The 55,703-nt window shown below is 68.0% G+C and carries 54 protein-coding genes and 1 rRNA gene (2 of these 55 only partly in view); 31 read left to right on the plus strand and 24 right to left on the minus strand.

Annotation, left to right across the window (positions count from 1 at the left end):
* The 3 genes from ACQY76_RS04605 to ACQY76_RS04615 form a co-directional block, all read right to left on the minus strand.
* A 16S ribosomal RNA gene (locus tag ACQY76_RS04605) occupies window positions 1–1,175 on the minus strand; it reaches 310 nt to the left of the window's first position.
* Window positions 1,176–1,821: 646 nt separating this feature from the next.
* Entirely contained in the window at window positions 1,822–2,025 is a 204-nt protein-coding gene (locus ACQY76_RS04610; RefSeq protein ID WP_428031728.1) for a DUF1737 domain-containing protein, read from the minus strand.
* A 12-nt stretch (window positions 2,026–2,037) separates the two neighbouring features.
* Window positions 2,038–2,967 carry an HpcH/HpaI aldolase/citrate lyase family protein gene (locus tag ACQY76_RS04615; RefSeq protein ID WP_428031729.1) on the minus strand — a complete coding sequence of 310 codons (930 nt, stop codon included), beginning with the start codon at window positions 2,965–2,967 and terminating at the stop codon, window positions 2,038–2,040.
* A 105-nt stretch (window positions 2,968–3,072) separates the two neighbouring features.
* On the opposite strand from ACQY76_RS04615, the gene ACQY76_RS04620 reads away from it, so the two are divergent.
* Window positions 3,073–4,245 carry an NAD(P)/FAD-dependent oxidoreductase gene (locus tag ACQY76_RS04620; protein WP_428031730.1) on the plus strand — a complete coding sequence of 391 codons (1,173 nt, stop codon included), beginning with the start codon at window positions 3,073–3,075 and terminating at the stop codon, window positions 4,243–4,245.
* A 114-nt stretch (window positions 4,246–4,359) separates the two neighbouring features.
* Here the strand turns inward: ACQY76_RS04620 and ACQY76_RS04625 are convergent, their stop codons facing one another.
* Entirely contained in the window at window positions 4,360–5,007 is a 648-nt protein-coding gene (locus tag ACQY76_RS04625; RefSeq protein ID WP_428031731.1) for a hypothetical protein, read from the minus strand.
* A gap of 443 nt (window positions 5,008–5,450) precedes the next feature.
* Between ACQY76_RS04625 and ACQY76_RS04630 the strand changes: the two genes are divergently transcribed.
* The 7 genes from ACQY76_RS04630 to cysW all read left to right on the plus strand — a co-directional run bounded on the left by ACQY76_RS04630 (window position 5,451) and on the right by cysW (window position 11,881).
* Window positions 5,451–5,759 (plus strand): DUF2849 domain-containing protein, encoded by a 309-nt coding sequence (locus ACQY76_RS04630; RefSeq protein WP_428031732.1) that lies wholly within the window; start codon window positions 5,451–5,453, stop codon window positions 5,757–5,759.
* A gap of 43 nt (window positions 5,760–5,802) precedes the next feature.
* Window positions 5,803–7,458 (plus strand): nitrite/sulfite reductase, encoded by a 1,656-nt coding sequence (locus tag ACQY76_RS04635; protein WP_428031733.1) that lies wholly within the window; start codon window positions 5,803–5,805, stop codon window positions 7,456–7,458.
* Entirely contained in the window at window positions 7,445–7,957 is a 513-nt protein-coding gene (locus ACQY76_RS04640) for a DUF934 domain-containing protein (RefSeq protein WP_428031734.1), read from the plus strand. The genes ACQY76_RS04635 and ACQY76_RS04640 overlap by 14 nt, the downstream gene beginning before the upstream one ends.
* Complete coding sequence (locus ACQY76_RS04645) at window positions 7,954–8,691, plus strand: phosphoadenylyl-sulfate reductase (protein WP_428031735.1); 738 nt, start codon at window positions 7,954–7,956, stop codon at window positions 8,689–8,691. Before ACQY76_RS04640 ends, ACQY76_RS04645 begins: the two co-directional genes overlap by 4 nt.
* Before the next feature lie 292 nt (window positions 8,692–8,983).
* On the plus strand, window positions 8,984–10,006 hold the full coding sequence (locus ACQY76_RS04650) for a sulfate ABC transporter substrate-binding protein (RefSeq protein WP_428031736.1): 1,023 nt from the start codon (window positions 8,984–8,986) through the stop codon (window positions 10,004–10,006).
* A gap of 190 nt (window positions 10,007–10,196) precedes the next feature.
* Window positions 10,197–11,051, plus strand: coding sequence for a sulfate ABC transporter permease subunit CysT (cysT, locus tag ACQY76_RS04655; RefSeq protein ID WP_428032932.1), 855 nt, complete (start codon window positions 10,197–10,199; stop codon window positions 11,049–11,051).
* Entirely contained in the window at window positions 11,048–11,881 is an 834-nt protein-coding gene (gene cysW, locus ACQY76_RS04660; protein ID WP_428031737.1) for a sulfate ABC transporter permease subunit CysW, read from the plus strand. Before cysT ends, cysW begins: the two co-directional genes overlap by 4 nt.
* A 7-nt stretch (window positions 11,882–11,888) precedes the next feature.
* On the opposite strand, the gene ACQY76_RS04665 is transcribed toward cysW, so the two are convergent.
* Both ACQY76_RS04665 and hisE read right to left on the minus strand, forming a co-directional pair.
* The gene (locus tag ACQY76_RS04665) at window positions 11,889–12,470 is read right to left on the minus strand and encodes a YqaA family protein (RefSeq protein ID WP_428031738.1); all 582 of its coding nucleotides are present in this window, start codon (window positions 12,468–12,470) and stop codon (window positions 11,889–11,891) included.
* Window positions 12,471–12,515: 45 nt separating this feature from the next.
* On the minus strand, window positions 12,516–12,956 hold the full coding sequence (hisE, locus tag ACQY76_RS04670) for a phosphoribosyl-ATP diphosphatase (RefSeq protein ID WP_428031739.1): 441 nt from the start codon (window positions 12,954–12,956) through the stop codon (window positions 12,516–12,518).
* A 250-nt stretch (window positions 12,957–13,206) separates the two neighbouring features.
* On the opposite strand from hisE, the gene ACQY76_RS04675 reads away from it, so the two are divergent.
* Together ACQY76_RS04675 and ACQY76_RS04680 are read left to right on the plus strand one after the other, a co-directional pair.
* Window positions 13,207–14,604 carry a serine hydrolase gene (locus ACQY76_RS04675; RefSeq protein ID WP_428032933.1) on the plus strand — a complete coding sequence of 466 codons (1,398 nt, stop codon included), beginning with the start codon at window positions 13,207–13,209 and terminating at the stop codon, window positions 14,602–14,604.
* 79 nt (window positions 14,605–14,683) lie between these two features.
* A complete protein-coding gene (locus tag ACQY76_RS04680; RefSeq protein WP_428031740.1) occupies window positions 14,684–15,811 on the plus strand; it encodes a CobW family GTP-binding protein in 1,128 nt (375 codons plus the stop codon).
* 30 nt (window positions 15,812–15,841) lie between these two features.
* Here the strand turns inward: ACQY76_RS04680 and ACQY76_RS04685 are convergent, their stop codons facing one another.
* The 4 genes from ACQY76_RS04685 to ACQY76_RS04700 all read right to left on the minus strand — a co-directional run bounded on the left by ACQY76_RS04685 (window position 15,842) and on the right by ACQY76_RS04700 (window position 21,128).
* A complete protein-coding gene (locus tag ACQY76_RS04685; RefSeq protein WP_428031741.1) occupies window positions 15,842–16,474 on the minus strand; it encodes a CAP domain-containing protein in 633 nt (210 codons plus the stop codon).
* A gap of 251 nt (window positions 16,475–16,725) precedes the next feature.
* Window positions 16,726–19,194, minus strand: coding sequence for a DUF3772 domain-containing protein (locus tag ACQY76_RS04690; protein ID WP_428031742.1), 2,469 nt, complete (start codon window positions 19,192–19,194; stop codon window positions 16,726–16,728).
* Between the two features lie 211 nt (window positions 19,195–19,405).
* Complete coding sequence (locus tag ACQY76_RS04695) at window positions 19,406–20,056, minus strand: N-acetyltransferase family protein (RefSeq protein WP_428031743.1); 651 nt, start codon at window positions 20,054–20,056, stop codon at window positions 19,406–19,408.
* Between the two features lie 190 nt (window positions 20,057–20,246).
* A complete protein-coding gene (locus ACQY76_RS04700) occupies window positions 20,247–21,128 on the minus strand; it encodes a trypsin-like peptidase domain-containing protein (protein ID WP_428031744.1) in 882 nt (293 codons plus the stop codon).
* A 241-nt stretch (window positions 21,129–21,369) separates the two neighbouring features.
* On the opposite strand from ACQY76_RS04700, the gene zapE reads away from it, so the two are divergent.
* The 9 genes from zapE (at window position 21,370) to ACQY76_RS04745 (ending at window position 31,693) form a co-directional block, all read left to right on the plus strand.
* Window positions 21,370–22,590 (plus strand): cell division protein ZapE, encoded by a 1,221-nt coding sequence (zapE, locus tag ACQY76_RS04705; protein WP_428031745.1) that lies wholly within the window; start codon window positions 21,370–21,372, stop codon window positions 22,588–22,590.
* 83 nt (window positions 22,591–22,673) lie between these two features.
* The gene (locus tag ACQY76_RS04710) at window positions 22,674–23,396 is read left to right on the plus strand and encodes a DUF1003 domain-containing protein (protein ID WP_428031746.1); all 723 of its coding nucleotides are present in this window, start codon (window positions 22,674–22,676) and stop codon (window positions 23,394–23,396) included.
* Between the two features lie 178 nt (window positions 23,397–23,574).
* Entirely contained in the window at window positions 23,575–24,540 is a 966-nt protein-coding gene (gene mdh / locus ACQY76_RS04715; protein ID WP_428031747.1) for a malate dehydrogenase, read from the plus strand.
* A gap of 328 nt (window positions 24,541–24,868) precedes the next feature.
* Window positions 24,869–27,850, plus strand: coding sequence for a 2-oxoglutarate dehydrogenase E1 component (locus tag ACQY76_RS04720; protein ID WP_428031748.1), 2,982 nt, complete (start codon window positions 24,869–24,871; stop codon window positions 27,848–27,850).
* A 119-nt stretch (window positions 27,851–27,969) separates the two neighbouring features.
* Window positions 27,970–29,235, plus strand: coding sequence for a 2-oxoglutarate dehydrogenase complex dihydrolipoyllysine-residue succinyltransferase (gene odhB, locus ACQY76_RS04725; protein WP_428031749.1), 1,266 nt, complete (start codon window positions 27,970–27,972; stop codon window positions 29,233–29,235).
* Between the two features lie 19 nt (window positions 29,236–29,254).
* A complete protein-coding gene (locus tag ACQY76_RS04730; RefSeq protein WP_428031750.1) occupies window positions 29,255–29,506 on the plus strand; it encodes a DUF4160 domain-containing protein in 252 nt (83 codons plus the stop codon).
* Window positions 29,503–29,796, plus strand: coding sequence for a hypothetical protein (locus tag ACQY76_RS04735; RefSeq protein WP_428031751.1), 294 nt, complete (start codon window positions 29,503–29,505; stop codon window positions 29,794–29,796). Before ACQY76_RS04730 ends, ACQY76_RS04735 begins: the two co-directional genes overlap by 4 nt.
* Before the next feature lie 21 nt (window positions 29,797–29,817).
* Window positions 29,818–31,218 carry a dihydrolipoyl dehydrogenase gene (gene lpdA, locus ACQY76_RS04740; protein ID WP_428031752.1) on the plus strand — a complete coding sequence of 467 codons (1,401 nt, stop codon included), beginning with the start codon at window positions 29,818–29,820 and terminating at the stop codon, window positions 31,216–31,218.
* Between the two features lie 31 nt (window positions 31,219–31,249).
* Window positions 31,250–31,693: a DUF1801 domain-containing protein gene (locus ACQY76_RS04745; protein WP_428032934.1), complete on the plus strand. Its 444-nt coding sequence runs from the start codon at window positions 31,250–31,252 to the stop codon at window positions 31,691–31,693.
* 84 nt (window positions 31,694–31,777) lie between these two features.
* Here the strand turns inward: ACQY76_RS04745 and ACQY76_RS04750 are convergent, their stop codons facing one another.
* From ACQY76_RS04750 to ACQY76_RS04760, 3 genes are all read right to left on the minus strand, one after another.
* Window positions 31,778–31,900, minus strand: coding sequence for a hypothetical protein (locus tag ACQY76_RS04750; RefSeq protein WP_428031753.1), 123 nt, complete (start codon window positions 31,898–31,900; stop codon window positions 31,778–31,780).
* 114 nt (window positions 31,901–32,014) lie between these two features.
* The gene (locus ACQY76_RS04755) at window positions 32,015–32,449 is read right to left on the minus strand and encodes a VOC family protein (RefSeq protein WP_428031754.1); all 435 of its coding nucleotides are present in this window, start codon (window positions 32,447–32,449) and stop codon (window positions 32,015–32,017) included.
* A 10-nt stretch (window positions 32,450–32,459) separates the two neighbouring features.
* Window positions 32,460–33,452, minus strand: coding sequence for a tyrosine recombinase XerC (locus tag ACQY76_RS04760; RefSeq protein WP_428031755.1), 993 nt, complete (start codon window positions 33,450–33,452; stop codon window positions 32,460–32,462).
* Between the two features lie 235 nt (window positions 33,453–33,687).
* On the opposite strand from ACQY76_RS04760, the gene ACQY76_RS04765 reads away from it, so the two are divergent.
* The 6 genes from ACQY76_RS04765 to ACQY76_RS04790 all read left to right on the plus strand — a co-directional run bounded on the left by ACQY76_RS04765 (window position 33,688) and on the right by ACQY76_RS04790 (window position 39,019).
* Window positions 33,688–34,398: a class I SAM-dependent methyltransferase gene (locus ACQY76_RS04765; protein WP_428031756.1), complete on the plus strand. Its 711-nt coding sequence runs from the start codon at window positions 33,688–33,690 to the stop codon at window positions 34,396–34,398.
* A 57-nt stretch (window positions 34,399–34,455) separates the two neighbouring features.
* A complete protein-coding gene (locus ACQY76_RS04770; RefSeq protein WP_428031757.1) occupies window positions 34,456–36,666 on the plus strand; it encodes a primosomal protein N' in 2,211 nt (736 codons plus the stop codon).
* A 117-nt stretch (window positions 36,667–36,783) separates the two neighbouring features.
* Window positions 36,784–36,939 (plus strand): DUF5993 family protein, encoded by a 156-nt coding sequence (locus tag ACQY76_RS04775; protein ID WP_428031758.1) that lies wholly within the window; start codon window positions 36,784–36,786, stop codon window positions 36,937–36,939.
* 16 nt (window positions 36,940–36,955) lie between these two features.
* A complete protein-coding gene (locus ACQY76_RS04780; protein WP_428032935.1) occupies window positions 36,956–37,549 on the plus strand; it encodes a disulfide bond formation protein B in 594 nt (197 codons plus the stop codon).
* 227 nt (window positions 37,550–37,776) lie between these two features.
* Window positions 37,777–38,070 carry a hypothetical protein gene (locus ACQY76_RS04785; RefSeq protein ID WP_428031759.1) on the plus strand — a complete coding sequence of 98 codons (294 nt, stop codon included), beginning with the start codon at window positions 37,777–37,779 and terminating at the stop codon, window positions 38,068–38,070.
* A gap of 4 nt (window positions 38,071–38,074) precedes the next feature.
* Window positions 38,075–39,019, plus strand: a complete 945-nt coding sequence (locus ACQY76_RS04790) for an AEC family transporter (protein ID WP_428031760.1) — start codon at window positions 38,075–38,077, stop codon at window positions 39,017–39,019.
* On the opposite strand, the gene ACQY76_RS04795 is transcribed toward ACQY76_RS04790, so the two are convergent.
* The 9 genes from ACQY76_RS04795 to sdhC form a co-directional block, all read right to left on the minus strand.
* Window positions 39,016–39,693, minus strand: a complete 678-nt coding sequence (locus ACQY76_RS04795) for a DUF2161 domain-containing phosphodiesterase (RefSeq protein ID WP_428032936.1) — start codon at window positions 39,691–39,693, stop codon at window positions 39,016–39,018. The genes ACQY76_RS04790 and ACQY76_RS04795 overlap by 4 nt on opposite strands.
* A 40-nt stretch (window positions 39,694–39,733) precedes the next feature.
* Window positions 39,734–40,435: a spermidine synthase gene (locus ACQY76_RS04800; RefSeq protein WP_428031761.1), complete on the minus strand. Its 702-nt coding sequence runs from the start codon at window positions 40,433–40,435 to the stop codon at window positions 39,734–39,736.
* Window positions 40,436–40,529: 94 nt separating this feature from the next.
* Window positions 40,530–41,771, minus strand: a complete 1,242-nt coding sequence (locus ACQY76_RS04805) for a glycerophosphodiester phosphodiesterase family protein (RefSeq protein WP_428031762.1) — start codon at window positions 41,769–41,771, stop codon at window positions 40,530–40,532.
* A gap of 37 nt (window positions 41,772–41,808) precedes the next feature.
* Window positions 41,809–42,723 carry a tRNA glutamyl-Q(34) synthetase GluQRS gene (gluQRS, locus tag ACQY76_RS04810; RefSeq protein ID WP_428031763.1) on the minus strand — a complete coding sequence of 305 codons (915 nt, stop codon included), beginning with the start codon at window positions 42,721–42,723 and terminating at the stop codon, window positions 41,809–41,811.
* 7 nt (window positions 42,724–42,730) lie between these two features.
* Complete coding sequence (locus ACQY76_RS04815) at window positions 42,731–43,345, minus strand: LysE family translocator (RefSeq protein ID WP_428031764.1); 615 nt, start codon at window positions 43,343–43,345, stop codon at window positions 42,731–42,733.
* 82 nt (window positions 43,346–43,427) lie between these two features.
* A complete protein-coding gene (locus ACQY76_RS04820) occupies window positions 43,428–44,210 on the minus strand; it encodes a succinate dehydrogenase iron-sulfur subunit (RefSeq protein ID WP_428031765.1) in 783 nt (260 codons plus the stop codon).
* 21 nt (window positions 44,211–44,231) lie between these two features.
* Window positions 44,232–46,070 (minus strand): succinate dehydrogenase flavoprotein subunit, encoded by a 1,839-nt coding sequence (gene sdhA / locus ACQY76_RS04825; protein ID WP_428031766.1) that lies wholly within the window; start codon window positions 46,068–46,070, stop codon window positions 44,232–44,234.
* Between the two features lie 4 nt (window positions 46,071–46,074).
* Window positions 46,075–46,473 (minus strand): succinate dehydrogenase, hydrophobic membrane anchor protein, encoded by a 399-nt coding sequence (gene sdhD, locus ACQY76_RS04830; RefSeq protein ID WP_428031767.1) that lies wholly within the window; start codon window positions 46,471–46,473, stop codon window positions 46,075–46,077.
* Between the two features lie 2 nt (window positions 46,474–46,475).
* Window positions 46,476–46,868 carry a succinate dehydrogenase, cytochrome b556 subunit gene (sdhC, locus tag ACQY76_RS04835; RefSeq protein ID WP_428031768.1) on the minus strand — a complete coding sequence of 131 codons (393 nt, stop codon included), beginning with the start codon at window positions 46,866–46,868 and terminating at the stop codon, window positions 46,476–46,478.
* A 309-nt stretch (window positions 46,869–47,177) separates the two neighbouring features.
* On the opposite strand from sdhC, the gene ACQY76_RS04840 reads away from it, so the two are divergent.
* The 4 genes from ACQY76_RS04840 to ACQY76_RS04855 all read left to right on the plus strand — a co-directional run bounded on the left by ACQY76_RS04840 (window position 47,178) and on the right by ACQY76_RS04855 (window position 52,181).
* Entirely contained in the window at window positions 47,178–48,539 is a 1,362-nt protein-coding gene (locus ACQY76_RS04840; protein WP_428031769.1) for an alpha/beta hydrolase family esterase, read from the plus strand.
* Between the two features lie 344 nt (window positions 48,540–48,883).
* Window positions 48,884–50,824: a peptidoglycan DD-metalloendopeptidase family protein gene (locus tag ACQY76_RS04845; RefSeq protein WP_428031770.1), complete on the plus strand. Its 1,941-nt coding sequence runs from the start codon at window positions 48,884–48,886 to the stop codon at window positions 50,822–50,824.
* Window positions 50,824–51,483, plus strand: a complete 660-nt coding sequence (locus ACQY76_RS04850) for an alpha/beta hydrolase (protein WP_428031771.1) — start codon at window positions 50,824–50,826, stop codon at window positions 51,481–51,483. Before ACQY76_RS04845 ends, ACQY76_RS04850 begins: the two co-directional genes overlap by 1 nt.
* A gap of 140 nt (window positions 51,484–51,623) precedes the next feature.
* Window positions 51,624–52,181 (plus strand): HNH endonuclease, encoded by a 558-nt coding sequence (locus ACQY76_RS04855; protein WP_428031772.1) that lies wholly within the window; start codon window positions 51,624–51,626, stop codon window positions 52,179–52,181.
* 43 nt (window positions 52,182–52,224) lie between these two features.
* On the opposite strand, the gene ACQY76_RS04860 is transcribed toward ACQY76_RS04855, so the two are convergent.
* Together ACQY76_RS04860 and ACQY76_RS04865 are read right to left on the minus strand one after the other, a co-directional pair.
* A complete protein-coding gene (locus tag ACQY76_RS04860) occupies window positions 52,225–52,755 on the minus strand; it encodes a disulfide bond formation protein B (RefSeq protein ID WP_428031773.1) in 531 nt (176 codons plus the stop codon).
* Between the two features lie 129 nt (window positions 52,756–52,884).
* Complete coding sequence (locus tag ACQY76_RS04865) at window positions 52,885–53,700, minus strand: alpha/beta hydrolase (protein ID WP_428031774.1); 816 nt, start codon at window positions 53,698–53,700, stop codon at window positions 52,885–52,887.
* Window positions 53,701–54,260: 560 nt separating this feature from the next.
* On the opposite strand from ACQY76_RS04865, the gene ACQY76_RS04870 reads away from it, so the two are divergent.
* Together ACQY76_RS04870 and ACQY76_RS04875 are read left to right on the plus strand one after the other, a co-directional pair.
* Window positions 54,261–55,352, plus strand: coding sequence for a FecCD family ABC transporter permease (locus ACQY76_RS04870; RefSeq protein WP_428031775.1), 1,092 nt, complete (start codon window positions 54,261–54,263; stop codon window positions 55,350–55,352).
* Window positions 55,352–55,703, plus strand: partial view of an ABC transporter ATP-binding protein gene (locus tag ACQY76_RS04875; protein WP_428031776.1) — the beginning only. 470 nt of this gene lie beyond the right edge of the window; only the first 352 of its 822 coding nucleotides appear in the window; the start codon lies at window positions 55,352–55,354; its stop codon lies off the right edge, out of view. The genes ACQY76_RS04870 and ACQY76_RS04875 overlap by 1 nt, the downstream gene beginning before the upstream one ends.

The raw sequence follows: 55,703 nt of genomic DNA on the forward strand, positions 1-55,703 counted from the left end.
CACGTGTGTAGCCCAGCCCGTAAGGGCCATGAGGACTTGACGTCATCCCCACCTTCCTCTCGGCTTATCACCGGCAGTCCCCCTAGAGTGCCCAACTGAATGATGGCAACTAAGGGCGAGGGTTGCGCTCGTTGCGGGACTTAACCCAACATCTCACGACACGAGCTGACGACAGCCATGCAGCACCTGTGTTCCCGGCTCCGAAGAGAAGAAACCATCTCTGGTAACCGTCCGGGACATGTCAAAGGCTGGTAAGGTTCTGCGCGTTGCTTCGAATTAAACCACATGCTCCACCGCTTGTGCGGGCCCCCGTCAATTCCTTTGAGTTTTAATCTTGCGACCGTACTCCCCAGGCGGGAGGCTTAATGCGTTAGCTGCGCCACTGATGAGCATGCTCACCAACGGCTAGCCTCCATCGTTTACGGCGTGGACTACCAGGGTATCTAATCCTGTTTGCTCCCCACGCTTTCGCACCTCAGCGTCAGTACCGGACCAGTAAGCCGCCTTCGCCACTGGTGTTCTTGCGAATATCTACGAATTTCACCTCTACACTCGCAGTTCCACTTACCTCTTCCGGACTCGAGATACCCAGTATCAAGGGCAGTTCTGGAGTTGAGCTCCAGGCTTTCACCCCTGACTTAAATATCCGCCTACGTGCGCTTTACGCCCAGTGATTCCGAACAACGCTAGCCCCCTTCGTATTACCGCGGCTGCTGGCACGAAGTTAGCCGGGGCTTCTTCTCCGACTACCGTCATTATCTTCGTCGGCGAAAGAGCTTTACAACCCTAAGGCCTTCATCACTCACGCGGCATGGCTGGATCAGGCTTGCGCCCATTGTCCAATATTCCCCACTGCTGCCTCCCGTAGGAGTCTGGGCCGTGTCTCAGTCCCAGTGTGGCTGATCATCCTCTCAGACCAGCTACGGATCGTCGCCTTGGTGCGCCTTTACCACACCAACTAGCTAATCCGACGCGGGTTCATCCAATGGCGATAAATCTTTCCCCTTGCGGGCTCATACGGTATTAGTCCCAGTTTCCCGGAATTATTCCGTACCATTGGGCAGATCCCCACGTGTTACTCACCCGTCTGCCACTCCCCTTGCGGGGCGTTCGACTTGCATGTGTTAAGCCTGCCGCCAGCGTTCGTTCTGAGCCAGGATCAAACTCTCAAGTTGAATGAGAATTAATCTCGGCTTTGCGTCGCTACGCTCAAAACCTCTTGACGAGGTTGGAACCAGGCACATCCTTCACAGGATGCGCGGCTCCGAGAACGTAAGACCGCCGAAGTCTCATCCGACTTCCCCGACCGAAGCTGGGGAAGTCCGCAAGGACCCCGCCGTCCACGTTTCTCTTTCTTACTCTTCACTTGTCAAAAAGCTGGGCCGAAACCCCGGGATCGAAATCCCACCGGGCCAAAGCCCGAAATTCACGAGAAACCGAAGTCCCTCAACCTATGGGCTCGCACCCACCAGCACATCGAAACCTCCCGTCCGGTTCTCACCGGCCGCCGCAGCCTCACCAAAGTGGGGTGCTTCAGAGGAGCGCCAAACCCGCCGTTGCGGTGGCGCCGCGTCGATGGGCGCTTTATAGGGGGAGCCCCTCGGGACTGTCAACGGGGATTTTCAGAAAAATGACAGGCTCACGACACTGTTGATAACCCGAGGCCGCTGCGTAAGAAGGGCTTACCTTTCAACAGGTTAGCATTGCTGCCCCAATTCCGGCCCCGCTTTCCGGCCCTTGGGCGCCGGATTTCTCCAGCCCGCCAAGCGGCGTGAAATCGCCCGCCCCAAGCGCTGCCCGCACGGCCGGAATCCTGTGCCCTCAATGGTCGGAGAGCACCACCTCGTCGCTCCACTCGCCGTCCACTTCCTTGGTGATGACCTGTCCGCAAATGACCCGCCCCTTGCCGGGATCGAAGGTCAGCGTCGGATTGCCCTGCAGCTGCCAGCCCTTGTTGAGCGCGGCGGAAACGCGCTTGCAGAAGGCCTGGTCGTCCGGACCGGTAAGATAGCGGTAGAGCTTCATGCCTCGTTCTCCTCAGTTCCGCGCCCTGACGGCGCGCGTGCCGCGGTCCTTCACTGCGATCGCATCGGCGAGCGCCACCGTCCGGCGGGCGATGTCGGCATGCATGCGCTCGACCATCCGCCCCTCCACCTGCACCACGCCCTTGCCGGCGTTCTCCGGTAGGTCGAACAGCGCGGCCAGCGCCCGCGCCGCCTCCACCTCGTGCGGCGGCGGGGAAAAGGCCGCGTTGCAGGGGGCGATCTGGTCGGGGTGGATCAGCGTCTTGCCGTCGAACCCCATCATGGCCGCCTCCGCGCATTCGCGCGCGAAGCCGTCGAGATCGCGAAAATCGTTCCACACCGCGTCCAGCACCTCCACGCCGCCGGCCCGCGCCGCCAGCACGCAATGCGAGAGCCAGCCCGCCATCGGCGCCCGGCCGGGCACGATGCGGGTGCCTGTTTCCTTGGAGAGGTCGTTGGTGCCCAGCACCAGCGCCGCCAGCCGCGTCACCGGGCTCTTGGCCGCCAACGCAATGTCGAGCGCGCGCAGCACCGCGATCGGCGTCTCGATCATTGCCCAGACGCGCAGCGATGGCGCGGCGCCGAGCGCCTCCAGCATGCGCCCCACCACCACCAGCGTCTCGGGGTCGCTCACCTTGGGCAGCAACAGCGCGTCCGGTCCGTCGTCCCTGCCGCTGGCGGCGGCGATCATGGCGATGTCCTCGTCGAACCACGGCGTGTCCGCCGCATTGGTGCGCACCACCACCTCGCGCGGCGCGAAGCCGCCCTCGTGCAGAGTGGCCGCCACGCGGGCCCGCGCCTCCCCCTTGGCCGCGGGCGCCACCGCATCCTCAAGATCGATGACGACGACGTCGGCGGGCAGGCTTCGCGCCTTTTCCAGCGCGCGCGGGTTCGAGCCGGGCATGAACAGCACGCTGCGGCGCGGACGGACGGGTGTGGACATGATTCGCTCGGCTCATTGGCAGGACAGTACAGAGAGCCTATCCCGCTGTGTGGCGGGCTGCCAATCGGATGCCGGTGTCCGGTCCCGCCGGCGTGGGTAAAGGCCATGGACGAGAATTACGACGTGCTCATCGTCGGGGGGGCCATCATGGGCGCCGCCACCGCCTATTTCCTCACCCTCGATCCCGCCTTTCGCGGCCGGGTCGGCGTCGTCGAGCGCGACCCCAGCTTCACCTATTCCTCCACCACCCTTTCGGCCGCCTCGCTGCGGCAGCAGTTCTCTATCCCTGAGAATATCCGCATGTCGCTGTTCGGGCTGGACTTCCTGCGCAGCGCCAGGGAGCGCTTCGGGCCGGACACCGACCTCGCCTTTCACGAGGGCGGCTATCTCATCCTCGCCAGCGCGGCCGGCCTGCCGATCCTCGCCGCCAATCACCGCGTCCAGCAGGCGGAAGGCGCGGATATCGCCCTGCTCGATCCGGCGGCGCTGAAGGCGACCTTCCCCTGGCTGAATGTCGAGGACCTCGCCGCCGGCGCCTTTGGCCGTTCCGGCGAAGGCTGGTTCGACGCGCACGCCTTGCTCGCCTGCCTGCGCGCCGCGGCGAAGGCACAGGGCGCGCATTTCGTCACCGGCGAGGTGGTGGGGCTTACCCGCGAGGGCTCCCGCCTCACCGGCGCGACGCTGGCGGACGGGCGGCGCCTTGGCTGCGGCGCGCTGGTCAACGCCGCCGGGCCGCAGGCGGGGCGCGTTGCCGCGATGGCCGGCATCCCCCTGCCGGTAGAGGGAAAGAAGCGCTGCGTGTTCGTCGTGCATTGCCGCACGCCGATCGAAAAGTTGCCGCTGCTGGTCGACCCGTCCGGCTTCTATATCCGCCCCGAGGGCGCCTACCAGATCTGCGGCGCGCCGCCGGCGAGCGACAACGACCCCGATGCCGCCGGCGATTTCGAGGTCGACTGGTCGGTGTTCGAGGAGAACATCTGGCCGAACCTCGCCCACCGCATTCCGGCGATGGAGGAGCTGAAGGTGATCCGCGCCTGGGCCGGGCATTATGAGATGAACCTCCTGGACCATAACGCCGTCATCGGTCCGCACCCGGAGGTGGGAAATTTCTACTTCATGAACGGCTTTTCCGGCCACGGCCTGCAGCAGGCCCCCGCCGCCGGCCGCGCCATCGCCGAATGGCTGGTGCATGGACGATCGATCTCGCTCGATCTCGACGTGTTCTCCTATGAGCGCATCGCGAGCGGCCGCCCGCATGCGGAGCTGAACATTATTTAAGGGGGGAGGCGCGGGCCGCCGCGCGCCCCCCATGATGTGACTCGTCATCCGCGCCTTAAGACGTCATCCCGGACGGCCGCAGGCCGATCCGGGATCGCGTGCCGCAGGGGCCACCTATTTCGTCTCGGATCGCAAAGGAATATGCAGCCCGGGAAAAAGAGGGCCGTAGAACTCGTTGATCAGACCAATGTGATGTTCATTATAGGCGATGCTTTTCAGGAAATTATCGTTGAAATAATGGATCCAGAAACCACCACTTCTCCCCGCAAATTTGGCGTCAGCCGGCGCGGATGAACGGGACACGGTGTTTATTTCCAGATCGCACTCGAACAAGATGCAGTCTGCTCGGCGATCGTCGAAGAGGATCAGAGGCGTCGTCAGATGCCCGGGGCTTATTTCCCGAATGATTTCATAAGTGAACTCCTGAAAATAGATAGCAAGACATATATCTGGACGTGCGGAAAATAGATATTTTCTGCTAGACAGATTCGACTCTATATATTCCAGAACAAGAGACGATATCGCTTTGTCTTGGACAGAATATTTATGATGAAATGCCGGATTATACGGGATCGGCGTATTGAACCGCTCTTTCCGGGGAAGAGCAAGGTATCCACTCTCGCCTTCGATAGACTCAAACAGCTCGACCGGAGCGAGGCGATTGGCGATATCGAATGGAACGACGGAAACCCCGCTGGATGCGAAGAACGCCATCGCTTCGTCCTCAATGAAAGGCGGACCATCCTTCAAATAGAATGACATCTGCAGTCCACCTCACGCGAGGGCCGACGCCAGCAAAAAGCGCGAGGGGATCTTAGCAAATTACGCTGGCTTGCGCGGACACCGTCGCAACGCCGGCAACACAGCGTCATCCCGGACGGCCGCAGGCGTTCCGGGATCGCATGCCGTGGCATCGGCAAGCGGCAACCGATCCCGGCTCTCGCTTCGCTCGGCCGGGATGACGGCGGGAGTGGGTCGCCGCGCTATTCCGGACGCCGACGGCGCGGGCGGAAGGCGATCGAGGACGCCGCGCACGACTCGTCGGCGCATGTCTGCGGGACGGATGCCACCCCACGCGCCGTTGAATTCCACGCCGCTTCCACCCATCCGACTTATTACACGCAACTTTTGTGCATATATTTCTTTTGTACGTTCTAAATTGGTGTGATAGAAAATTAACCCGATTGCCCGCAGGAATTCGCGTCATGGCCGCACCGCAGCAACAGAAACTAAAGGTCAACGGCCCCGTCGCCGTCACCGCCAACCGTCTCACCGACGGTGCCGTGGTCTGGCGCACCCCGGCGGGCGGCTGGTCGCTGGCGCTGGCGGATGCCGCCGTGGTGACTACGGCCGATGCCGCCATCGCCTTGCTGGCGGAAGCCGGCAAGCGCGATCTCGACGCCGTCGGTTCCTATGTCGCGCCGGTGATCGTGGCGGCCGACGGGTCGCTCGCCCCGGGCAATCTGCGCGAACGCATCCGCGTCGACGGCCCCACCTTTGAATTGCCGCACTGAACCGCGAACGATCCCCCTTCGACGCACAAGGCCGACCCCGCCCATGTATGCCTATGACGAATTCGACCGCGCCTTTCTGGCCGAACGTGTCGCCGAGTTCCGCGACCAGGTCGGCCGCCGCCTGTCGGGCGCGCTGTCGGAAGACGAGTTCAAGCCGCTGCGGCTGATGAACGGGGTCTATCTCCAGCTGCACGCCTATATGCTGCGCATCGCCATCCCCTATGGCACGCTGAATGCCGCCCAGCTGCGCCGCATGGCGCATGTCGCGCGCGTCTATGATCGCGGCTATGGCCATTTCACCACCCGCCAGAACATCCAGTTCAACTGGATCAAGCTGGACGAGCTTCCCGAGGCGATGGCCGCGCTGGCCGAGGTCGGCGTCCACGGAATCCAGACCTCGGGCAACTGCATCCGCAACGTCACCACCGACCAGTGGGCGGCCGCCACGCCGGAAGAATGCGACGACCCGCGCATCTGGGCAGAAATCCTGCGCCAATATTCGACGCTGCACCCGGAATTCACCTACCTGCCGCGCAAGTTCAAGATCGCCATCACCGCCGCCGGCCACGACCGCGCGGCGATCAAGGTGCATGATGTCGGCCTGCGCCTGCACCGCAACGAGGCCGGCGAGCTCGGCTTCGAGGTGCTGGTCGGCGGCGGTCTCGGCCGCACGCCTTTTGTGGGCAAGTCGATCCGCCCGTTCCTGCCGGCGCGCGAGCTGCTCAGCTACATCGAAGCGATCATGCGCGTGTACAATCAGTACGGGCGCCGCGACAATATCTACAAGGCGCGCATCAAGATCCTCGTCCACGAGATCGGCGCCGAGGAATTCTCCAAGGCGGTCGAGGCCGAATGGGCGGCGATCCGCGACGGCGCGCTGCACCTCACCGACGAGGCCATCGCCGATATCCGCGACCGCTTCATCTACCCCGCCTTCGAGACGCTGGAGAACGAGCCGGCCGAGCTGGTCGAGGCGCTGAAGGACCCGCGCTTCGCCACCTGGCACCGCAATTCCGTGCACACCCACAAGGTGCCCGGCCACGCCATCGTCACCATCTCGCTCAAGCCCGTCGGTGCCCCTCCCGGCGACGCCACGGCGGACCAGATGGATGTCGTCGCCGACCTCGCCGAGCACTACGCCTTCAGCGAGATCCGCGTCGGGCATGAGCAGAATCTGTGCCTGCCGCATGTGGCGCAGCGCGATCTGCCGGCGCTGTGGGCCGCGCTCGACGCCGCCGGCCTCGCCACGCCGAACGTCAACCTCGTCAATGACATCATCGCCTGCCCGGGGCTGGATTACTGCGCGCTGGCCAATGCCCGCGCCATCCCGGTGGCGCAGGAAATCGCCAAGCGCTTCGCCGATCTCGATCGGGCGCGGGGCGTCGGCCGGCTGCACATCAATATTTCCGGCTGCATCAATGCCTGCGGCCACCACCATGTCGGCCATATCGGCATTCTCGGCGTCGAGAAGAACGGCCAGGAATTCTACCAGATCACCCTTGGCGGGCGGGCGGACGAGCATGCCCAGCTCGGCACCCTGCTCGGGCCTGCCGTGTCCTATGAGCAGGTCCCCGGCCTCGTGGAAGACGTGGTCGACACCTATATGGAACTGCGCGCCGGCCCGCAGGAACTGTTCATCGACACCGTCGCCCGGCTTGGGGTCGAGCCCTTCAAGGAGCGCGTCTATGCCGCTCATTGAGAAGGGACAGATCGTCGAGGACGTTTTCGTCCGCGTCGCCGATGACGGGCCGCTGCCGGACGGCGTGCCGGTGCTTCTCGGCATCGACCGCTTCCTGAAGGAGGCGGCGGCGCTGAAGGGTCGTCAGGCTCCGGTGGGAATCATCTGGCCGAACAACCGGCCGATTGCCGAGATCGAGCCCTATCTGGGCCAGATCGCGCTCATCGCGCTGAATTTTCCGAGCTTCCGCGACGGGCGCGCCTACAGCCAGGCACGGCTGCTGCGCGAGCGGCTCGGCTGGCACGGGCCGCTGCGCGCCATCGGCAATGCGCTGCGCGACCAGTTCCTGCTGATGGAGCGCTCCGGCTTCGACCAGATCGAGGCGGTGAAGGCGGCGGACGCCGAAGCCTTCGACGAAGCGACCCACCGCTACACCGTGTTCTACCAGCCGGCCACCGACGCCCGCCCCAGCCTGCTGCGCCAGCGCCTGGGCCGTGCCATACCGGGAGTGCGTTCATGAGTTTCCAGCGTCCGGGCACCGGCTTCACCCCTGCCGTCCCCTGCAGCGACGAAGTCGGCGGGCTCGCCTGCGCGTTGGCCGATGCCGACCCGGTCGAGATCATCGCCACCGCCCTGCGCACGGTCGGGCCCGGACAGCTCTGCCTCGTCTCGTCCTTCGGCACCGAATCCGCCGTGCTGCTCGCCTATGCGGCGCAGGTCGACCGCTCGATCCCGGTCATCTTTCTCGATACGGGCTGGCTGTTCGAGGAGACGCTGGCCTATCGCGACACGCTGCAGGCACAGCTCGGCCTCACCGACGTGCGCAGCATCCAGCCGGATGCGGAGCGGGTCGCCGCGCTCGATGCCGGGCGCGAGCTCTGGTTCAGCGATCCCGACACCTGCTGCCGCATCCGCAAGGTCGAGCCGCTGGCGCGCGCGCTGGATGGTTTCGATGGCTGGCTGAACGGGCGCAAGCGCTACCAGGGCGGCCTGCGCGCCTCCATTCCGGTGGTGGAGCGCGACCGCGCGCGCCTCAAGTTCAACCCGCTGGCCAATCTCGACCGGGTGGGCGTGGAAGCCGCGCACAAGGCCTTCGCCCTGCCCGACCACCCGCTGGTGGCCAAGGGCTTCACCTCGGTCGGCTGCATGCCCTGCACCAGCCGCGCCGCCGCCGGCGAGGATTCCCGCGCCGGCCGCTGGCGCGGCAAGGGCAAGACCGAGTGCGGCATCCACACGCTGCTGTCCACCGTCTGATCCCCCGTCATTACAATGCACCGTCGGGCTGGTGCGGCTGAACGCTGCGCCGGCACGGACGCTTTCGGCGGCGTGGCCGGGAGCATCACCTCTGTAGCGTCGGTTCGGGCCCGTGGGCCGGGCGCGGCGCCGAGGGCGCGTTGCGCAGCAACCATTCCACAGGGCGGCGCTGCAGCTCCTACCAATATTTCTACAGAATATGTAGATTTAATATTGACCGCATCCGACCCCTGTGAAAACCTCTCCCCATCACATTCACCAGCGCCGTCGGGTGCTGCCGGGGAGTTTCACAATGTCTTTCCATTTCAGGCCCGCGGCCGTGGCCGCGCTCATTGCCGCGCTGGCAGCGCCGCTTGCCGTGCCGACGGTGGCGCGCGCGGCCGACGTGACCCTGCTCAATGTCTCCTACGACCCGACCCGCGAGCTCTACCAGCAGTTCAACAAGCTGTTCGCCGAGCGCTATCAGGCCGAGAGCGGCAAGAGCGTCGAGATCAAGACCTCGCATGGCGGTTCGGGCAAGCAGGCGCGCTCGGTGATCGACGGGCTCGATGCCGACGTGGTCACCCTGGCGCTGGCCTATGACATCGACGCCATCGCCGACAAGGGCTTCCTGGCGCAGGACTGGCAGAAGCGCCTGCCGGACAATGCCTCGCCTTACACCTCAACCATCGTGTTCCTGGTGCGCAAAGGCAACCCGAAGGGCATCAAGGACTGGAACGACCTGACCAAGGACGGCGTGCAGGTCATCACCCCCAACCCGAAAACCTCCGGCGGCGCCCGCTGGAACTACCTTGCCGCGTGGGCCTATGCGCTCAAGCAGAATGGCGGCGACGAGGCCAAGGCGAAGGCCTTCGTCGGCGACATCTACAAGCACGTTCCCGTGCTGGACACCGGCGCGCGCGGCTCCACCGTCACCTTCACCGAGCGCGGCGTCGGCGACGTGCTGCTCGCCTGGGAGAACGAGGCGTTCCTGTCGAAGAAGGAATTCGGCGACGACAAGTTCGACATCGTCGTCCCCTCGCTCTCCATCCTCGCCGAGCCGCCGGTCGCCGTGGTCGACAAGAATGTCGATCGCAAGGGCACCCGCGCGGCGGCCGATGCCTATCTGAAGCTGCTCTACAGCAAGGAAGGCCAGAAGCTGGCGGCCGAGAACTTCTACCGCCCGCGCGACCCGGAGGTCGCCAAGGAATATGAGAAGGTCTTCCCCAAGGTCGATCTGGTGACCATCGACGACCCGGCCTTCGGTGGCTGGCGCAAGGCGCAAAAGACCCATTTCGCCGATGGCGGTGTGTTCGACCAGATCTATTCCAACTAGAACGGTACGGCACGATGAGCCGAGAGGACGGCCCTCGCCGCCCGCATCGTCCTCACCGTCCGCCTGACAATACCGATCGTCCACTCCCGATCGACCATCAAGGCCGTGCCGCAGGGCACGGCTTTCGCCGTGAAAACCGCGTGCCTGGAGGCAAGCCTTGAGCGAGACGACGCTGGATCGAACCACTTTGGTGGGCAGCCTCCCCCCGCCCGCCGCGCGGCGCGGGCAAAGCGTCGTCCCCGGCTTCGGCCTGACGCTGGGCCTCACCCTGCTGTGGCTGTCGCTGGTGGTGCTCATCCCGCTCGCGGCCCTCTTCCTGAAGACGGCCGAACTGCCGCCGGAGCGGATCCTCGCCATCCTCACCGCGCCGCGCACGCTCAACGCGCTGAAGATCTCTTTCGGCCTGTCGCTCGCCGCCGCCGCCATCAATCTGGTGCTGGGCGGCATCATCGTCTGGGCGCTGGTGCGCTATGATTTCCCGGGGCGGCGGGTGCTCGACGCGCTGATCGACATTCCCTTCGCCCTGCCCACGGCGGTGGCCGGCATCGCGCTCACCACGCTCTATGCCGAAAATGGCTGGATCGGCAGCCTCCTGGCGCCGCTCGGCATCAAGGTCGCCTTCACCCCGCTGGGCATCCTCGTTGCCCTCATCTTCATCGGCCTGCCCTTCGTGGTGCGCACCGTGCAGCCGGTGCTGGAGGACCTCGACCACGATCTGGAGGAAGCCGCCGCCACGCTCGGCGCCGGGCGCTGGACCACGGTGCGCCGCATCATCGCCCCGGCGGTGCTGCCGGCCTTTCTCACCGGCTTCGCCCTCGCCTTCGCCCGCGCGGTCGGGGAATATGGCTCGGTCATCTTCATCGCCGGCAACCTGCCCAACGTGTCGGAAATCGCCCCGCTGCTGATCGTCATCCGGCTGGAGGAATTCCGCTACGCCGACGCCACGGCCATCGCCGCGACGATGCTGGTGGCCTCGTTCCTGCTGCTCTTCGTCGTCAACGGCCTGCAGCGCTGGTCGCAGAGCCGCACCGGGAGGCTCGCATGACCCCCTCGCCCGTGCGCGACGAGCCCTTGCTCGTCAAGGCGATCCTCATCGGCATCGCCGTCGCCTTCATCGGCCTGTTCATCCTCCTGCCGCTGATCAGCGTCTTCGCGCAGGCCTTCGTGAAGGGCTGGGACGCCTATCTTGCGGCGCTGGTCGAGCCGGACGCGCTGGCGGCGGTACGCCTCACCTTGCTGGTCACCGCGCTGTCGCTGACCGCCAACACCGTCATGGGTCTGGTGATGGCCTGGGCGATCACCAAGTTCGAATTCCGCGGCAAGAGCTTCCTCACCACCCTCATCGACCTGCCCTTCTCGGTGTCCCCCGTCGTCGCCGGCCTCGTCTTCGTGCTGCTGTTCGGCGCGCAGGGCTATTTCGGCGAATGGCTGATCGACAATGGCTGGAGGATCATCTTCTCCTGGCCGGGCATCACCCTCGCCACCATCTTCGTCACCTTCCCCTTCGTCGCGCGCGAGCTCATCCCCTTGATGCAGGAGCAGGGCACGGTGGAGGAGGAGGCGGCGGTCACGCTCGGCGCCGGCGGCTGGCGGGTGTTCTCGCGCGTCACCCTGCCCAACATCAAATGGGCGCTGCTCTACGGCGTGCTGCTGTGCAACGCCCGCTCCATGGGCGAGTTCGGCGCCGTCTCGGTGGTCTCGGGCCATGTGCGCGGCGAAACCAACACCATCCCGCTGCAGGTCGAGATCCTCTACAACGAGTACCAGTTCCAGGCGTCCTTCGCGGTCGCCTCGCTGCTCGCCTTCCTGGCCATCGTCACGCTGCTGGCGAAGACCGTGTTGGAGGCCCGCCTCGGCCGCAGCGGCAGGCATTGAGGCCGCCTCAAACCAGATAGACCGCCGCGAGCACCCCGCCCACCACCAGCACCGCGAACACCGCCGTCACCAGGCCGAGCCGCTTCTCGATGAAAGTACGCGCGGAGGGGCCGATCCAGTATAGCAGCCCCGCCACCATGAAGAAGCGCAGGCCCCGGGTGATCACCGAGAGCACGACGAACCAGAACAGGCTGTAATGGGCGAAGCCCGAGGTGATGGTCACCACCTTGTAGGGGATGGGCGTCAGGCCCTTGATCAGGATGATCCAGTGCCCGTAGCGCTGATAGGCCTCGGTAAAGGCATCGACCTTGGCGCCATAGCCGTAGAGCTGGATGAGGAACAGGCCCAGCGAATCGTAGAGCAGCGCACCGATGGCGTAGCCCACCAGCCCGCCTACCACCGAGGCGAGGGTGCAGATGCCAGCATACCACCAGGCGAGCTTCGGCCGGGCGAGGCACATCGGCACCAGCATCACATCGGGCGGCACCGGAAAGAACGAGCTTTCCGCGAAGGACACGCCGGCCAGCGCCCAGGGCGCGGAGGGACGCTCGGCAAGGTCGATCACCCATTGGTAGAGACGGCGCAGCATGAAGGACCTGTCGGCATCGGAGGAAAGGGCGGGAAGAGGAGACTGTCAGCGCCGGCGGCGCGGACCGCCGGACACCGATGCACCATTGCCGGCCTCCTCGGCAATCTCCCAGAGCAGCGGCCCGGCGCCGTCCACCCCCTCGAATATCGGCAGAACCTTGCCGCCCGCTGTCCGGCGCTTGGGGATCTTCTCGGCCATGCCGAGCAGCGTCTCGCGCCGGCGCATCTCGGCCCACACATCGTCCGGCGCGATGCCGAGCTCGGTCCACAGCACCACGAGATTATAGATGAGATCGGCGCTCTCGCGCACCGTGGCGGCACGGTCGCCCACCACGCCGTCCAGCGCCACCTCCACCGCCTCTTCGGCGACCTTCTTGGCCATCGCCGCGCGTCCCTTGCGGAGCAGCTTCTCCGTCCGCGGCGACGGATTGGTGCCCTTGCGTGTCGCGACCACGGCGGCGTACAGGCGATGGATTGAATCACTCATGCCGGGTCACCCAGATCGTTCAGGCCGAATCACGCGTGGCGAAGGCTCAAGGGTTGATTCTAGAGCCAATTACGTGAAGGCTTCGCGGCAGAAACGCGCCCCCGCTGGCGCCGCTGTGATCGACCGGCCGGCTTTGCCTTTTGCGCCGCCGGAGGGATCGGGTTATGCAGGGGGCGAAATGCCATTTCGGGCCGGCCGGCTCTGCCCTTTGCGCCGCCGGCCCCGGTTTGAAACGGATACCGGAAGCGTGCTGAACCTTTCCCTGTTCCGCCCTCGCCCTGCCCTGCGGCGCGTCGTGGCCGCCAGCCTGCTCGGCGCCGCGCTCCTCGCGCCGCTGGCGGCGCAGGCGACCCCCGCGCTGGTCATCGAGGTCGAGAGCGGCAAGGTGCTGCTGGCGGAAGAGGCCACCAAGCCGTGGTATCCCGCCTCCATCACCAAGCTGATGACCGCCTATGTGACCTTCAAGGCGATACGCACCGGCCGGCTGACACCCGAGACCCTCATTACCGTCTCCGACAATGCGACCGCGCAGAAGCCTTCCAAGATGGGCTTCAAGGCCGGCACGCAGGTCACCGTCGACAATGCGCTGAAGATGATGCTGGTGAAGTCGGCCAACGACATGGCCGTCGTTCTCGCGGAAGGCGTCGGCGGCAGCCTGCCGGCCTTTGTCGACGAGATGAACGCCACCGCCCGCGAACTCGGCATGACAGGCACGCATTACGCCAACCCCAACGGCCTGCCCGATCCCGGGCAGGTCTCGACCGCGCGCGACCTCGCCATCCTCGCCCGGGCGATCTTCCTCAATTTCCCCGAGCAGACCGACCTGTTCCGCATTCCGGCGATCAAGATCGGCCCGGCGGTGATCCGCAGCTACAACAAGCTGATAGACCGCTATCCCGGCGCCGACGGCATGAAGACCGGGTTCATCTGCGCCTCGGGCTTCAATCTGGTCGCCAGCGCCAAGCGCGGCGACCGTCACCTTCTGGCGGTGGTGCTCGGCACCGAATCCGGCAAGGCCCGCACGGAAGAAGCCGCCCTGCTGCTGGAGCGCGGGTTCCAGCAGTCGTGGAACGTGTTCGGCTCCATCGCCCCGTCGGTGGAATCGCTGCGCAACGAGACCGGCCCGCCCACCGACATGCGCGAGCAAGTGTGCGGCGGCAAGCGCAAGAACACCGCCTCGGAGGCCGATGACGACAGCGGCCCCGCGCCGACGGGCTTCGTCGCCGCCGGCATGACCCAGCTTGGCGACAAGATCACCGGTGCCAGCCTGCTGCAGAAGCTGCCGCCCTCCATGCCGCCGGTCGAGGTGTGGGTCGGCCCGTTCCCCAGCGCCGAGGCGCTCGCGGCGGCCTATCCGCCGCCGCCGGTGCAGAAGAAGCCCGCCACCGCCAAGAAGCCGGTGGACAAAAAGGGGCAGACGACGGCCATCATCGACCCGGCCGATCCTGCCGCCCCGGCCGATGCCGCGCCGGCCGCGAAGCCGAAGCCGAAACCCAAGCCCAAGCCTGCCACGGCGCAGGCGTCCCCTGCCGGCACGGCTTCTACTGCCAAACCCGCCGCCAAGCCCGCTTCCAAGCCGGCGCCAAAGCCGACCGCCGGGCCGGGAGCCGCGCCCGCGAACCTCGCCGTTCCTCCCCCGCCGCAATAGGGTGCGCGCGCCGCGCGCTCGCCGGAAGCTGGCGCGCCCGCCCCGTGCCCCAACCGGAACACGTCGAAGGAACTCGTTAATGAGCGAGGCGACCCGTCAGCCGCCGGAACCCATTCCGGTCACGCTGCTCACCGGCTTTCTCGGCGCCGGCAAGACCACGCTGCTCAACATCCTGCTGCAGCAGCCCGACATGGCCGACACCGCCGTGCTGATCAACGAGTTCGGCGAGATCGGGCTCGACCATCTCCTCGTCCAGCATTTCGACGACGCCACCGTGCTGCTCGCCTCCGGCTGCCTGTGCTGCACCATTCGCGGCGATCTGGCGGAGGGGCTGGAGCAGTTGCTGCGGCGCATGGACAATGGCGCCATCCCGCCCTTCCGCCGCGTGATGATCGAGACCACCGGCCTCGCCGACCCGGCGCCGATCCTGCACGTGCTGATGATGCACCCCTATCTGGTGATGCGCTTCCGGCTCGACGGCGTCGTCACCGTGGTCGATGCGGTGAACGGCCTCGGCACGCTCGATGCCCATCCCGAATCCGTGCGGCAGGCGGCGATTTCCGATCGCCTCGTGCTCACCAAGACCGATCTGGTCGACACGCCGGAGCGGGCCGCGAGCCTCGCCGCGCTGCGCCAGCGCCTCGCCCGCCTGGCTCCCGGCGCGCCGGTTCTGGATGCCGCCGGGGGCGAAGCGACGCCGCGAGCACTGCTCGGCGCCGGCCTCTACGACCCGGCGAGCAAGATCCCCGACGTGTCGCGCTGGCTGGCCGACGAGGCGGTCGCCGCGGCGGAAGCCTCCCCCCGCCTGCACGCGCATGACGAAAACCGCCATGACGAGCGCATCCGTGCCTTCACCGTGGCGACAGACGCCCCCGTTTCCGCCGCCGCCATCGATATGTTCCTGGAGCTGGTGCGCGGCACCCACGGCCCGAAGCTGCTGCGCCTCAAGGGCATCGTGAAGCTCGCCGAGGATCCCGAGCACCCGCTGGTGCTGCACGGCGTCCAGCATGTCCTCCACCCGCCGAGCCAGCTTGCCGCCTGGCCGGACGACGACCGGCGTACGCGGCTGGTGATGATCGTGCGCGATGTCGAGCCGGCGGTGATCCGCCGGCTGTTCGACGCCTTCATGGGGCTGCCGGCCATCGGCCAGCCGGACGGCACCGCCCTCACCGACAACCCACTGGCGCCGGCGACGCTGCGTCGCTGAGGCGGGGGCGCTGAGGCGGGCGCGCGCCCTCTACTGGCCCGGCATCGGTGCGCCGTTGAGCTGCACCTGCGTACTGCCCACCGCGGGGGTGTTGGCAGCCGGAGCCGCAGCGGATTTTCCAGCCGCCTCGGCAGCCTCGACCTTGGGGTCCGGCACCGCGATCACCATTGCCCAGTAGACGCTGTACTTGCTGCGCGGCGCACGCACGGCGGCAATGCCCAGGCGCGTGGCGCCCGGCATCAGCATGTTCTTGTTGTGCGAGGGCGAATCCCGCCAGCCCGAAAACGCCTCGGCCAGCGTGTGGTAGCCGGCGCCGACATTCTCCGCCGCCCTCAGCCCACTGAACCCCGCCGCCTTCAGCCGCGTGGTGAGGCCGCGTCCGCCGATGTTGTGGGACAGCTGGTCGGCCGCCGCCATCGCCTTGGCCTGCCGCTCGGCCACCGCCATCAGGCCGGGATCGATCGTCACCGCCGGCTGGCCGCGCCCGCGCCGGTAATCGCTGATCAGCGCGGCGGCGGCCTGCGGGTCGAGCGCGCCGCCCTTGGCGATGTTGGCATAGAAGGTCTCGTCCACCGGCTGCGCCGTGGGAGCGGCGGCGCAGCCTCCCAGCAACAGGGGCACCAGCAGCAGACCGGCGAGGCGCTTCAGCAGGAAGAGGGGCATGCGACACTCTCGAGAAGGAGCGGGTAAGGGACAGGCGGGTGCAGAGGCAGCGGGCCGGCAAAGGCTCATCCAGACCGATTCAATCGGCCCTGATTGGTAAACCAATCTCTAATCCGGCGACCAAGAAGTCGTTATCCCCGCCGATTGCCGCCGGAATCGCCCGATGTACCTCCCGGGCGCGCCTCTCGCCTCCCGTCCGGCGCAGGCCCTTCCCTGAGCGCCGTGCCAGCCGTTGCAAGGCGTCGCCGAACCTACGCGTCGTCCCCGGCCGGCGCGTCGGCGCCGATAGGCCCGCCGCGATAAATCGCCCAGGGCGTATAGGGAATGCCGATCTTCGTCGCCTTCAGCCGGTCCAGCACCGCGAAGTGCAGGTCGCTCTTCACCGTCAGCGCATAGTCGACATTCGCCACCACGCAGCGCAGCTCGAATTTCAGGTAGCTGTCCCCGAACGACATCAGGAACACCCGCGGCGGTGGCGAGCGCAGCACCTGCGGATGGTCGCAGGCGCAGCCGATGAGGATGTCGCGCACCTGGTCGGCATCCGCATCATAGGAGACGTTGACCGCCACGATCACCCGGCCGGTGGTGTTGGCATGGGTGAAGTTCTTCACCATGCCGGTGATGAGGTCGGAATTGGGAATGAGCACCGCCGCGCGGTCGAAGGTCTCGATTTCGGTGGCGCGCACGCTGATGCGGCGGACATAGCCCTCCTCGCCCTTCACCGAGATGGTGTCGCCGACGCGGATCGGCCGCTCCGCCAGCAGGATCAGCCCCGAGACGAAGTTCGAGACGATGGATTGCAGGCCGAAGCCGATACCGACCGAGAGCGCACCGGCGACCAGCGCGATGTTTTCGAGGTTCAGCCCGAGCTGCCCCATCGCCATCGCGATCACGGTGATCGAGCCGATATAGCCGATGATGGTGGCGATGGAGTTCTGCAGGCCCTGGTCGAACGCCGTCTTCGGCAGGATCGCCACCGCGAACCAGCGCTGGATGGCCCGGGCGACGACGATGCCGACCACCAGGAACAGCAGCGCGCTCAATATGTCGCCAACGGCGATGGTCGAATTGCCGATCGTGAAGCCGAAGGTGACGCGGCTCGCGAGATCGGCGAAGTCGGATGTGGAGGTGCCGAACGTGCCCACCACGACGATGACGATGCCGATGATCGCCACCGCCTTGAGCACGCCGGCGATCAGGACGGAAAGCAGTTCGAGGCTCGCCGGCCGGACGCCGAGCGTCTTCGCCGCGTGGCGCGCCCGCGGTCCCGTGGCGAGGGCGTCGATGAACAGCGAGTTGATCAGCGCCACGACGAGGTAGAGCGTGCCGGCCATCACCACGGCGACCAGCGCGCGCGAGGACAGGAACGAGGCGATGCTCACATAGCCGGCGACCAGCGCGCCGAGAATGGCGAGATTGAGCACCCAGAAGGGAAACTTGATCCAGTTGAGCTGGGTCGGCGACGGGCCGTCCCGGCCGTCCTCCGCCTTGCCATCCTCGGCCTTGCCTGCCGTGGCCTTCGCCTCCGGCGGCTTGCCGTCGCTCACGGCATCATCCTCGTCGGAGTCGCCGGACAGCGCGTTGAGCGCGCGCATGCTGCGCGCCGCCACAAGGACGAGGCCCAGCGACATCATCGCGCTGGTCGCCACGGTGAGCGGCACGGGTGCGACGAGGGCCCGATGCAGGGCGCTGAGCGTCGCCGCGATGCCGAGGATCCACAGGCCGACAGCCGCGTGGCCGTAGATCAGGCGGACCATCTCGTCCGACAGCGGCACGACGCGACGCTGCGGCTCACCCGGCGCCAGCGCGCCGTCCAGCAGGCCCCGGCCGGTGGCGACGATGAAGGTGGTGAGGAGAACGCCCTGCGCGATCTCGTTGACGCGGTCCGGGAGCAGGTCGAAGCTCTTCAGCAGGGCCAGCACGGCCGTTACCGCCGCCGGCGCGGCCGCCATCCGCAACAGCGCGACGAGGGCGGAAAGCCCGCAGGCGCGCAGCCGCGAGAGCGGCGCGCCCTGTGCGCCAAGCTCGGCGCGATGCAGCGGGCGGGCGAGCACGCTGCGGGCCAGAAAGATCAGCCCGACGATCACCAGTGCGCCGAAGGCAACGGCGATCTGCCCGAGGGGCGGCATGCGGGCGGTCGCATAGGCCGACCAGTCGTTCAGCAGGTATTTGATGCCGCGCAGCTCACCCGGCACCGCCGCCGCCGCCTGCAACCACAGCGAGGGATCCAGCACACTGTAGGAGCGCGCCAGCAGCGTATCGGTGAACAGCGCCCGGCGCCGGCTGGTGATGCGGTCCGAGAGCAGGTCGGCCCGCATCTTCAACAGCTTGGCCTGCTTCAGCACCGCATCGAGCTCGGTGGCGCGGGCGGTCAGCGTGTCGCGCTCGGAGGTGATCGAGCCGTCTTCCGGCGGAGCGTCGGCCGCCGGCTTCGGGCCGATTTCCTTCACCCGATGGTTGAGACCCGCCACCAGCGGCTCGAGCGCGGCGATGCCGGCGGCGAGATCGGTCCGCACCGGATCCAACCGGTTGCGCAGGTCGTCGAGATCCACGGAGCGCAGCCCCTCCCGCCCCAGAGCCGCCTCGACGCCGTCGACGATGGCGCGCTGGCCTTCCAGCTTTTCCTGCACCTGCTGTTGCTCGGGCGGGATCTGCGCCCAACTGGCGCTGGCAGCGAGCAAAACGGTGAGCGCCAGCAGCGCGGCAGCAAGCACCCGCATCAGCGCAAGATGTGCAAGAGCGGTCGCCCGCACGGAATCCCGCGCAAGGCGCCCGTCGGCGATGGGGGGAGAAGAGCTGTGGCTGAAATGCATCGCTGAAACGGATTCGACCAAAAGGCCGTCCTGTCTCAGTCCCGATCAAGGCCAAGTCAAGGCGTCCGCCCGGTCCGGGCGGCGTTCCGCAGCGGCGACCCGCGCTTCCGCGCCGCCTTCAGTTACCGCGCAGGTGCGGCGGCAACATCCGCTCCTGCAGGTCGAAAGCGGAGGAGAACAGCGAGAAGAGGTCGCCGAGCATTTCGCGCGCCTGCGAGAAAATCGTGGCCCGCGGGGCACGCATCCGCCCGACCATTTCCTCGTCATCGAGCTGGAGTTGCGCCGCGTGGTGCACGGCAAGATTCCGCATCGGCCCGTTATTGGGCAGGAACACCACCTGCAATTCCTCGATGCCGCGATTCTGCGCCAGCAGCACCAGATGGCGCATCAACGCCGAGCCGATTCCCTTGCCCTGCCATGGCCGTTCGACGCTGAAGGCGGCTTCCGCCGCCGCCGGCTTGCCGGGGCGCTTGCCCAGCGGGTGCAGTTCCGCCACCGCCCGCAGCTCGCCATCGATGAAATAGCCGACGGCGCTGGCATCGCCCGAAACCACCCGGGTGGCATGCCGGGCGAGCGCATTGTCGGAGACCACGCCGCCGAAGCGCATGAAGCGGCTGAGAGGGTCGAGACGCAGCAGGTGCTGCAGCAGCGTCTCACGCTCGGCCGGCACCAGCTTGCGAATATGCCCGGAAAGCCGTTCGACCGGCGGGTGCTGCGGCGCGCGATCGGCACCGGGCACGGGAGCATGGGTGTCTGCGGACGATGTCATGGCTCGGCCTCGACGGGACCGCGGAACGATATTGCGGCGCAACACAAATATGCGCGCCGCACAACGACACAACTCCCGTACCTGCATGGCTCGCATGCGGGGCGTGCGAGCCTGCGCGATCCGCACCCAGTCTACACCTCTCGCTGCGGCTCGCCTACGCCAAGCGGCGCAGAGGCTAGCGGCGCCGGGGCTAGCGGCTGGCGCTCAGCGCGCGGGCGCGGGTCACCACTTCGGTGATGGCCTCGCGCAGGGCGCCATCGGCGGAGAGGCCGAAATTATAATGGCTCATCGAGAACGGCCCGACCTTGCCGGGATGGGCGGAGCGGAACCCGACATAGACGCCCAGAAAGGCCCCCTCCGGCGACAGCATGGCGGCGCCGGAAACGCCGCCCTCGGCGTCGCAGTCGATCGCCACCTCGCGCACGCCGCTCGGTGCCGCGGTGGTCACCTTGCGGGCCTGGCAGTTCTGCAGGGAATATTCCTCCTGGCCGCCGCTCTTGGCCGCCGCCGCGAGCACGATATTGCCAGGCACCTGCATCGTGCCCGGCATATAAGGCTTGGCGCCCTTCACCGGACCCGCGAGCGGAACCACCGCCCAGTCCTTCACCGCCGGCTGGCCATAGGGCTCGCGGGCGCCGCACACCACCTTGTCGACATCGACCGAAATCTTCTGCCGGTTGCCGCCTGCGGTGATCTCGAAGGTGCAGCTCGCCCCTCGGCCGCGCGGCTCGCCGCCGGGCGTGAACAGGACGTGCGAGGCCGTCACCAGCACATTATTGGCGCCCACCAGCTGACCGGTGCCCACCGCCGAGCCGCAGCGAACCACGCCGGTGGCGCCGAAACGCGAGGCGATCACCGCCGGCGACAGGCCGGTGACGCGGGAATAATCGTCACGGGAAAGCCGATCATCCTCGTCGATGATGATCGCGGAGGACGGTAGGTTGGCGGAGGTGGAGCTCTTGCGCTCGATCGCGCCGGCGGCGACCGGCACCAAGGCCGTGGCGCACAGCGTCAGGAATGCCAAGCACAGCGCCGGCGCCTTCCTGTAATCGACCTCACCTCGTACCAGCATCCCGGTCTCGCCTGAGTTCACATGATGGCGAGTGTGGGGGAGCGACAGGGACCACGTCAAGGCGCGATGGCGTCAACGCCATGGCGGCGGCACTTGTTCCCGCAGAACAGCCATGCAAGCTCTGCATGGCAGAGGTAGCCGGCACCGGCCGCGTCCATTCCCCATCCTGACGCGCCTCGGCGCTTGCCGCAACGGCTGCGTGACGCTAAGCGTGCGCTGCAACATCGCGGGGTGCCCCAATATGGCGGAATCTGTGGCGGCGGAAGCGGGCGGGTCTGTGCTCGCGGCCCGGTATGTCGCCCGCATGGCGGCCGGCGACATCATGCCCGATCCGGGGCAGGCGCGCGTGGTCGGCGCGCTGGCCAGCCTTGAGCAACGCATCGCCTCGCGCCGGCTCGCCCGCAAGTCCTCCGCCCTCGGCTGGCTGTTCGCCCGGCGCGAGGACACCATCCCGAAGGTGCGCGGGCTCTACATTCATGGCTCGGTCGGCCGCGGCAAGACCATGCTGGTCGACCTGTTCTATGAGAGCGTCGCGGTGCGCAAGCGCAAGCGGCGGGCGCATTTCCACGAGTTCATGGCCGATGTTCACGCCCGCATCTTCCAGGTGCGCAAGGACATGAAGGAAGGCCGCCTCAGGGATGGCGACCCCATCGCCCCCGTCGCCGCCGCGCTGTACGAGGAAGCGTGGCTGCTGTGCTTCGACGAGTTCCACGTCACCGACATTGCGGACGCGATGATCCTCGGCCGGCTGTTCGAGAAGCTGTTCGACCTCGGCGTGGTCATCGTCGCCACCTCCAACGTCGCGCCGCAGGACCTCTATGAGGGCGGCCTCAACCGCGCGCTGTTCCTGCCGTTCATCGCCATGATCGAGCAGCACATGGAAGTGGTGCGGATCGAATCGCCGACCGATTACCGCATGGAAAAGCTCGGCGGCGCGCGCACCTGGTACGTGCCGGCCGCGCACGAGACCATGGCCGACATCGACCGCGAGATGGACAAGGTCTGGCACCGCGTCGCCGGCGTCGATGGCGGCATCGCCACCACCCTTGCCTCCGGCGGCCGCACCATCCCGGTGCCGCGCGCGGGCGGCGGCGCGGCGCGCTTCACCTTCGAGGACCTGTGCGGCGCCCCGCTCGGCGCCTCGGACTATCTGCGCCTGGCCCGCGCCTACCACACCCTCGTCATCGACCACATTCCGCAGCTCGATCAGGACCGGCGCAACGAGGCCAAGCGCTTCATCACGCTGATCGACGAGTTGTACGAGAAGGGCGTCAAGGTCGTCGCCTCGGCCCCCGCCGAGCCGGAGCAGCTCTATCTCGGTACCGAGGGAGCGGAGGCCTTCGAATGGGCGCGCACCGTCTCGCGCCTGCACGAGATGCGGTCCGACGATTATATTGCGCGTCCGCACGGGCGCGGCGACTCGCAGGCCAGCGGCAACACCACCGGCCTCGTGGAAACCTGACCGGAGGGTTGAATGGCTCGCCGGCCCCACCAACATGCCGGCCACGCCCGCCCTGCGGGCACCCCCTTCATGGACGCTCCGGCATGAGCAATCGCCCCCGTCAGGACCACGACATTCCGCCACGCCACAGCTGCGCCCTCACCGGCAAGGTCGTGTCGGCGCGCGACGGCGTGCGGCTCGACATGCTGCGGCCGGGCATGGCGGACCACATACGCGCGCTGCATCCCGACATCGCGCCCGACGCCTATATTTCCCGCAAGGCGCTGGCGAGGGAGCGAGCCTCCTACATCGCCGAGACGCTGAAGGCCGAGCGCGGCGACCTCAGCCAGCTCGACCACGACGTGATCGAGAGCCTCGCCGCCAACGACATACTGACCGAGAACGTCGAGCAGGACATCGAAAGCGGCCGCAGCTTCGGCGAACGCGCCGCCGATGCCATCGCCTCGTTCGGCGGCAGCTGGACCTTCATCATTTCCTTCGTCGTGTTCATCAACCTCTGGATGGCGATGAACATTGCGGGGTTGATGGGCGCCTTCGACCCCTACCCGTTCATCCTTTTGAACCTTGTCCTGTCCTGCGTGGCCGCCCTTCAAGCGCCCGTCATCATGATGAGCCAGAAACGGCAGGAGGCGAAGGACCGGCGACGCTCGGAGAACGACTACCGCGTCAATCTCAAGGCCGAGCTGGAAATCCGCCACCTGCACGAGAAGATCGACCACATGCTCACCCGCCAATGGGAGCGTCTGACGGAAATTCAGTCGATCCAGATCGAACTCATGGAAGATCTCGCCAGCCGCCGCCGTTAAAAGGCAATCTTACAGCGCGCGCGGCTAGGTATTTCGTATACCAGTACTTAGACCGAAAGTCGTAGTCCGACGTATTTACCCCGATGCTCATCCTCGCTTGAACCACGCGGCGATAAGGTCTATCGGAACCCCGCGCGGCGTAGCGCCGCACCCTTCCCTCGGAAAGTCAGGAAATCTCATGGCTCGAGCAAAGATTGCACTGATCGGGGCTGGCCAGATCGGCGGTACTCTCGCCCTTCTCGCAGGCCTCAAGGAACTCGGCGACGTGGTTCTGTTCGACGTGGCCGAAGGTATCCCGCAGGGCAAGAGCCTCGACATCGCCGAAGCGTCGCCGGTTCTCGGCTTCGACGCCAAGCTCGTGGGCGCGAATGGCTATGAGGCGATCGAGGGCGCGGATGTGGTGATCGTCACCGCCGGCGTGCCGCGCAAGCCGGGCATGAGCCGCTCCGATCTTCTCGGCATCAATCTCAAGGTGATGGAGCAGGTCGGCGCCGGCATCGCCCAATATGCGCCGAACGCCTTCGTCATCTGCGTCACCAACCCGCTCGACGCCATGGTGTGGGCGCTGCAGAAGGCCTCCGGGCTTCCCACCCACAAGGTGGTCGGCATGGCTGGCGTGCTCGATTCCGCCCGTTTCCGCTATTTCCTTGCCGACGAGTTCGACGTCTCGGTCGAGGACGTCACCGCCTTCGTGCTGGGCGGTCATGGCGACGACATGGTGCCGCTGGTGCGCTATTCCGGCGTTGCCGGCATCCCGCTGCCGGACCTCGTGAAGATGGGCTGGACCAGCCAGGAGAAGGTGGACGCCATCGTCGACCGCACCCGCAAGGGCGGCGGCGAGATCGTCAACCTGCTCAAGACCGGCTCGGCCTTCTACGCCCCGGCCGCCTCGGCCATCGAGATGGCGACCTCCTATCTCCGGGACAAGAAGCGCCTGCTGCCGGCCGCTGCCTATCTCACCGGCCAGTACGGCGTGGATGACCTCTATCTCGGCGTGCCGGTCATCATCGGCGCCAATGGCGTGGAGCGCATCGTCGAGATCGCGCTCGATGCCAATGAGCGGGCGATGCTCGACAAGTCGGTTGCCTCCGTGAAGGAGCTGGTCGGCGAGTGCCAGAAGATCGCCCCCGATCTCGGCGCGTGAGCCTGGGCGGCCTCCGGCGCGGGCGCCCTGGTGCCCGTGTCGCGAGGACGTGAACGGTCTGCCTAACGAATGTCGGCGGCGGGGAAGCCCTGCCGCTGGTGCTTTAAACGCTGGTGCCGTTATTGCTTGTGGGTGATGGACGGCGTTTTCACATCCCTGTGCCGCATTCCTGCGGCATTCCCGAGGTGAATACGAGACCTATATAAAAGCCTATCCGACTTTCGCTTCGCGTTGCGGAGCACCGCAGTGAGCCCGGGGCACCGGCCTCTGGCGATCTTCGGCAAGAAAGCACTGCCACCGGACCCGAACGGTCCCCCAGGAGCCGACGATGTCGCGCGCGGACGTGAACGAGACCTTTCTCAATACCTCCTTCCTCTACGGAGCCAATGCGGCCTGGATCGAGGACCTCTATGCCCGTTACGAGGCCGATCCCAATTCGGTGGACGCCGAGTGGCAGGCCTTCTTCGCCGGGCTGAAGGACGCCCCGGCCGACGTGGAGAAGAGCGCCCGCGGCGCCTCCTGGAAGAAGGAGGGCTGGCCGATCCACGCCAATGGCGAACTCGTCTCGGCGATGGACGGGCAGTGGATCGAGGTCGAGAAGGCGATCGGCCGCAAGGTCGAGGCCAAGGCTTCCGAAAAGGCGCAGAAGGCCGGCGTCGAGCTTTCGACCGCCGACGTCCAGCAGGCCACCCGCGATTCCGTCAAGGCGCTGATGATGATCCGCGCCTACCGCATGCGTGGCCATCTCCACGCCAAGCTCGACCCGCTGGGTCTTGAGCCGGTGCGCGCCGCGCCCGAGCTCGACCCCGCCTCCTATGGCTTCCGCGAGGCCGATCTCGACCGGCCGATCTTCATCGACCACGTGCTGGGCATGGAATTCGCCACCGTCCGCCAGATGGTCGCCATCCTCCAGCGCACCTATTGCGCGACGCTCGGCGTCGAGTTCATGCACATCTCCTCCCCCGAGGAGAAGGCATGGATTCAGGAGCGCATCGAGGGCCCGGACAAGGAGATCACCTTCACCCGCGAGGGCAAGCGCGCCATTCTCAACAAGCTGGTGGAGGCCGAGGGCTTCGAGAAGTTCCTCGATGTCCGCTACACCGGCACCAAGCGCTTCGGCCTCGACGGCGCCGAGAGCCTGATCCCCGGGCTTGAGCAGATCATCAAGCGCGGCGGCAATCTCGGCGTGAAGGAGATCGTGTTCGGCATGGCCCATCGCGGCCGCCTGAACGTGCTCACCCAGGTGATGGGCAAGCCGCACCGCGCGCTGTTCCACGAGTTCAAGGGCGGCTCCTGGGCACCTGACGAGGTGGAAGGCTCCGGCGATGTGAAGTACCATCTCGGCGCGTCGTCCGACCGCGAGTTCGACGGCAACCAGGTTCACCTGTCGCTGACCGCCAACCCGTCGCATCTGGAAATCGTCGACCCGGTGGTGCTCGGCAAGTCGCGCGCCAAGCAGGATCTGCTGCGCGACACTGAGCGCACCCAGGTGCTGCCGCTGCTGCTGCATGGCGACGCGGCCTTCGCCGGCCAGGGCGTGGTGGCGGAATGCCTCGGCCTTTCCGGCCTGAAGGGACACCGCACCGGCGGCTCGATCCACTTCATCATCAACAACCAGATCGGCTTCACCACCTATCCGCGCTTCTCGCGCTCCTCGCCCTATCCCTCCGATGTGGCGAAGACCATCGAGGCGCCGATCTTCCACGTGAACGGCGACGACCCCGAGGCGGTGACCTTCGCCGCCAAGATCGCCACCGAGTTCCGCCAGCGCTTCCGCAAGCCCGTGGTCGTGGACATGTTCTGCTACCGCCGCTTCGGCCATAATGAGGGCGACGAACCGGCCTTCACCCAGCCGCTGATGTACAAGCTCATCAAGCAGCACCCGACCACGCTGGAGCTGTATTCGCGCAAGCTGGAAGCCGAGGGCGTGATCGCGCCCGGCGAGATCGACGGCATGCGCGCCGAATGGCGCTCCAAGCTCGATATCGAGCACGAGGCGGGCCAGGCCTACAAGCCGAACAAGGCCGATTGGCTCGATGGCCGCTGGGCCGGGCTGAAGGCCGCCGCCGCCGAGGACGACCCGCGCCGCGGCGTCACCGGCGTGGGCATCGACGAGTTGCGTGAGATCGGCGAGCGCATCACCACCGTGCCGGAGGGCTTCCATGTCCACCGCACCATCCAGCGCTTCCTCGATGCCCGCCGCAAGGCGATCCTCGACGACGGCGCCGGCATCGACTGGTCGACGGCGGAGGCGCTCGCCTTCTCCTCGCTGCTGCTTGACGGCCACCCGGTCCGGCTCTCGGGCCAGGACAGCGAGCGCGGCACCTTCTCGCAGCGCCATTCGGTGCTGATCGACCAGGAGACCGAAGAGCGCCACACCTCGTTCAACCATGTGCGCCAGGGGCAGGCCCATTACGAGGTCATCAACTCGATGCTCTCGGAAGAGGCCGTGCTCGGCTTCGAATACGGCTACTCGCTCTCCGAGCCGAACGCCCTGACCATCTGGGAAGCCCAGTTCGGCGACTTCGCCAATGGCGCGCAGGTGATCTTCGACCAGTTCCTGTCGTCGGGCGAACGCAAATGGCTGCGCATGTCCGGCCTCGTCTGCCTGCTGCCGCATGGCTATGAGGGCCAGGGCCCGGAGCACTCCTCCGCCCGTCTGGAGCGCTATCTGCAGATGTGCGCAGAGGACAACATGCAGGTCGCCAACCTGACGACGCCGGCAAACTATTTCCATGCCCTGCGCCGCCAGCTCAAGCGCGACTTCCGCAAGCCGCTGATCCTGATGACGCCCAAGAGCCTGCTGCGCCACAAGCGCGCCGTTTCGACGCTGGCCGAATTCGGGCCGCAGACCACCTTCCACCGGGTGCTGTGGGACGATGCCGACCGCAATTTCGCGGCGGCGCTGCCCACGGAGGCGGTGAAGCTGAAGCCGGACAGCGAGATCCGCCGCGTCGTGCTGTGCTCGGGCAAGGTCTATTACGACCTCTATGAGGAGCGCGAGCGCCGGGGCCTCGACGACATCTACATCATGCGCGTCGAGCAGCTCTTCCCCTTCCCGCTCAAGACGCTGGCGCAGGAGCTCGGCCGCTTCAAGCAGGCCGAGATCGTCTGGTGCCAGGAAGAGCCCAAGAACCAGGGCGGCTGGGCCTTCGTGCAGCCTTATCTGGAATGGGTGCTGGAACAGGCCGGCTCCGCCTCGTCGCGGCCGCGCTACACCGGTCGCCCGGCCTCCGCCGCCACGGCGACGGGGCTGATGTCCAAGCATCTGGCGCAGCTCAAGGCGTTCCTTCAGGACGCCCTGGGCTAGTATCCGCAAGACCCGACGCTACAAGACCCGACTCTGCAAGACCCGACTACAAGACCTAAGTCCGCAAGACCCGAGGGAGTGCCGGCCCCGCAGCCGGCAAACGGTGAGGAAGAACGAGCATGGCCACCGAGATCCGCGTCCCGACGCTGGGCGAATCGGTCACCGAGGCAACGATCGGCAAGTGGTTCAAGAAGGCCGGCGACACCGTCGTCGCTGATGAGCCCATTGTCGAGCTGGAGACCGACAAGGTCACGATCGAGGTGCCCGCGCCCTCGGCCGGCGTGCTCTCGGAGATCGTCGCCAAGGACGGCGAGACGGTCGGTGTCGGCGCCTTGCTCGGCTCGATCGGCGAAGGTGCGGGCGCCGCGAAGGCTGCCCCCGCCGCCGCGCCGGCTCCCGCCAAGCCCGAGGCACCGAAAGCCGAAGCGCCCAAGGTCGAAGCTGCCAAAGTGGAAGCGCCCAAGGCTGAAGCGCCCGCCCCCGCCGCTGCGCCCGCCGGCTCCAACGGTCCGGCGGTGGCCAAGCTCGCGACGGAAAGCGGCCTGAACCCGGCCATGCTCGCCGGTTCCGGCAAGGATGCGCGCGTGACCAAGGGCGACATGCTTGCCGCCCTTGCCACCGCCCCGGCGCCCGCTGCAGCGCCGGCGCCCGTAGCGGCCCGCGCCCCGTCCAGCGCCGACGACGCCTCGCGCGAAGAGCGGGTGAAGATGACCAAGCTGCGCGTCACCATTGCGCGCCGCCTGAAGGAGGCCCAGAACGCCGCCGCCATGCTTACGACGTTCAACGACGTCGACATGTCGGCCGTGATGGCGCTGCGCGCGCAGTACAAGGATGTGTTCGAGAAGAAGCACGGCGTGAAGCTGGGCTTCATGGGCTTCTTCACCAAGGCGGTGATCCAGGCCCTCAAGGACGTGCCGGAGGTGAATGCCGAGATCGACGGGCAGGACCTCGTCTACAAGAACTACTACCACATCGGCATCGCTGTCGGCACCGACAAGGGCCTCGTGGTGCCCGTGGTGCGCAACGCCGACGAGCTGTCCATTGCCGGCATCGAAAAGGCCATCTCGGGCCTTGGCCGCAAGGCGCGCGACGGCAAGCTCGGCATCGAGGACATGCAGGGCGGCACCTTCACCCTCACCAATGGCGGCATCTATGGCTCGCTGATGTCGACCCCGATCCTCAACGCGCCGCAGTCCGGCATTCTCGGCATGCACCGCATCGAGGAGCGCCCGGTCGTGGTGAAGGGCCAGATCGTCGCCCGCCCGATGATGTATCTGGCGCTCAGCTACGATCACCGCATCGTCGACGGCAAGGGCGCGGTCACCTTCCTCGTCCGCGTCAAGGAAGCCCTGGAAGACCCGACCCGGCTCGTGCTGGATCTGTGATCGTCCGGGGTGACCGACAATGCCGGTGGTGGCGTTAGTCGACGGCGTTAAGATTAAATTCTACGCCAACGATCATCCGCCACCTCATTTTCATGCCGAGTTTGCAGAACATCGGGCCGTGATTCACATTCGGACATTGCGCGTCGCCCAAGGTAGCCTGCCCGAGGCAAAGCGGCGCGCGGTGATCGAGTGGGCCGCCTCTCGTCAGGCGGAACTCATCAACGCCTATACCAGCGCGATCGCGAAGCTGCCCTTGAGGCCGATGGAATGAGTGAACTTCCCCGCATCGTCTCGGTCGCGCCTGTCATCTATGGCGTCCTCAAGGTCGTCTTTACTGACGGCTTCGAAGGTGTCGTGGACGTGCGGCCGCTCATCGCCGATGGCGAGGTCTTTGACTACCTGCGCCGTGACCACGCGAATTTCGACCGCGTGATGCTCGGCGACTACGGGCACTATATCTTCTGGACCGACGACACCGGCTACGAGATCGACCTCGGCGCCGATGGCTTGCGCCGTGACTGCGAGCGCCAGGCCGAAGTCCACCGCCTGATGGCAAGCTGAACTCCTAAGGAACGCCTCCCCATGTCCTACGACCTGATCGTCATCGGCACCGGCCCCGGCGGCTATGTCTGCGCCATCCGCGCCGCCCAGCTCGGGCTCAAGGTCGCGGTGGTCGAGAAGCGCGCCACCTTTGGCGGCACCTGCCTCAACATCGGCTGCATCCCCTCCAAGGCGCTGCTGCACGCCTCGCACCGCTTCGAGGAGGCCGGGCACCATTTCGCCAAGATGGGCATCAAGGTCGGCACCCCGACGCTCGACCATGCGGCGCTGCTCGGCTTCAAGGACCAGGCGGTTGAGGGCAACACCAAGGGTGTCGCCTTCCTGATGAAGAAGAACAAGATCGACACCTTCCACGGCACGGCAAGCATTCCTGCCGCCGGCAAGGTGGATGTCGCCCTGGCGGACGGCACGCAGCAGACGCTGGAGACCAAGGCCATCGTCATCGCCACCGGCTCGGACGTGGCCAAGCTGCCGGGTATCGCCATCGACGAGACGCGCATCGTCTCCTCCACCGGCGCCATCGCGCTGGAAAAGGTGCCGGGCAAGCTGCTGGTGGTGGGCGCCGGCGTCATCGGGCTGGAGCTCGGCAGCGTGTGGCGCCGGCTGGGGTCGCACGTCACCGTGGTCGAGTATCTCGACCGCATCCTGCCCGGCATGGACAATGAGGTCGCCAAGTCGTTCCAGCGCATCCTGGAAAAGCAGGGCGTGGCGTTCAAGCTCGGCGCCATGGTCACCGGCGTCGACACCTCGGGGGCGACGCTGAAGGTCTCGGTCGAACCCTCCGCCGGCGGCGCCGCCGAGACGCTGGAGGCCGATGTGGTGCTCGTCGCCATCGGCCGCGTGCCCTACACGGAGGGGCTGGGCCTGGACGCGCTCGGCGTCGAAACCGACCCGCGCGGGCGCGTGGTCACCGATCATTATTACCGCACCAACGTGCCCGGCATCTTCGCCATCGGCGACGCCATTGTCGGCCCGATGCTGGCACACAAGGCCGAGGACGAAGGCGTCGCCATCGCCGAGCTGCTCGCCGGCCAGGCCGGCCATGTGAATTACGATGTCATTCCGGCAGTGGTCTACACCTTCCCGGAAGTGGCCTCCGTCGGCAAGACCGAGGAGGAGCTGAAGCAGGCCGGCATTGCCTACAAGGTCGGCAAGTTCCCCTTCCTCGCCAATGGCCGCGCCAAGGCCAATGACGAGACCGACGGCTTCGTGAAGATCCTCGCCGACGAGACCACCGACCGCGTGCTCGGCGCACATATCATCGGCGCCGAGGCCGGCGAGATGATCCATGAATGCGCCGTGCTGATGGAGTTCGGCGGCTCGTCCGAGGATCTCGCCCGCACCTGCCACGCCCACCCCACCCGTTCCGAAGCGGTGAAGGAAGCGGCAATGGCGGTGGAGAAGCGCGCCATCCACATGTGAGGCGCCGCCCCTGCGCCGAGAGGAGACGCCGCTGGCCCGCGCGAAAACCGCCCTGCCCGCAACGCAGGCGAAGGTCATCCTTCTCTCCGGCGGCAATCCGCAGATCGCCAAGGCCGAGGGCGACGCGCCGGTGGCGGCCTATATCGCCGCCATGCCGGGCTGGAAGCGTGCGGTGGGCGAACAGGTGGACGCCCTCGTCGTGCAAACCATCCCCGGCGTGCGCAAGGCGGTCAAGTGGAACTCGCCCCTCTATGGCGTCGAGGGCCAGGGCTGGTTCCTGTCCCTCCATGTGCTCACCCGCTATGTGAAGATCACCTTCTTCGCCGGCGCCTCGCTGGCGCCGCTGCCGCCGGGTGGAACGGCGCGCAGCAAGGAGGCGCGCTGGATCGATATTTACGAGACCGACAGGGTCGCCGAGGCGCAGCTGGCCGACTGGATCCGCCAGGCAGCCGCCTTGCCCGGCTGGGTTCCTTGAGCCCGCCGGCAGGCCCGCCGCGACGAAAATCGGCCCGGAAGTCGCCTTCCGGGCCAAATGCGTCGAGGGGGAGAACAGGGTCGGTCAGGAACCCTTTACGTCGGTCTTGGTGTCCTTCGCCGCATGCGCGGGGCAGTCGGCGACGGCGGTTCCGGCCACGGCCGTGGTCAGGGCCAGCGCGCACAGAGCGGTCACGAGACGCTTCATGGATGGTCTCCTCTGTCTTGGGGTCCAAGAGACGATAAGTGTCACCCAGCTTCCCCTGGGTGAAAACCCGCCTCCGGTCCTCCGGCACCATCGCGGCGCCGTTTTGGCGCCCTATCACGCATCCGTGTAGGTCACGGCCTCGATCTTCCAGCCATCCGGGTCGAGCAGGAAGGCCGCATAATACCCTTCGCCGTAATGCGGGCGCAGTCCCGGCGCGCCAGCGTCCTGCCCGCCGGTCGCCAGCCCGGCCGCGTGGAACGCCTCCACCGCCCGCCGGGTCGGCGCCATGAAGCACAAATGGAACCCCGGCGGTGGGGTGATCGTGTCCGCCCGGTGCTGGATCCAGAACGGCGCCGCGCCGGGCGTGCCCTCGGGCGAGGGCAGTTCGCCCTCCGGCCCCCAGCAGGCGGATTCGCCTTCCGGCTCGGCATGCGAGGAAACGCGCACGAAGCCGAGCGGCGCCAGCACCGCGTCGTAGAAGGCGAGCGCGCGTTCATAGTTGCTCACCCCGATCGACATGTGCTCGATCATCGGCTGGATCGGCGTCATCGCCTGGCTCCTATTTCACCGTGGCGCGCGGATGCGCCGCCTTCCACGCCGCCATCAGCGTCGCCGAATCGACGGCCGCGTAGATCTGCGTCGTGGAGAGCGAGGCATGGCCGAGAAGTTCCTGGATCGAGCGCAGGTCGCCGCCGCGCCCCAGCAGATGGGTGGCGAAGGAATGGCGCAGCGCGTGCGGCGTCGCGCTGTCGGGCAGGCCCAGCGCCCCGCGCATGCGCTCCACCGCCAGCTGCACGATGCGCGGCGAGAGTGGCCCGCCTCTGGCCCCGCGAAAGAGCGCACCGGTCGGCTCAAGGTCATAGGGGCAGGCACGGGCATAGGCATCGACCGCCTCGATGACCTGTCGCAGCACCGGTACCATACGGGCCTTGCCGCCCTTGCCATGCACGATGATCTGGTCGCCGCGCCCCGGTTCGGGCATGTCCCGGCGCAGCATCCCCAGCGCCTCGGAAATCCGCAGGCCGGAGCCGTACAGCAACGCCAGCACTGCCGCGTCGCGGGCGAGTATCCACGGCTCGCGCGCATCCCCCTCGCGTGTCGCGGGGTCGGCCAGCGCCCGCGCATCGGCCATGGCCAGCGGACGCGGCAGCGTGCGTCCGACGCGCGGCCCCCGCACGGCGGTGAGCGCCCCCACCTTGCCGAGCCCCTCGCGCTCGAGGTGCCGGCCGAAAGAGCGGGCGGCGGCCAGGAAGCGCATCTGGGTACGGGCCTCGATTCCCTCGGCACGGCGGGCGGCGATCACCGCCCGCACATCGCGCGGCTGAAGCGCGGCAAGGTCGGCCATGGTCGGAACGTGGCCGATATGGCGGGCCAGCACGCCGAGAAAGGTCGCGACATCGCGCGCATAGGCCTCGCGGGTCTTGGGCGAGAGCCGGCGCTCATGGCCAAGCCGCCCGAGCCAGCCCGCCAGCGCCGCCGCGACATCCGGCGCCGCCCCCGCCAGCAGCCCCCGCTCGGCGCGTTCCGCCTTCTGTGCATCCGTGCTTGCCATGCACGACGTCTCCACGTTCACGTTCGGCCAACAGGCGTGCTCTTCCGGAGACCCTCGGCCCAAACGCTGCCTTTTGACAGCCCCTGCCGCAGGGAACAGTGCATGACACTATGTCAGCCTACATCTCGATACTGCACATCATGAACTTCAAGTATGAATCGATTGGAACTTTGCCGGACGTCGCATTGCAATGCGGTAATTTATGCTGCCCCTCCAATGCATGTGGGAGAGACGCATGTCCTATTCCGATTATATCGAATGGAAGGACTGGCGGGAGGATGCATTCGGAACATGCCTCCCGGGGCAGAAAGCGTATTTCGATGCGGAAATAGGGCCCTATATTGCGTACACTCGACCGGCGGAGACCTGCCTCGTCGAGGTCGGCTTCGGTAATGGACCGCTGCTCGCCTGGGGGCGGAGCCGCGGGATCGATGTCATCGGCAGCGAAATCCAGCCGGCTCTTCAGCAACGGGCTCGCCAGGCGGGTTACAAAGTCGTCGACAACCTGTCGGAAATTCCGGCTGGGACTGCCGATATTGTGGTTGCACTCGATGTTTTCGAGCATGTGCCTTATGACGAGCTGATCCTGCTTTGCCGGGATATCGCGCGCATCTTGAAGCCGGAAGGGTGCTTGCTGGCGCGGTTTCCCAATGGCGACAGCCCGTTCTCCATGCCGTTCCAGAATGGCGACGCCACCCATGTTCACGCGCTGGGTGCCAACAAGATCCGGCGCCTCATGTCGGCGAGCGGCTTTGCCGTCGAGGCGCTGCGGGCGCCCTTCGAACCGCGCTTTAGCGTGCGGGGCCGGCTGTTCATGCCGGTGAGGCGCGTCATGCGGTGGATATACGCCAGCTTTGTGCGGCTTGCCTTCATGGAGGGCGACACGCCGTCCACCTTCACAGCGAACTACCTGCTCGTCGCTCGCAAGCCAAAGCGCCAAACGTAGCCCGGCGCCGTCCTCGGTCGCGACGCCGGCCCGGCCAATGCGCTATGAAGACCCGCCATGGTCGAGCCCGTCGATTCCCCCTCCCTCTTCCCCGCGCGCGAGCGCATGGTGGATGTGCTGCTGCCGCTCGCCATCGGGTCGGCCTATTCCTACCGCGTGCCGGAGGGCATGGAGGTGGCGGTGGGCGATGTCGTGGTAGTGCCGCTCGGCACCCGCACCATGCTCGGCTGCGTCTGGCCGCGCCCCGCCGATGCCAGACCGGTGGACCTCGCCAAGCTGAAGCCGATCCAGCGCCGCTATGACGTGGCGCCGCTGAACGCCCGGATGATCGCCTTCATCAACTGGATCGCCGACTACACGGTGATGCCGCCCGGCATGGTGCTGCGCCTCGCCCTGCGCCATGACGAGAGCGCCGGCATCGCCCGCGAGCGCACCGGCGTGCGCCTCACCGACCACCGCCCGGAGCGGCGCACCAAGGCGCGCGACAAGGTGATCGCCGCGCTGGAGGACGGCTTCCTGCGCGCCAAGAGCGAGGCGGCAAAGGAAGCCGGCGTCTCGCCCTCCGTGGTGGATGGGCTGATCGACGACGGCGTGCTGGAAACCGTGGTGCTGCCACCCGAGCCCGCCGCCGAGCCGCCGGACCCCGACCATGCGACGCCGGAGCTGCTGCCGGCGCAGGCCGAGGCCGCCGCCCGGCTCGTGGCGTCGGTGCGGGCGCGCGCCTTCCAGCCCTTCCTCATCGACGGCGTCACCGGCTCGGGCAAGACCGAAGCCTATTTCGAGGCGGTGGCGGAAGCCATCCGGCAAGGGCGGCAGACGCTGATCCTGATGCCGGAAATCGCCCTTACCCAGGCGTTTCTCGACCGTTTCGCCCGGCGCTTCGGCGTGCGGCCGGCGGAATGGCACTCGGCGGTGTCGACAAAGCGGCGCGGGCGCATCTTTCGCGGCGTCGCCTCGGGCGAGGTGAGCGTGGTGGCGGGCGCGCGTTCGGCGCTGTTCCTGCCGTTCCGCGACCTCGGGCTCATCCTCGTCGATGAGGAGCATGACAGCGCCTACAAGCAGGAGGACGGCGTCCACTACCACGCCCGCGACATGGCGGTGGTGCGGGCGCGGCTGGAAGCGGCGACCATCGCCCTGGTCTCCGCCACGCCGTCCATCGAAACCGAGGTGAACGCACGGCGCGGGCGCTACACGCGCCTCGCCTTGCCGGAGCGCTTCGCCGGCACCAAGGTGCCGCGGCTGGAGCCGATCGACCTGCGGCGCGAGGGCCCGCCGCGCGGCCAGTGGATCGCCCCGCGCCTGGCGCAGGAAATGGCGCGGACGATCGAGGCCGGCGGGCAGGCGCTGCTGTTCCTCAACCGGCGCGGCTATGCGCCGCTCACGCTTTGCCGCGCCTGCGGGCACCGCATAAAATGCCCGTCCTGCTCGTCCTGGCTGGTGGAGCACCGCTTCCGCCGCCGGCTCGAATGCCACCAGTGCGGCTATGCCATGCCGGTGCCGGAGGCGTGCCCGCACTGCCACGAGCCCAATGCGCTCATCCCCTGCGGCCCCGGCGTCGAGCGGCTGCACGAGGAAGCGGCAAAGCTGTTTCCGCAGGCCCGGCTGCAGGTGCTCTCCAGCGACCTCGCCGGCGGGGTGGAGCGGCTGCGCGCCGAACTAAAGGCGATCGAGGACGGTGCGGTCGACATCATCATCGGCACCCAGCTCGTCGCCAAGGGCCACAACTTCCCCGGCCTCGCCATGGTCGGGGTCATCGACGCCGATGTCGGTCTCGGCCATGGCGATCCCCGCGCCGCCGAGCGCACCTTCCAGCTGCTGCACCAGGTCGCCGGCCGCGCCGGCCGCCATGAAGTAGAAGGCCGCGCCTTTCTGCAGACCTACATGCCCGAGCACCCGGTGATGCAGGCGCTGGTGGCGGGCGACCGCGATGCCTTCTACGACCGCGAGATCGCGGTGCGCGAGGAGGCGCACCTGCCGCCCTTCGCCCGTTTCGCCGCGCTCATCGTCTCCGGCACCGATCCCCACGCCGCGCAGGCCCATGCACGCGCGCTCGCCGCCGGCTCGCCCCTCACCGACAAGGTGCGGGTGCTCGGCCCCGCCGAGGCGCCGCTGGCGCTGATTCGCGGCCGCCACCGCTACCGGCTGCTCGCCCGCTCGGAGCGCGCCTTCGACCTGTCCGCCTATGTCCGCGCCTGGATGGCGGCGGCGCCGCGTGCGACGGGAAGCCTGCGGGTGGACATCGACATCGACCCCCAGAGCTTCGTTTAGAACAAGGGTGTCGTGCAAAGCCGGCGCGCCTGCCGCGCTGCGTCATGACATTGCGTCGCGCGCCTGCTTTGCTCACAGTAAGCGGTAGCATTTGCCGGCGCGGCGGAGCGTGCAGAGATGATGAGCCTTCCCTTTTTTGGATTTTGCATCGCCCTTGGCTTCGCGGCCGCCGGCCAAAGGGGCCTCGCAGTTGCCGCCGGTCTCGTGTCGGTCGGCGTTCTGCTGGCGCTGTTCAAGCTGCACGCCACCTCCGCGCTCGACATCGCGCTGTGAGGGCCGCGCCGTGAACATGCCCAAGGCCCACGATCCCCTGACCCCGGACCTCTCCCGCCTTCTCAACGCGCTGGGCCTGCTCGCCATCGGCGCGGTGCTTCTGATGGCCTTCTATGACCAGTTCGTCGGCGGCGAACTGCCCTGCCCGCTCTGCCTTCTCCAGCGCGCCGGCTTTGTCGGCGTCGGTGTGGGGCTGGCGCTCAACCTGAAATTCGGCCCCCGGCCGAGCCATTACGCGCTCGCCATGCTGTCCGCCATCGCCGGCGACGTGGTGGCCGCCCGGCAGATGCTGCTTCACATCGTGCCCGGCTCCGGCAGCTTCGGCGCGGCGTTTCTCGGCATGCACTTCTACACCTGGGCGGCGCTTCTGTTCGTTGTCATCGTCGGGGGCTGCGCCCTGCTCCTGCTGTTCGACCGGCAGTTCGCGTCCCGCCCTCGGGTCTACCGGCTCGGCGGGCTGGCGCTGCTGGCCTTCGGGCTGATCGCGCTGCTGGCGTTCGCCAACGGCGTCTCCACCGTGCTCGAATGCGGCGGTGGCCTGTGCCCGGACGACCCGGAGGACTACCTCCTGCTGGACAGCGAGCCGCCCGCGCCCGCCCCCGCGCCCTGAGCGGCGATCGCGCAAAAGCACGGCGCCCCGACGGCCGCGCGCGCAAATTCCCCCGGCGGCATTGACGGGTGCGCGCGCGAGGCCTAGCTTCCCGGCCATGATGATCGTTTCACACGAGGGCGCGCAGTTTTGCGCAGGGCGGCGAATTCGTCGCCCGGCCGACAGGTTCGGCCGGGTTTCCTGACGCTCGACCTCCCTGATTCCTCTCGTCATCATCGGACGCCATCATGACTGCCGGCCTTTCCCGCCATCGCCTTGTCGTCGAGGCGGATGCCCATCCCAATCTCATGCTCCGCCTGCTGGAGCCTTTCGCCGTCCATGACGTTCAGCCGACCCGTATCCGGCTCGACGGCCCGGCGGACGGCAAGATCGATCCCGCCCATCTCGGCACCATGCGGGCGGAAATCGCCTTTGTCGCCGGCCCCGAGATCGCCGAGCGCCTGTGGGCGCGCATCGACGTGATGGTGCCGGTGCGCGCCTCCCATCTCGTGTCGAGCGCCGCCACCGAGATCGCGGCCTGATCGCATGCTCGCCCAGCTCGGCGCCATCGCCCTTGTCGTGGCGCCGGTCTTCGGGCTGATCGGGGTCGGCTTCGTTGCCTCCCTGTCCGGGCATCTACGCGAACGCGCCGCCGAGGGCCTGTCCGACTATGTGTTCGGGCTGGCGGTGCCGGTGCTCATCTTCAAGACCCTGGCCGAGGCCCAGCTGCCGCAGGGGGGCCAGCCCTGGGGCTACTGGATCGCCTATTTCGCCGGCGCCTTCGTGGTCTTCGCCCTCGGCATGGTGGCGGCCAGGAAGCTGTTCGGGCGCAGCCATCTCGAATCGGTGATCCAGGGCTTCGCCTGCGGCCAGGCCAATACCGTGTTCGTCGGCGTGCCGCTCATCCTCCAGGCCTTTGGCCCGGAGGGGGCGGTGCCGCTGTTCCTGCTGCTCGCCATTCATCTGCCGGTCATGATGGTGGTGGCCACCGTCCTTGCCGACGGGGCGGGCGCCGGCCTGTCGCGGGCGATGCTGGGCCAGCTGTGGCGGATGCTGACGCGCAACCCGATCCTGCTCGGCATCTATGCCGCCTGCATCGCCCGGCTCACCGGCTATGTGCCCGGCGGGGTGCTGAAGCAGACGCTCGACATGCTCGCTTCCTCTGCGGTGCCCTGCGCGCTGGTCTCGCTCGGCCTTGCGCTGCACCGCTATCCCATACGCGGCGATATCGGCCCGGCGGTCCTCATCACCACGCTGAAGCTGTGCGTGCACCCGGCCATCGTCTACGCCCTCACCCGGGTGCTGCCGATGCCGCCGGTCTGGGCGGATGTCGCCGTGGTGTTCGCCGCCATGCCCTGCGGCATCAACGCCTATCTGCTCGCCCAGCGCTACAAGGCCGGCGTCACTGCCTCGGCCAGCGCGGTCTCGCTGTCGACGGCGGCGAGCCTGTTCACCATCACCATCTGGTTTCTCATCCTCGGCGTGAGCTAGTGGCCGGGCGCGTCGGGCGCGGGCGCCGGCTGCGGCCAGCGCACCAGCGCCTCGAAGCCGGCCGGCGTCAGCGCATAGATTCCCCGATCCGTGCGGGCGAACCAGCCATAGACATTGTCCCGCAATATCTTGCCGGCGTCCGGCGCCCTGCCGCGCAAATCGCGCGGGCGCTGCGGCCCCGCCGCCATCGCCGCCGCGCAGGCCAGCGCCTGCTGGCGATAGGCGGTCATGATTGGCACGCGCGAGCCGCCCCCCACGGCCGGATCGCCCAGCCGCCGCTGGTGCTCCGCCATCAGCTTTGAGCGGCGGCGCGGGTCCTTTCGCGGCATCGGCGCGTCCGGGCTGACCAGCACCGCCACCTCGCCGGCGGGAGACACCACGAGCATGCCGAACCCCAGCCGCCGGCAGAGATTGCGGAAGCGCGAATCGCGCTCGCGTCCATTCCCGCGCACCGAGCCCCGCGCCGCCAGCCACACCTCGTCGCAGGCGCCCGCGCGATCGACCGCCTGCAGTACCAGTTCCAGATTGAAGCTGAGCTTCAGCTCGCCGATCACCACCAGCGGCGTCTCGTCGGCCGAGAGCGCGACGAGATCGCAGCCGCCGACCTCCCCCTTCACGGTGAAGCCGCGTTCTTCGAGGAACCGCTTGATCGGCAAATAGAGCGAGGTTTCCAGGGTCGGCACTCCAGCTCGTCGCAGGAAAGGAAGGTCCGCCTCAGCCGTGCGGGCGCGGCGCGCGCGCGGCACCCGCCGGCTTGGCGGCGAGCCAGATCACGTGCCGCGCCCCGCTTTTGCCATGGGCGCGCACCCGCGCCTCTTCCACCGCGAAGCCGGCGCGGCGCAGGCGGCTGGTGAACCCGCTGTCCGGCGCGGAAGACCACACCGCCAGCACGCCGCCCGGCCGCAGCGCCGCACGGGCGGCGCCCAGCCCGGCAGGGCCGTACAGCCCGTCATTGGCCGCCCGGGTGAGCCCGCCCGGCCCATTGTCGACATCGAGCAGAATGGCGTCATATGCCGCGCGGCCCGCACCGATCAGGCCGGCGACATCGCCCTCGAACAGGGCGACGCGCGGGTCGGCCAGGCTGTCGCCGAAGATGTCCGCCATCGGCCCGCGCGCCCAGGCGATCACCGCCGGCACCAGCTCGGCCACCACGATCTGCGCGTCGGCGCCAACCTCACCGAGCGCCGCGCGCAGCGTGAAGCCCATGCCGAGCCCGCCGATCAGCAGCCGCGCCGCCGGACGCGGCCCCAGCCGCGCGCAGACCAGCGTGGCGAGCGCCTTCTCCGAGCCGCTGAGGCGGCTGTTCATCAGCTCGGTCGCCCCGGCCATGATGGAGAATTCGTCGCCCCGCCGTTTCAGGCGCAGTTCGCCGCCATCGGGCACGGGGGCGGTATCGAGCAGGATCCAGGGAATCATCGGGCGTCTCGGCGGGGGCGTCCCCCGAGGTAGCGCCGATCAGGGCCGCCGGGCAAGCACGCCCACCGTAAGAGCGGGGTGCCCTGCACTCCCCTCAGTTCAGCTTCATGCAGTTGGCGTAGAAGGTGGTGGTCGCCGGCCAGTCGGAGAACACCCCGATCACGCCGATATCGCGGGCCAGCACGTCGAGCAGGGTCAGCGCGTCGCCATCCCGGTCGATCACCGGCTTGACCGACTGGTAGTAGTAGCCGCCGCCATCCTTCAGCGGGCCCGAGCGCTCCAGCGACCAGGAGATGAGGCCGAGCCCGGCCTTCTTGGCCTCCTCGGCGTAGCGCGAGGGCACGATCCTGCCGTCCCGCACCGTCACCAGCATCCAGAGCGGCGGGGCGAGGATCTTCACCCCCTGGTCCGCCAGCTCCTGCATGGAGGGCGACCAGCTCTCCGGCTTCATGTTGTCGAAGCCCCTGCCGGTCTCGTCGCGGCCGTCGAGATAGACCGCCTGGGCGCCGAAGGCCGGTTCCGCCTTCAGCCAATAGAGCACGTCGCGCAGCTGGAACGACTGGGCATAGACGTCGGAGGGCGCCACGCCGGCCGCCTTGTAGTCGTCGATCATCTGCTGGGCGTAGGCGTCCTGCGTGTAGTCGCCGTCGAACGGCATCGCGACGTCCGGGGCCTTCAGCTCCGGCGTGAACTTCAGCCCGAGCGATTTGACCAGCGCGATATAGTCCTTGTGCGACATCAGCGTCGCGCGGTCGACATAGAGGTCGGTGCGCCAGCGCGCCGTCGCGTTCATGTAGTCCGCCACGTTCGTCGCGTTGGGGTTGGCAGCGTCCATTTTCGGTTTCAGCGTCTTGAACTCGGCCAGCGTCAGATCGCTGGTGCAGCACGTCGCCCGCGCCTTGCGCCCGCTGGCCGGGTCGGCCGGCGTGAAGCCCTCGCTGCATTTGGCGGCGAGTTCGGGGCGGGCGAGAATATCGGTCGTCGTGGCGAGGTCGCACTGCGCGTGGCGACACACCAGCTCGCGGTCCTTGGTGAAGGCGACGTCGCACTCGATCACGCCGGCGCCCATGCGGGCGGCGGCGAGATAGCCCTCGCGCGTGTGCTCGGGAAACTGCAGCGGCGCGCCGCGATGCGAGATGGAGAAGTTCTTGGTGGCGAACGGCCCCCTGCAGCGGGCCAGCTCGTCCTTCAGCGGCCCGTCCTTCATCTGGTCGACCAGTTGGAACGGGCGGGGCCCGAGTTCCGCCGGTCCGCCCGGCGCCTGGGCGGACGCGCTCGCCGCGGCGAGAGAGAGGACGAAGACGGCGGCGGCCTGCAGGCGGATGTGTCGGGGCATGGGGGCTCCGTTCAGGGCAGAGTAATGCGTGGTTTGGCTACTCCGTTCCAGTGACATGGATGTTACGGCAACGCCCCGTCATGTCGGCGAACGCCTTCCCCAGCGCTTGGCGCCGCACCTCGTCGGGCGTCACCCCCTGCGCCCGCAACGCGTCGAGGCCTTGCGAGCCGATGGATTTGGAGAGCTTGCGGCCTTCCGCATCGAGCAGCAGGGCATGGTGGGTGTAGAGCGGCGCCGGCAGCCCCAGCAGCGCCTGCAGCACACGGTGCACCGAGGTCGCCGCCTTCAAATCCGCCCCGCGCACCACATGGGTGATGCCCTGCAGCGCGTCGTCCACCACCACGGCGAGGTGATAGGAGGTCGGCACCTCCTTGCGGGCGAGGATCACGTCGCCCCAGGCGCGCGGATCGGCGGCAATGCGGCGCGCGGCACCGCCGGCCGCGTCGATCTCCTGCCAGTCCAGCGGCCCGGTCAGCGTTGCGGCCTGCTTCATGTCGAGCCGCAACGCATAGGGCTCGCCCGCCGCCCTGCGTTGCGCCCGAGTCTCCGGGCTCGACATGTCGCGGGAAAAGGGAAACAGCGGCGCCCCGTCCGGGTCGCTCGGCCAGCCCGGCCGCTCCGCCACGGCGCGGCGTATCTCGCCCCGGCTCTCGAAGCTGGCATAGACCAGCCCCAGCGCTTCGAGCCGCGCCAACGCCGATTCATAGTCGGCGAAATGCTCGGATTGCCGGCGCACCGGCGCCTCCCATTCCAGCCCCAGCCAGGCGAGGTCCTCGAAGATCGCCGCCTCGAAGTCCGGCCGGCAGCGCGCGGGGTCGATATCCTCGATGCGCAGTAGCAGCCGCCTGCCGGCAGCGCGCGCCATGGCGTCGTTCAAAAGGGCGGAGCGCGCATGGCCGAGATGCAGCAACCCGTTCGGGCTGGGCGCAAAGCGGAAGGCGGGGCGCGCCACGGCGCCCTCAGCGCGCCGCGATCACGGCGACGCCGGCGCCCACCATCACGCCGCCGGCGGTCCGGTTCACCCGGCGCACCACGGCCGGCGTACGCAGCAGCCGGCGCGCGCGGCCGGCCAGCACGACATGGCCGCCCACCACCACCGCCTCGACGGCAAGGATGATGGCGGCAAGGCTCAGAAGCTGGCCCGGCGTCAGGGAGGAGCCCACCACATTGGGCAGCAGCGCCACGTAGAACAGTGGCATTTTCGGGTTGCCGAGATTGAGCGCGACGCCGGTCGCGAACACCGGCAACAGGCCCCGCCGCTCGGCTGCCGGCTGCTGCGCCGGCACCACCGGCTCGGCGCGCCAGAGCCGCACGCCCGTCCAGACGAGATAGGCGGCGCCGGCATAGCGCAGCACCGTCATCACCCAGCCCATCTCCTGCGCGACGAGCGACAGGCCGAAGGCGGCGAGGGTTAGGAAGATCAGCACGCCGGCGACAGTGCCCGCTCCATAGGCGATGCCGGAGACCGCACCATGCGAGAGGGTGCGCGCGACAATGGTCATGTTGTCCGGGCCGGGGCTGGCGGCAAAGACAAAGAAGGCGGCCGCGAAGGCGAGCAGCGTCGACAATTCCATGGCCACCCTCCCGCAGATCATGCCCGAAGCTCACCGGCGCATCGGATAGGCAAGGATAGCCGCTTCGCCGCGCCCCGTAAGCTCAGAACTGGCGCGCCACCATCATCTTCTTGATCTCGGCGATCGCCTTGGCCGGGTTCAGCCCCTTCGGGCAGGCCTTGGCGCAGTTCATGATGGTGTGGCAGCGATACAGACGGAACGGGTCTTCCAGATCGTCCAGCCGGTCGCCGGTGGCCTCGTCGCGGCTGTCGATCAGCCAGCGATAGGCCTGCAGCAACGCGGCCGGGCCGAGATAGCGGTCGCCATTCCACCAATAGCTCGGGCAGGAGGTGGAACAGCAGGCGCACAGGATGCACTCGTACAGCCCGTCGAGCTTCTCGCGGTCCCCCCGCGCCTGCCGCCATTCCTTCTCCGGCGCCGGCGTCTCGGTGTGCAGCCAGGGCTCCACCGAAGCGTGCTGGGCGTAGAACTGCGTCATGTCGGGGACGAGGTCCTTCACCACCTGCATGTGCGGCAGCGGGTAGATCTTCACCGCCGAGGCATCCACCTCGTCCATGCTCTTCAGGCAGGCGAGCGTGTTGGTGCCGTCAATGTTCATGGCACAGGAGCCGCAAATGCCCTCGCGGCACGAGCGGCGGAAGGTCAGCGTGGGGTCAACCTTGTTCTTGATCCAGATCAGCCCGTCCAGCACCATCGGCCCGCAATCGTCGCGGTCGACATAATAGGTGTCGACGCTCGGATTCTTCCCGTCATCCGGGTTCCAGCGGTAGATCTTGTACTCGGTCAGCCGATTGCTACCGGCAGGCTTCGGCCACACCTTGCCTTCGACAAGCTGCGAGTTCTTTGGAAGCGTGAGCTGGACCATGGCGAGCGATCGTTCCCCGGCTCAATACACCCGCTTGCGCGGCTCGATGTACTGGATGTCGTTCGACAGCGTGTAGGTGTGCACCGGCCGGTCGTCGAGGCGCACGGATTGCGCCTCGAAGTCCATGAAGGCCAGCGTGTGCTTCATCCAGTGGGCGTCGTCGCGGTCGGGATAATCCTCCCGCGCATGGGCGCCGCGGCTCTCGGTGCGGGCGGCAGCGCTTTCCATGGTCACGGTCGCCTGGGCGATCAGATTGTCATATTCCAGCGTCTCGATGAGATCGGAATTCCAGATCAGCGAGCGGTCGGTCACGTCGATGTCGCTGGAGCCGGCGAACACGTCGGCGATCAGCTTGCGGCCCTCTTCCAGCACCTCGCCGGTGCGGTAGACCGCGCAATTGTTCTGCATCACCTTCTGCATGGAAAGCCGCAGCTGCGCGGTGGGCGTGCCGCCATTGGCGTTGCGGAAGCGATCGAGCCGGGCCAGCGCCAAATCGGCGGAATCGGCCGGCAGCTCGCGCTGCTTGTCGCCGGCGGTCAGGATATCGGCGCAGCGCAGCGCCGCCGCGCGGCCGAACACCACGAGGTCGGTCAGCGAGTTGGAGCCGAGCCGGTTGGCGCCGTGGATCGAGACGCAGGCGCATTCGCCCACCGCCATCAGGCCGGGCACCACATGGTCCGGGTTGCCGTCCTTCTTGGTCACCACCTCGCCGTGGAAGTTCGTGGGGATGCCGCCCATGTTGTAGTGCACGGTCGGCAGCACCGGGATCGGCTCCTTGGTCACGTCGACGCCGGCGAAGATCTTGGCGCTCTCGGAAATGCCGGGCAGGCGCTCATGCAGGATCGCCGGGTCGAGATGGTCGAGGTGCAGGTAGATGTGGTCCTTGTTCTTGCCGACGCCGCGTCCCTCGCGGATCTCCATGGTCATGGAGCGGGAGACGACGTCGCGCGAGGCGAGGTCCTTGGCGGAGGGGGCGTAGCGCTCCATGAAGCGTTCGCCCTCGGCATTGGTGAGGTAGCCGCCCTCGCCGCGCGCGCCCTCGGTGATGAGGCAGCCCGAGCCATAAATGCCGGTGGGGTGGAACTGCACGAACTCCATGTCCTGCAGCGGCAGGCCGGCGCGCAGCACCATGGCGTTGCCGTCGCCGGTGCAGGTATGGGCGCTGGTGGCGGAGAAATAGGCCCGGCCATAGCCGCCGGTGGCGAGGATCACCGTCTGCGCGCGGAAGCGGTGCAGCGTGCCGTCGTCCATCTTCAGCGCGACGAGGCCCCGGCAGCGGCCTTCCTCGTCCATGATCAAATCGAGCGCGAAATACTCGATGAAGAACTCGGCCGAGTGCTTCAGCGCCGCGCCGTAGAGCGTGTGCAGGATGGCGTGGCCGGTGCGGTCGGCGGCGGCGCAGGTGCGCTGCGCCGGGGTCTTGCCATAGTCCACCGTCATGCCGCCGAAGGGGCGCTGATAGATGCGGCCTTCCTCGGTGCGCGAGAACGGCACGCCCCAGTGCTCCAGCTCGTAGACGGCGGCGGGGGCGTGGCGCACCAGATATTCGATGGCGTCCTGGTCGCCCAGCCAGTCCGACCCCTTCACGGTGTCGTACATGTGAAAGCGCCAGTCATCCGTGCCCATATTGCCGAGCGAGGCGGCGATGCCGCCCTGCGCCGCCACGGTGTGCGAGCGCGTCGGGAACACCTTGGTCACGCAGGCGGTGCGCAGCCCGGCCTCGGAACAGCCGACCACGGCGCGCAGCCCGGCGCCGCCGGCCCCCACCACCACAACGTCATAGCTGTGGTCGGTGATCGGGTAGGCGGTCTTGAACGACGCGCCGTTGGCAGCGCCAGTGGCGGAAGAGGTTCCGGCCATGGGGTCAGCCTCCGAAACTGATCTTGAGGACGGCGAAGGCACCGGCGCTACCGACCGCGATGGTGAAGAACGTATTGGCGATCAGCGCGAGGACCTTCGCCCCCTCGGCGGGCACATAGTCCTCGATCACCACCTGCATGCCGATCCGCATGTGGTAACAGACGGAAAACAGCAGCAGCAGCAGCACGATGGCAACCAGCGGATGGCCGAGCACCGCGATCGTCTGCGCGTGCCCCTGCCCCGCCACATAGACGATGATCGGCAGCGCGATCAGGATCAGCAGGAGATTGGCCAGCGCGGTCACGCGCTGCAGCCAGAAATGGCCGGTGCCGGAGCGCGCCGAGCCGAGGCCGGCGACCCGCCGGCGCGGGGTGCGCATGGAAGAACCGGGGGACACGCGCATGTTCAGCCCTTCACCAGCCAGATGACGATCCACAACACCGCGGTGAGGGCGATCGACCCGCCAATGGTGAGCTTGGCGAACAGTTCGCGCGCCTGCGGGCCGAAGCCGGCGCCGGTGTCCCAGACGAAATGACGTACGCCGCCCAGCGCATGGTGGATCAGCGCCCAGCTGTAGCCGACCAGCACGAGAAGGCCGATCCAGCTGCCGAACAGCCCGTTCACCAGCGTGAAGGCCCGCTCGGAACCGGCGGCGGCGAGCAGCCAGATCACCAGCAGCAGCGTGCCGAAATACAGCGCGCAGCCCGTGATGCGATGCACGATGGACATCATCATCGTCAGCATCGGGCGGTAGATTTGGAGATGCGGGGAAAGGGGCCGCTCGGCCGCTCCTGCCATGTCGGTGTCCCAGATCACTCAGGAATATGATGTGTGCGTAGCGGAAACGATAGCAGTTCGCAATCATTCCAAAGGCGGCGTCTATCGTTCCTTCGTCGGCGTCCGGTTCCCGGTTGCGCCGCAGCAACCCCACCCTAGCGCATGGCCGGCACCGGGCGCATCCCCCTATTTCCGCCCTCGTAAAGGCACGTCCGCACCTTTTGCGGTACGGCGCTGACGGCCTATTAACCATCTTCGCCTTTTAATTGACGGAAATCCGCCGTCAGGTGGGGTCCCTGCGGAGCACCCGCATATGAGGTTGCGTCGTCCATGCATTTCGCGAAACCCAGCTGCCTGCTCGGCGCATTACTGGGCCTGTTTGTCGCTTTCGCTGCCCCGGCCACGCCCGCGGCGGCCCAGTCGCAGGATTCGGTTCGCACCCTCGCCTCCGGCGGCCTGACCCGCGAATACATCCTTCACCTGCCGAAGAACGCCCCGCCCGGCCCCCGGCCGCTGGTGATCGCGGTGCATGGCGCGCTGCAGCCGGCGGGCATGATGCAGCGCTATCTGGACCTCGACGCGGTGGCCGACCGCGAAGGCTTCGTCGTCGCCTATCCCAAGGGGCTCAATCTCTTGTGGAATGACGGGCGCAGCTCCATCGCCGGTTTCATTCCGCTGCTGCAGAAGCGCGATGACGGCAAGTTCATGGTGGACCTGCTGGACGCGCTGGCGGCGGAGGGCATCGCCGATCCCGCGCGGGCCTATCTGATGGGCTTTTCCAATGGCGGCTTCCTCACTGCCTTCGTCGCGTGCCGCTATGCCGATCGCTTCCAGGCCTATGCGGCCATGATGATGACGGTGCCGGTCGGCTATTCCGAAAGCTGCCGCCCCTCGAAGCCGGTGCCGATCCTGCTGATGAACGGCACCTATGACCCCATCGTGCCGATGTTCGGCCGTCCGACGCCGGGCGCCCGGCTGATGTCGGCTGACGCCACCGCCGCGCTTTTCGCCCGGCTCGACGGCTGCTCGGCGCCGGAGCAGACCACCGCGCCGCACGCCCGCATCACCCGCTGGAACAATTGCGCGCCCGGCGGCGCGGTCGCCTATTACGAGATCGCCGGCGGCCACCAGCCGCCCTCCCAGTCGACCGATGCGGTCGATGCGCTCGCCTCCGTGCTGCTCGGCCCGCGCCGCAGCGGGCTCGACGCGCCGGAGGAGATCTGGTCCTTCTTCACGCGCTTCGGCGGCACCGCCCCGGCGCCGGCGGTCGAGATCGCCGGGCGCACGCAGGTGCCCTTCCCGACACCGGCCACGCCCGCTTCTCCGGCTCCCGCTTCTCCCGCGCCCGCCTCGACCGCGCTGTCGCTGGCGCCGACGCCGCCCGCCCCGTCCTCGCCGAATGCCCGCCCGATCCTGAGCCAGCCGACCTCGCTGGCCGATGCCTGGCAGGGCATCGTGCCGGCAACGGCCGAGGCAGGCGGCGCGGGCACCCCGGCCCCCGCAGCCGCTTCCTCGCTCAACCGGCCCCTCGCCCCGGGCGCGCCCATGCCGCTTCATGCCGGGTTCGTGCCCGCGGGAACCGGCCAGGCCGCGGCGGCGACACGGCTGGCGCAGATTCCGGCGGCGCTCCCGGTCGAGGTTCCACTTCCCCCGCCCTCGCCGCTGCGCGGCCGGGCGGCGAGCGTGCAATAGCGTCCCGCCGACCTTCGCCGCCATCCTTTTGCCGTGAGCCCCGGCTTTACATCGGGGCTCGCCGGCCCATGCCCATGTCGATTCGCCGGCCGGGCGGGTTGACGGGTGAAGGCGCGGGCGGCATCGTCGCCACCCATCCGCTACGGGGGTAATAAAGAACCTCCGACGCCACGGTATCGGAAGCTATCAGCGAATGCCCCGGAAGCCCTGGCCTCCGGCACACATTGCGTCCGCAAACGGGCGCCACGTTTAAACACAGGTGCTCACGCTGGTCCCGGACCGCGCAATGGGCACGTTGGGGAAGGCGGGGAAGCCTGTTGGAGACGAGGCGCGGACTGGCAGGCGTGAGGCGCTCTCACCTCGCGGCGTTCGATCTCGGCGACGAGCCCCCGCTCGGCGTCGATGGCGATGCCGAGGAGCCGATCAATCGTCGCCGCATCTCCATCCGCTGGCTCATGGCGACGCTGCTCACCGGCATTTGCGGCGCCGCGCTGATGGGCGGCGCGGTCTATGCCGCGCTCGATGGCGAATATCGCTTCGCCCAGTCGCCGGAAACCGTCCGCTCGGCCCTGCGCGGGGCGCTGGCCGCCGGCGAGCGCCCGTCCAATGTCGCCCGCAAGGGCGACCGCATGTCGATCCTCTCGGAGAGCTTCAGCGCCAAGCAGACGCTGCGCCTGTCGACCACCGTCAAGGATGGCGACAAGGAGATGATCCGGGTCCGCGCCGTCACCAAGGTCGCGACCAATCTCGCGCAGTCCGTCACCGCCGCTTCCGTCGACGTCCCGCGCTTCAACCCGGCGAAGATGATCGCCGAATCGACCAATGACGACAATGACGCGGTGCAGGCCGAGCCGACCGGCGACCTCACTATCGTCCTGCGCGACATTCCCAGCCTGGCGCCGAGCACCCGCTTCGCCGCCGAGCTGCCGATGGAAGACGTGCTGATGAAGGTGCGCGAGACCGCCGAGTTCAGCGTGCCCACCGCCGACAGCCGGACCCCGGCCTTCCCCGGCGTCGGCGTGCTGGCCTATGCCCCCGCCGGGCCGGCCGATCCGGTGAACGCGCTCCCGGCACGCGAGAACATGTCCTCGGTCGACAAATCCGCCGAGGATGCTTCCGGCGGCAATGACTGGTCCGAGCGCACCGTGGTCGCCAAGGCGGGCGACACCATCGCCTCGATCCTCGTCGATCTCGGCGTGCCGGAAGATTCGGCCAATGGCGCCGCCCGGGCCTTCGGCACGCGCGAGCTGGCGGGCAAGCTCACGCCGGGCCTGCGGCTGAAGATCCTGCTCGACAACGCCACCGAGGGCGCCATGCCGCTGCGCGTCGCGGTGTTCGCGGAGAGCGGGCACCAGGGAACGGTCGCCCTTTCCGACAGCGGTGCCTTCCTGCCCGTGCAGGAAGCCGGCGACGTGCAGGTCGCCGATGTGGCGCCGGACGACGATGGCGACGAGGATGGCGGCGGCGGGCGCGGCATCACCCTCTATGACAGCATCTGGGAGACCGCGCTGCGCCACGAGGTGCCGCGCCCGGTCATCGAGAGCATGATCCGCGTCTATTCCTTCGACGTCGATTTCCTGCGCCGCGTGCGCACCGGCGATTCCTTCGAGGTGGTGTTCGAGCCCGACGAAGCCGGCGGTGCCGGCGGCGTGCTCTATGCCGGCCTCACCGTCGGCGGCGAGGAGCGGCGCTATTACCGCTACCAGACGCCCGATGACGGCCTTGTCGACTTCTATGACGATGGCGGCAAGAGCGCGAAGAAGTTCCTCGTCCGCAAGCCGCTTTCCGGCGGCCAGTTGCGCTCGGGCTTCGGCATGCGGCGCCACCCGATCCTTGGCTACAGCCGCCTGCATTCCGGCGTCGACTGGTCCGATCGCACCGGCACGCCGATCTATGCCGCCGGCAATGGCGTGATCAAGAAGGCCGCCTGGACCTCCGGCTATGGCCGCCGCATCGAGATCCAGCACGCCAACGGCTACGTCACCACCTATTCGCACCAGTCCGGCTTCGCCAAGGGCATCCGCGAGGGCGTGCGCGTGCGCCAGGGCCAGCTGATCGGCTATATCGGCTCGACCGGCCTCTCCACCGGCGCGCATCTGCACTATGAGGTGCTGGTGAACGGCCGCTTCGTTGACCCGATGCGCATCCGCCTGCCGCGCGGCCGCGCGCTGGACGGGCGGATCCTGGCGAGCTTCGAGAAGGAGCGCGAGACCATCGACACGCTGCTCAACCATAGCGGGCCTGCCCGGGTTGCCGCCGGCGCGCGCGGCGACGAGATCAACTGATGCTGGACGGCCCGCGCCTCGGTCCCCATTCCGGTGGCCCGGCCACCTCGCTGGTCGTGCTGCTGCACGGCTATGGCGCCGATGGGCGGGACCTGATCGACCTCGGCGAATTCTGGGCGCCGATGCTGCCCGGCACCGCCTTCGTTTCGCCCCACGCCCCCGAGCCGCTCGCCATCGCCCCGGTCGGGCGGCAATGGTTCGGCTATGTCGAGCGCGACGACCGCGAGCGCTGGACCGGCGTGCAGAGCGCCCATGCCGCGCTCGGCGGCTTCCTCGACGCCGAGCTCGCCCGGCTGAACCTGCCGGGTTCGCGCCTCGCTCTGGTCGGCTTCAGCCAGGGCACGATGATGGCGCTGCACACCGGGCTGCGCCGCAAGGTGCCGCCCGCCGGCATTGTCGGCTTTTCCGGCATCCATGTGCTGGCGCCCGAGCGGGCCATGGCGGAATTCGACGCGGAGATCATCGCCCGCCCGCCGGTGCTGCTGGTGCATGGCGATCTTGACCAGGTGATCCCGCCCACGGCCCTGCCGCGCGCTGTGGAAAGCCTGCAGCGGCAGGGGGTCGAGGTGCGCGCGCACCTGTCGAACGGCCTCGCCCACGGCATCGACCGCACCGGCCTCGCCCTCGCCGGCACCTTCCTCTCCGAAGTGCTGGCCTGAGCACCTGTGACATTCAAGCCGCGCTGCGGCGGAAAGCCCCCGGGCGCTTCACAAGACTGACACGCTCCCTATAGACTATCGCCGTGCGTCACGCGGCGCCGTTTCGACACCGTGCTGACGCTCCTGACAGGGAGCGAGCGTTGACGGCGACTTTGTCTCCGGGTGCCTGGCCTGCCCTCGTGCTCAACGCCGATTACCGGCCGCTGAGCTATTACCCGCTGTCGGTCTGGGCGTGGCAGGACGCGATCAAGGCGGTGTTCCTCGACCGGGTGAACATCGTCGAATATTATGAGCGGCAGGTCTCCAGCGCGACCTTCCAGATGCGCCTGCCCAGCGTCGTCTCGCTGAAGACCTTCATCCGGCCGACGCGCCAGCCCGCCTTCACCCGCTTCAACGTGTTCCTGCGCGACCGCTTCACCTGCCAGTACTGCGATTCGCGCGAGGATTTGACCTTCGACCACGTTATCCCGCGTTCGCGCGGTGGCCAGACCACGTGGGACAATGTCGTCGCCGCCTGCTCGCCCTGCAATCTGCGCAAGGGCAGCCTGATGCCGGAAGCCGCCCACATGCTGCCGCGCCAGCGGCCCTATCAGCCCAGCGTGTTCGACCTGCACCAGAACGGCCGCCACTTCCCGCCGAACTACCTGCACGACAGTTGGATGGACTATCTCTACTGGGACACCGAGCTGGACCCGTAGGCCCCGAACCCGTAGGCCCTGGACCCGTGAGCGCCGGGCGCCCTCACGCCTTGGCCGTCGCGCCCCACATCGCCACCACGACCAGCGCGCTGGCGATCACCGCATTGTAGCCGGCGAGCGACACGCCGAGCAGCCGCCACGGCGCCTCGTCGCAGCGCACCACGCGCGCGCCCTGCAGCTGGCCCAGCAGGTCGCCGCCGCCCACCGCCGGCCCGGCGCCGGAGCAGGTGTCCGGCCCGGCCCAGAAGCCCCATTCGACACCGGCATGGTAGACCGCGAGGAACGCGCCGAGCGCCATCAGCATGCCGCACAGCGCCAGCGCCACCCGCGCCGGCCCCGCCTTGCCGAGAACCGCGCACAAGGCGGCGATGAGTGCCACCGGCACGGCGACATAATAGGGAATGCGCTGCTCCAGGCACAGCGGGCACGGCGCCAGCCCCACCACCAGCTGAAAATACCACGCCCCCGCCAGCGTGCCCGCGCTGGCAAAGGCCACCACCAGCGCCGCCGTTACCTGGCGGTTGCGCACGGTGCCGCGCGCGGCGGCGGAAGCGATGGGGAGCGAAGCGGTCATGGCAAAGCACCGGGTGGTAAGCGTTGGCCGCTACTACTAGCGCCTCGCCCGCCCGGCGCAATGGCACCGCACATCACGTCTGCCCGAGGCACAGCTCCCGCGCGCGGCCGCCGCCTCACGCCTTGCACCTCACCCCAGCGCGAAGCGCAGCGCCCGCGCCATCGCCGCCGGGAGGATCGAGGCGTGGTCCTCCCCCGCCAGCACCTCGCACCGCAGCTCGGCGTCGGCGCCCACCGCCGCCCGTGCCCGCTCGGCAAAGCCTTGTGCCCGGTCGACCATGCCGCGCCGCGCCCGCCGCGCCGCCATTTCCTGCGCTTCGGGCCGCGCCGCCTGCCAGGGCGACAGCGCCTGCTCCCATTCCCCCACCAGGATCGACAGGCGCGGCGGCTCTTTCCGGGCCAGTGCCAGCCCGTCGACCAGCCGCGCCTCGTCCCACCAGAGCGAGGGGCTCACCGCGACATGGGAGCGGAACGCCCCATTGTTGCGCGCCATCACGTCGAGCGTGAACCAGCCGGCCAGCGAATGGCCGAACAGCGTCTGCCGCCCCGGGTCGAGCGGAAAGCGCGCCGCGAGATGCGGCTTCAACACCTGCTCGATGAAGGAGAGAAAGGCGTCGCGCCCGCCGGTCGGCCGGTCCCCGCCCTCAGTGCCCGGCCCGGCCGTATAATCGAAGGTGCGCCGCGCCCGCGCATCCTCGCCCTCGGGATAGCCAATACCGACCAGCAGCATCGGCGCGATGCCGGTCGCGGAAGGGCGCACCGCGCCGCGCCGCAGCACCTCGGCAAAGGTGGCAAAGCCGGCATTGGCGTCGAGCATGAACAGGGAGGGCAAGCCCGCCATCGGCGCCTCGCCCTGCGGCCAGGCCACGAAGATGCGCCACGGCGCCCCGCCGCCGGGGGGCGCCAGGTCGAACCATTCGGCGTCGGGTAGGGTGACGGGGTTCATGGGCAGCGTCGCAAGGAGGGGAGCCGTGACGTCGGTGCCGGACAACCCGGCTCTCCCTCTTGCCCTAACCGGCCCCCGCCGCCAAGGGCGCGCGTTGGAGCAGGTGGCGGCCCGGGCCGAGCCGGGGCATGACGGACGGCCATGACGGACGGCCATGACGGTCGCAGGTGGGGAAAGGCACAGCAAGGCAAAGCACCGCCCCGCTCCCCGGACCAGCAGCGCCCCGCGCGGCGCCGATCCGGGGCCCAGGAGGACCGGGCGGACGCGCCGTGCACGCGACCGTCGCGAGGCATTGCCGAAATGTCGGGCGCTGGGTCCCGGCGCGGCGCTCCGCCTGCGGCTCCGCTGGGCCGGGACACGGTGGAAATGCCCGGGGATAGTGGCGGGGGATGCCACACGGGGGCGAGGAGGCGAGCGGGCCGCCCTTCCCTCCCCCTCGCCTCGCAGCGAGTAGCCGCACACTGGAACCGTTCCAGAAATTTCCGTGACCTGACAGGAACTTGACCCACGGCGGCAGCTCATGCAGAACCCAGTGCCGCCGAAGGACCGCCGGAGACAGGATGACCACGCCCGCCGCCCCACGCGATGCCCGAACGGCGGCCCCACACGCGGCCCATGCGGCGGAATTGGCCTCCTATGCGCGCCTGGTGCGCCGGCGCGTCGCCCTCGTCGCCGGTCTCGGCGCGCTCATGGTGGCGGCGCTGCTGGTCGACATCGCCACCGGCCCCTCGAACCTGCCGCTTGCCGATGTGGTGTCCGGCCTATTGAACCCCGCCGGCCTCGATGCGCCCGCGCGCGTGATCATCTGGGAGGTGCGGCTGCCTTATGCGCTGATGGCGGTGCTGGTGGGGGCAGCGCTGGCGCTGGCCGGGGCGGAGATGCAGACCATCCTCAACAACCCGCTGGCGAGCCCGTTCACGCTCGGCGTCTCCTCCGCCGCCTCCTTCGGCGCGGCGCTGGCGCTGGTGCTGGGGGCGAGCCTGCCGTTCATCCCCGCCGAATGGAACCTGCCGGCCTTCGCCTTCATCTTCGCCCTCGGTTCGGTGCTGATGCTGCAGGCCATGGCCAATCTGCGCGGCACCGGGGTGGAAACGCTGGTGCTGTTCGGCATCGCGCTGGTCTTCACCTTCAACGCGCTGGTGGCGCTGGTGCAGTATGTCGCCAGCCAGGAAGCGCTGCAGCAGCTCGTGTTCTGGAGCATGGGCAGCCTCTCCCGCGCCAGCTGGGGCAAGCTCGGCGTGCTGGCCCTCGTCACCGCTGTGGTCGTGCCGTTCTCGCTCAAAGCCTCCTGGCGGATGACGGCGCTGCGCCTCGGCGAGGATCGGGCGCGCTCCTTCGGCATCTCGGTCAAGCAGCTGCGCTTCTTCTCGCTGCTGCGGGTGAGCCTTCTCGCCGCCACCTCGGTCGCCTTTGTCGGCACCATCGGCTTCATCGGGCTGGTAGCGCCGCACATTGCACGGATGCTGGTGGGCGAGGACCACCGCTTCTTCCTGCCCGCGTCGCTCTTGTCGGGCGCCGTCATCATGTCGCTGGCCTCGGTCGGCTCAAAGCTCATCGTGCCCGGCACCCTGCTGCCGGTCGGCATCGTCACCGCGCTGATCGGCGTACCCTTCTTCATGGCGCTGATCCTCTCGCGGCGGGAGCGGCTGTGATGGCACCGCTCCTCACCATCGAAGGCCTGTCCGTTGGGTATGGCAGGCGGGCGATCATCGACAATCTGAGCCTCCCCCCCATCACAGGCGGCGGGGTGACGGCGCTGATCGGGCCGAACGCGGCGGGCAAGACGACGCTCCTGCGCGCCCTAGCCGGGCTGGCGCCGGCGAAGGGGTCGATCCGGCTCGGTCCCACTGCACCCGCTGGTCACACTGCACTCACTGTCCACCCCATCGAACTGACCGGCCTGCCCATTTCCCGGCACGCCCGGCATGTCACCTACATGCCGCAGGCCCTGCCCCAGCGCGTGGCGCTCACCGTGTTCGAGGCGACGCTGTCGGCGCTGATGG

This window comes from Ancylobacter sp., from assembly GCF_965279025.1.
Classification (GTDB): domain Bacteria; phylum Pseudomonadota; class Alphaproteobacteria; order Rhizobiales; family Xanthobacteraceae; genus Ancylobacter.

Coding starts and splice junctions, on each gene's coding strand:
- ACQY76_RS04610 (WP_428031728.1), bottom strand. CDS start 2,025: ATGAAGCTCTACCGCTATCTTACCGGTCCGGACGACCAGGCCTTCTGC.
- ACQY76_RS04615 (WP_428031729.1), bottom strand. CDS start 2,967: ATGTCCACACCCGTCCGTCCGCGCCGCAGCGTGCTGTTCATGCCCGGC.
- ACQY76_RS04620 (WP_428031730.1), top strand. CDS start 3,073: ATGGACGAGAATTACGACGTGCTCATCGTCGGGGGGGCCATCATGGGC.
- ACQY76_RS04625 (WP_428031731.1), bottom strand. CDS start 5,007: ATGTCATTCTATTTGAAGGATGGTCCGCCTTTCATTGAGGACGAAGCG.
- ACQY76_RS04630 (WP_428031732.1), top strand. CDS start 5,451: ATGGCCGCACCGCAGCAACAGAAACTAAAGGTCAACGGCCCCGTCGCC.
- ACQY76_RS04635 (WP_428031733.1), top strand. CDS start 5,803: ATGTATGCCTATGACGAATTCGACCGCGCCTTTCTGGCCGAACGTGTC.
- ACQY76_RS04640 (WP_428031734.1), top strand. CDS start 7,445: ATGCCGCTCATTGAGAAGGGACAGATCGTCGAGGACGTTTTCGTCCGC.
- ACQY76_RS04645 (WP_428031735.1), top strand. CDS start 7,954: ATGAGTTTCCAGCGTCCGGGCACCGGCTTCACCCCTGCCGTCCCCTGC.
- ACQY76_RS04650 (WP_428031736.1), top strand. CDS start 8,984: ATGTCTTTCCATTTCAGGCCCGCGGCCGTGGCCGCGCTCATTGCCGCG.
- cysW (WP_428031737.1), top strand. CDS start 11,048: ATGACCCCCTCGCCCGTGCGCGACGAGCCCTTGCTCGTCAAGGCGATC.
- ACQY76_RS04665 (WP_428031738.1), bottom strand. CDS start 12,470: ATGCTGCGCCGTCTCTACCAATGGGTGATCGACCTTGCCGAGCGTCCC.
- hisE (WP_428031739.1), bottom strand. CDS start 12,956: ATGAGTGATTCAATCCATCGCCTGTACGCCGCCGTGGTCGCGACACGC.
- ACQY76_RS04680 (WP_428031740.1), top strand. CDS start 14,684: ATGAGCGAGGCGACCCGTCAGCCGCCGGAACCCATTCCGGTCACGCTG.
- ACQY76_RS04685 (WP_428031741.1), bottom strand. CDS start 16,474: ATGCCCCTCTTCCTGCTGAAGCGCCTCGCCGGTCTGCTGCTGGTGCCC.
- ACQY76_RS04690 (WP_428031742.1), bottom strand. CDS start 19,194: ATGCGGGTGCTTGCTGCCGCGCTGCTGGCGCTCACCGTTTTGCTCGCT.
- ACQY76_RS04695 (WP_428031743.1), bottom strand. CDS start 20,056: ATGACATCGTCCGCAGACACCCATGCTCCCGTGCCCGGTGCCGATCGC.
- ACQY76_RS04700 (WP_428031744.1), bottom strand. CDS start 21,128: ATGCTGGTACGAGGTGAGGTCGATTACAGGAAGGCGCCGGCGCTGTGC.
- zapE (WP_428031745.1), top strand. CDS start 21,370: ATGGCGGAATCTGTGGCGGCGGAAGCGGGCGGGTCTGTGCTCGCGGCC.
- ACQY76_RS04710 (WP_428031746.1), top strand. CDS start 22,674: ATGAGCAATCGCCCCCGTCAGGACCACGACATTCCGCCACGCCACAGC.
- mdh (WP_428031747.1), top strand. CDS start 23,575: ATGGCTCGAGCAAAGATTGCACTGATCGGGGCTGGCCAGATCGGCGGT.
- ACQY76_RS04720 (WP_428031748.1), top strand. CDS start 24,869: ATGTCGCGCGCGGACGTGAACGAGACCTTTCTCAATACCTCCTTCCTC.
- odhB (WP_428031749.1), top strand. CDS start 27,970: ATGGCCACCGAGATCCGCGTCCCGACGCTGGGCGAATCGGTCACCGAG.
- ACQY76_RS04730 (WP_428031750.1), top strand. CDS start 29,255: ATGCCGGTGGTGGCGTTAGTCGACGGCGTTAAGATTAAATTCTACGCC.
- ACQY76_RS04735 (WP_428031751.1), top strand. CDS start 29,503: ATGAGTGAACTTCCCCGCATCGTCTCGGTCGCGCCTGTCATCTATGGC.
- lpdA (WP_428031752.1), top strand. CDS start 29,818: ATGTCCTACGACCTGATCGTCATCGGCACCGGCCCCGGCGGCTATGTC.
- ACQY76_RS04750 (WP_428031753.1), bottom strand. CDS start 31,900: ATGAAGCGTCTCGTGACCGCTCTGTGCGCGCTGGCCCTGACCACGGCC.
- ACQY76_RS04755 (WP_428031754.1), bottom strand. CDS start 32,449: ATGACGCCGATCCAGCCGATGATCGAGCACATGTCGATCGGGGTGAGC.
- ACQY76_RS04760 (WP_428031755.1), bottom strand. CDS start 33,452: ATGGCAAGCACGGATGCACAGAAGGCGGAACGCGCCGAGCGGGGGCTG.
- ACQY76_RS04765 (WP_428031756.1), top strand. CDS start 33,688: ATGTCCTATTCCGATTATATCGAATGGAAGGACTGGCGGGAGGATGCA.
- ACQY76_RS04770 (WP_428031757.1), top strand. CDS start 34,456: ATGGTCGAGCCCGTCGATTCCCCCTCCCTCTTCCCCGCGCGCGAGCGC.
- ACQY76_RS04775 (WP_428031758.1), top strand. CDS start 36,784: ATGATGAGCCTTCCCTTTTTTGGATTTTGCATCGCCCTTGGCTTCGCG.
- ACQY76_RS04780 (WP_428032935.1), top strand. CDS start 36,956: ATGCCCAAGGCCCACGATCCCCTGACCCCGGACCTCTCCCGCCTTCTC.
- ACQY76_RS04785 (WP_428031759.1), top strand. CDS start 37,777: ATGACTGCCGGCCTTTCCCGCCATCGCCTTGTCGTCGAGGCGGATGCC.
- ACQY76_RS04790 (WP_428031760.1), top strand. CDS start 38,075: ATGCTCGCCCAGCTCGGCGCCATCGCCCTTGTCGTGGCGCCGGTCTTC.
- ACQY76_RS04800 (WP_428031761.1), bottom strand. CDS start 40,435: ATGATTCCCTGGATCCTGCTCGATACCGCCCCCGTGCCCGATGGCGGC.
- ACQY76_RS04805 (WP_428031762.1), bottom strand. CDS start 41,771: ATGCCCCGACACATCCGCCTGCAGGCCGCCGCCGTCTTCGTCCTCTCT.
- ACQY76_RS04815 (WP_428031764.1), bottom strand. CDS start 43,345: ATGGAATTGTCGACGCTGCTCGCCTTCGCGGCCGCCTTCTTTGTCTTT.
- ACQY76_RS04820 (WP_428031765.1), bottom strand. CDS start 44,210: ATGGTCCAGCTCACGCTTCCAAAGAACTCGCAGCTTGTCGAAGGCAAG.
- sdhA (WP_428031766.1), bottom strand. CDS start 46,070: ATGGCCGGAACCTCTTCCGCCACTGGCGCTGCCAACGGCGCGTCGTTC.
- sdhD (WP_428031767.1), bottom strand. CDS start 46,473: ATGCGCGTGTCCCCCGGTTCTTCCATGCGCACCCCGCGCCGGCGGGTC.
- sdhC (WP_428031768.1), bottom strand. CDS start 46,868: ATGGCAGGAGCGGCCGAGCGGCCCCTTTCCCCGCATCTCCAAATCTAC.
- ACQY76_RS04840 (WP_428031769.1), top strand. CDS start 47,178: ATGCATTTCGCGAAACCCAGCTGCCTGCTCGGCGCATTACTGGGCCTG.
- ACQY76_RS04850 (WP_428031771.1), top strand. CDS start 50,824: ATGCTGGACGGCCCGCGCCTCGGTCCCCATTCCGGTGGCCCGGCCACC.
- ACQY76_RS04860 (WP_428031773.1), bottom strand. CDS start 52,755: ATGACCGCTTCGCTCCCCATCGCTTCCGCCGCCGCGCGCGGCACCGTG.
- ACQY76_RS04865 (WP_428031774.1), bottom strand. CDS start 53,700: ATGAACCCCGTCACCCTACCCGACGCCGAATGGTTCGACCTGGCGCCC.
- ACQY76_RS04870 (WP_428031775.1), top strand. CDS start 54,261: ATGACCACGCCCGCCGCCCCACGCGATGCCCGAACGGCGGCCCCACAC.